General features: G+C 68.9%; 48 protein-coding genes and 10 pseudogenes (1 of these 58 running past the window's edge). 33 read left to right on the top strand and 25 right to left on the bottom strand.

What is annotated here, in order from left to right:
- Positions 1–129: 129 nt before the first annotated feature.
- Positions 130–595, top strand: a pseudogene (locus ABZ851_RS31745) (universal stress protein).
- 618 nt (positions 596–1,213) lie between these two features.
- Here the strand turns inward: ABZ851_RS31745 and ABZ851_RS31750 are convergent.
- The 7 genes from ABZ851_RS31750 to ABZ851_RS31780 form a co-directional block, all read right to left on the bottom strand.
- The gene (locus tag ABZ851_RS31750; protein ID WP_361134917.1) at positions 1,214–3,988 is read right to left on the bottom strand and encodes an aconitate hydratase; all 2,775 of its coding nucleotides are present in this window, start codon (positions 3,986–3,988) and stop codon (positions 1,214–1,216) included.
- A 261-nt stretch (positions 3,989–4,249) separates the two neighbouring features.
- Positions 4,250–4,657 (bottom strand): STAS domain-containing protein, encoded by a 408-nt coding sequence (locus ABZ851_RS31755; protein ID WP_361134921.1) that lies wholly within the window; start codon positions 4,655–4,657, stop codon positions 4,250–4,252.
- A gap of 140 nt (positions 4,658–4,797) precedes the next feature.
- A complete protein-coding gene (locus ABZ851_RS31760; protein WP_361134924.1) occupies positions 4,798–5,160 on the bottom strand; it encodes a DUF488 family protein in 363 nt (120 codons plus the stop codon).
- Between the two features lie 577 nt (positions 5,161–5,737).
- Positions 5,738–6,616: a dihydrofolate reductase family protein gene (locus ABZ851_RS31765; RefSeq protein WP_361134927.1), complete on the bottom strand. Its 879-nt coding sequence runs from the start codon at positions 6,614–6,616 to the stop codon at positions 5,738–5,740.
- Positions 6,609–7,223, bottom strand: a complete 615-nt coding sequence (locus ABZ851_RS31770) for a GTP cyclohydrolase I (protein WP_361134930.1) — start codon at positions 7,221–7,223, stop codon at positions 6,609–6,611. The genes ABZ851_RS31765 and ABZ851_RS31770 overlap by 8 nt, the downstream gene beginning before the upstream one ends.
- Before the next feature lie 464 nt (positions 7,224–7,687).
- Positions 7,688–8,167 carry a universal stress protein gene (locus ABZ851_RS31775; RefSeq protein WP_361134933.1) on the bottom strand — a complete coding sequence of 160 codons (480 nt, stop codon included), beginning with the start codon at positions 8,165–8,167 and terminating at the stop codon, positions 7,688–7,690.
- Between the two features lie 34 nt (positions 8,168–8,201).
- Positions 8,202–8,783 (bottom strand): hypothetical protein, encoded by a 582-nt coding sequence (locus ABZ851_RS31780; RefSeq protein WP_361134936.1) that lies wholly within the window; start codon positions 8,781–8,783, stop codon positions 8,202–8,204.
- Positions 8,784–9,280: 497 nt separating this feature from the next.
- Here ABZ851_RS31780 and ABZ851_RS31785 point away from each other — a divergent pair, with 497 nt between their 5' ends.
- Positions 9,281–9,784: a carbonic anhydrase gene (locus ABZ851_RS31785; RefSeq protein WP_361134939.1), complete on the top strand. Its 504-nt coding sequence runs from the start codon at positions 9,281–9,283 to the stop codon at positions 9,782–9,784.
- A gap of 85 nt (positions 9,785–9,869) precedes the next feature.
- On the opposite strand, the pseudogene ABZ851_RS31790 reads toward ABZ851_RS31785, so the two are convergent.
- Positions 9,870–10,358, bottom strand: a pseudogene (locus ABZ851_RS31790) (oxidoreductase C-terminal domain-containing protein); the annotation flags it as partial.
- A gap of 56 nt (positions 10,359–10,414) precedes the next feature.
- Between ABZ851_RS31790 and ABZ851_RS31795 the strand changes: the two are divergent.
- Together ABZ851_RS31795 and ABZ851_RS31800 are read left to right on the top strand one after the other, a co-directional pair.
- Positions 10,415–10,600, top strand: a complete 186-nt coding sequence (locus ABZ851_RS31795; protein ID WP_361134942.1) for a M9 family metallopeptidase N-terminal domain-containing protein — start codon at positions 10,415–10,417, stop codon at positions 10,598–10,600.
- Positions 10,545–10,978, top strand: a pseudogene (locus ABZ851_RS31800) (collagenase); the annotation flags it as partial. The gene ABZ851_RS31795 and the pseudogene ABZ851_RS31800, both read left to right, overlap by 56 nt.
- Before the next feature lie 90 nt (positions 10,979–11,068).
- On the opposite strand, the pseudogene ABZ851_RS31805 reads toward ABZ851_RS31800, so the two are convergent.
- Positions 11,069–11,195 (bottom strand): annotated as a pseudogene (locus tag ABZ851_RS31805) (IS5/IS1182 family transposase); the annotation flags it as partial.
- A gap of 109 nt (positions 11,196–11,304) precedes the next feature.
- The gene (locus ABZ851_RS31810) at positions 11,305–12,645 is read right to left on the bottom strand and encodes a hydrolase (protein WP_361134945.1); all 1,341 of its coding nucleotides are present in this window, start codon (positions 12,643–12,645) and stop codon (positions 11,305–11,307) included.
- 989 nt (positions 12,646–13,634) lie between these two features.
- On the opposite strand from ABZ851_RS31810, the gene ABZ851_RS31815 reads away from it, so the two are divergent.
- From ABZ851_RS31815 to ABZ851_RS31845, 7 genes are all read left to right on the top strand, one after another.
- Complete coding sequence (locus ABZ851_RS31815; protein ID WP_361134947.1) at positions 13,635–15,950, top strand: cache domain-containing protein; 2,316 nt, start codon at positions 13,635–13,637, stop codon at positions 15,948–15,950.
- A gap of 13 nt (positions 15,951–15,963) precedes the next feature.
- Entirely contained in the window at positions 15,964–17,310 is a 1,347-nt protein-coding gene (gene pgsB / locus ABZ851_RS31820; protein WP_361134950.1) for a poly-gamma-glutamate synthase PgsB, read from the top strand.
- The gene (locus ABZ851_RS31825) at positions 17,307–17,789 is read left to right on the top strand and encodes a poly-gamma-glutamate biosynthesis protein PgsC/CapC (protein WP_033269075.1); all 483 of its coding nucleotides are present in this window, start codon (positions 17,307–17,309) and stop codon (positions 17,787–17,789) included. Before pgsB ends, ABZ851_RS31825 begins: the two co-directional genes overlap by 4 nt.
- Before the next feature lie 49 nt (positions 17,790–17,838).
- Positions 17,839–18,879: an NlpC/P60 family protein gene (locus tag ABZ851_RS31830; RefSeq protein WP_361134954.1), complete on the top strand. Its 1,041-nt coding sequence runs from the start codon at positions 17,839–17,841 to the stop codon at positions 18,877–18,879.
- Between the two features lie 38 nt (positions 18,880–18,917).
- A complete protein-coding gene (locus ABZ851_RS31835; RefSeq protein ID WP_361134957.1) occupies positions 18,918–20,834 on the top strand; it encodes a glycosyltransferase family 39 protein in 1,917 nt (638 codons plus the stop codon).
- Positions 20,835–21,467: 633 nt separating this feature from the next.
- The gene (gene glpK / locus ABZ851_RS31840) at positions 21,468–22,988 is read left to right on the top strand and encodes a glycerol kinase GlpK (protein ID WP_361134960.1); all 1,521 of its coding nucleotides are present in this window, start codon (positions 21,468–21,470) and stop codon (positions 22,986–22,988) included.
- A 566-nt stretch (positions 22,989–23,554) separates the two neighbouring features.
- Positions 23,555–24,397: a MerR family transcriptional regulator gene (locus ABZ851_RS31845; RefSeq protein ID WP_361134963.1), complete on the top strand. Its 843-nt coding sequence runs from the start codon at positions 23,555–23,557 to the stop codon at positions 24,395–24,397.
- 368 nt (positions 24,398–24,765) lie between these two features.
- On the opposite strand, the gene ABZ851_RS31850 is transcribed toward ABZ851_RS31845, so the two are convergent.
- Complete coding sequence (locus ABZ851_RS31850; protein ID WP_361134966.1) at positions 24,766–25,584, bottom strand: barstar family protein; 819 nt, start codon at positions 25,582–25,584, stop codon at positions 24,766–24,768.
- A 145-nt stretch (positions 25,585–25,729) separates the two neighbouring features.
- Between ABZ851_RS31850 and ABZ851_RS31855 the strand changes: the two genes are divergently transcribed.
- The gene (locus ABZ851_RS31855; RefSeq protein ID WP_361134969.1) at positions 25,730–25,888 is read left to right on the top strand and encodes a hypothetical protein; all 159 of its coding nucleotides are present in this window, start codon (positions 25,730–25,732) and stop codon (positions 25,886–25,888) included.
- Between the two features lie 156 nt (positions 25,889–26,044).
- On the opposite strand, the gene ABZ851_RS31860 is transcribed toward ABZ851_RS31855, so the two are convergent.
- Complete coding sequence (locus tag ABZ851_RS31860) at positions 26,045–27,727, bottom strand: IPT/TIG domain-containing protein (protein ID WP_361134972.1); 1,683 nt, start codon at positions 27,725–27,727, stop codon at positions 26,045–26,047.
- Between the two features lie 648 nt (positions 27,728–28,375).
- Between ABZ851_RS31860 and ABZ851_RS31865 the strand changes: the two genes are divergently transcribed.
- On the top strand, positions 28,376–28,894 hold the full coding sequence (locus ABZ851_RS31865; RefSeq protein ID WP_361134975.1) for a hypothetical protein: 519 nt from the start codon (positions 28,376–28,378) through the stop codon (positions 28,892–28,894).
- A gap of 440 nt (positions 28,895–29,334) precedes the next feature.
- Positions 29,335–29,826, top strand: a complete 492-nt coding sequence (locus ABZ851_RS31870) for a YcxB family protein (RefSeq protein ID WP_361134978.1) — start codon at positions 29,335–29,337, stop codon at positions 29,824–29,826.
- A gap of 73 nt (positions 29,827–29,899) precedes the next feature.
- Here ABZ851_RS31870 and ABZ851_RS31875 read toward each other — a convergent pair whose 3' ends face one another.
- Both ABZ851_RS31875 and ABZ851_RS31880 read right to left on the bottom strand, forming a co-directional pair.
- Positions 29,900–31,150, bottom strand: coding sequence for a GNAT family N-acetyltransferase (locus ABZ851_RS31875; RefSeq protein WP_361134981.1), 1,251 nt, complete (start codon positions 31,148–31,150; stop codon positions 29,900–29,902).
- Between the two features lie 40 nt (positions 31,151–31,190).
- The gene (locus ABZ851_RS31880) at positions 31,191–31,469 is read right to left on the bottom strand and encodes a hypothetical protein (protein WP_361134984.1); all 279 of its coding nucleotides are present in this window, start codon (positions 31,467–31,469) and stop codon (positions 31,191–31,193) included.
- Between the two features lie 744 nt (positions 31,470–32,213).
- Here ABZ851_RS31880 and ABZ851_RS31885 point away from each other — a divergent pair.
- Positions 32,214–33,440: a glycosyltransferase gene (locus ABZ851_RS31885; RefSeq protein WP_361134987.1), complete on the top strand. Its 1,227-nt coding sequence runs from the start codon at positions 32,214–32,216 to the stop codon at positions 33,438–33,440.
- Between the two features lie 189 nt (positions 33,441–33,629).
- Positions 33,630–35,765: pseudogene (gene helR, locus ABZ851_RS31890) on the top strand (RNA polymerase recycling motor ATPase HelR); the annotation flags it as partial.
- A 1,590-nt stretch (positions 35,766–37,355) separates the two neighbouring features.
- Here helR and ABZ851_RS31895 read toward each other — a convergent pair.
- Complete coding sequence (locus ABZ851_RS31895) at positions 37,356–38,369, bottom strand: NADP-dependent oxidoreductase (protein ID WP_361134990.1); 1,014 nt, start codon at positions 38,367–38,369, stop codon at positions 37,356–37,358.
- A gap of 114 nt (positions 38,370–38,483) precedes the next feature.
- Here ABZ851_RS31895 and ABZ851_RS31900 point away from each other — a divergent pair, with 114 nt between their 5' ends.
- From ABZ851_RS31900 to ABZ851_RS31910, 3 genes are all read left to right on the top strand, one after another.
- On the top strand, positions 38,484–39,086 hold the full coding sequence (locus tag ABZ851_RS31900; protein WP_361134993.1) for a helix-turn-helix domain-containing protein: 603 nt from the start codon (positions 38,484–38,486) through the stop codon (positions 39,084–39,086).
- Between the two features lie 477 nt (positions 39,087–39,563).
- On the top strand, positions 39,564–39,914 hold the full coding sequence (locus tag ABZ851_RS31905; protein WP_361134996.1) for a hypothetical protein: 351 nt from the start codon (positions 39,564–39,566) through the stop codon (positions 39,912–39,914).
- 430 nt (positions 39,915–40,344) lie between these two features.
- Positions 40,345–41,463: a hypothetical protein gene (locus ABZ851_RS31910; protein WP_361134998.1), complete on the top strand. Its 1,119-nt coding sequence runs from the start codon at positions 40,345–40,347 to the stop codon at positions 41,461–41,463.
- An 85-nt stretch (positions 41,464–41,548) separates the two neighbouring features.
- Here ABZ851_RS31910 and ABZ851_RS31915 read toward each other — a convergent pair.
- The 3 genes and pseudogenes from ABZ851_RS31915 to ABZ851_RS31925 all read right to left on the bottom strand — a co-directional run.
- Positions 41,549–41,662 (bottom strand): annotated as a pseudogene (locus ABZ851_RS31915) (plasmid stabilization protein); the annotation flags it as partial.
- 47 nt (positions 41,663–41,709) lie between these two features.
- The gene (locus ABZ851_RS31920) at positions 41,710–42,267 is read right to left on the bottom strand and encodes a hemerythrin domain-containing protein (RefSeq protein ID WP_361135001.1); all 558 of its coding nucleotides are present in this window, start codon (positions 42,265–42,267) and stop codon (positions 41,710–41,712) included.
- Positions 42,268–42,573: 306 nt separating this feature from the next.
- Positions 42,574–43,134, bottom strand: coding sequence for a hemerythrin domain-containing protein (locus tag ABZ851_RS31925; protein ID WP_361135004.1), 561 nt, complete (start codon positions 43,132–43,134; stop codon positions 42,574–42,576).
- 635 nt (positions 43,135–43,769) lie between these two features.
- Between ABZ851_RS31925 and ABZ851_RS31930 the strand changes: the two genes are divergently transcribed.
- Positions 43,770–44,957: a polyprenyl synthetase family protein gene (locus ABZ851_RS31930; RefSeq protein ID WP_361135007.1), complete on the top strand. Its 1,188-nt coding sequence runs from the start codon at positions 43,770–43,772 to the stop codon at positions 44,955–44,957.
- A gap of 274 nt (positions 44,958–45,231) precedes the next feature.
- Here the strand turns inward: ABZ851_RS31930 and ABZ851_RS31935 are convergent, their stop codons facing one another.
- The 3 genes from ABZ851_RS31935 to ABZ851_RS31945 all read right to left on the bottom strand — a co-directional run bounded on the left by ABZ851_RS31935 (position 45,232) and on the right by ABZ851_RS31945 (position 46,093).
- Entirely contained in the window at positions 45,232–45,468 is a 237-nt protein-coding gene (locus ABZ851_RS31935; RefSeq protein ID WP_336053331.1) for a hypothetical protein, read from the bottom strand.
- Positions 45,469–45,634: 166 nt separating this feature from the next.
- Positions 45,635–45,787, bottom strand: coding sequence for a hypothetical protein (locus ABZ851_RS31940; protein ID WP_361135010.1), 153 nt, complete (start codon positions 45,785–45,787; stop codon positions 45,635–45,637).
- A 144-nt stretch (positions 45,788–45,931) separates the two neighbouring features.
- Positions 45,932–46,093, bottom strand: coding sequence for a hypothetical protein (locus ABZ851_RS31945; protein WP_361135013.1), 162 nt, complete (start codon positions 46,091–46,093; stop codon positions 45,932–45,934).
- Positions 46,094–46,429: 336 nt separating this feature from the next.
- Between ABZ851_RS31945 and ABZ851_RS31950 the strand changes: the two are divergent.
- From ABZ851_RS31950 to ABZ851_RS31965, 4 genes and pseudogenes are all read left to right on the top strand, one after another.
- Positions 46,430–46,746 (top strand): annotated as a pseudogene (locus tag ABZ851_RS31950) (LLM class F420-dependent oxidoreductase); the annotation flags it as partial.
- Between the two features lie 31 nt (positions 46,747–46,777).
- Positions 46,778–47,275: a DUF6328 family protein gene (locus ABZ851_RS31955; RefSeq protein WP_361135016.1), complete on the top strand. Its 498-nt coding sequence runs from the start codon at positions 46,778–46,780 to the stop codon at positions 47,273–47,275.
- Between the two features lie 6 nt (positions 47,276–47,281).
- Positions 47,282–47,377: pseudogene (locus ABZ851_RS31960) on the top strand (cysteine hydrolase); the annotation flags it as partial.
- 503 nt (positions 47,378–47,880) lie between these two features.
- Positions 47,881–48,546: an HAD family hydrolase gene (locus ABZ851_RS31965; protein ID WP_361135019.1), complete on the top strand. Its 666-nt coding sequence runs from the start codon at positions 47,881–47,883 to the stop codon at positions 48,544–48,546.
- 96 nt (positions 48,547–48,642) lie between these two features.
- On the opposite strand, the gene ABZ851_RS31970 is transcribed toward ABZ851_RS31965, so the two are convergent.
- Positions 48,643–49,281, bottom strand: a complete 639-nt coding sequence (locus ABZ851_RS31970; RefSeq protein ID WP_361135022.1) for an endonuclease — start codon at positions 49,279–49,281, stop codon at positions 48,643–48,645.
- 634 nt (positions 49,282–49,915) lie between these two features.
- On the opposite strand from ABZ851_RS31970, the pseudogene ABZ851_RS31975 reads away from it, so the two are divergent.
- The 3 genes and pseudogenes from ABZ851_RS31975 to ABZ851_RS31985 all read left to right on the top strand — a co-directional run.
- A pseudogene (locus tag ABZ851_RS31975) lies at positions 49,916–50,316 on the top strand (short-chain dehydrogenase); the annotation flags it as partial.
- Between the two features lie 328 nt (positions 50,317–50,644).
- On the top strand, positions 50,645–50,941 hold the full coding sequence (locus ABZ851_RS31980) for a hypothetical protein (protein ID WP_361135025.1): 297 nt from the start codon (positions 50,645–50,647) through the stop codon (positions 50,939–50,941).
- A 10-nt stretch (positions 50,942–50,951) separates the two neighbouring features.
- Positions 50,952–52,247, top strand: a complete 1,296-nt coding sequence (locus ABZ851_RS31985; protein ID WP_361135028.1) for a hypothetical protein — start codon at positions 50,952–50,954, stop codon at positions 52,245–52,247.
- A 351-nt stretch (positions 52,248–52,598) separates the two neighbouring features.
- Here ABZ851_RS31985 and ABZ851_RS31990 read toward each other — a convergent pair whose 3' ends face one another.
- Positions 52,599–52,805 (bottom strand): hypothetical protein, encoded by a 207-nt coding sequence (locus ABZ851_RS31990; protein ID WP_361135031.1) that lies wholly within the window; start codon positions 52,803–52,805, stop codon positions 52,599–52,601.
- 312 nt (positions 52,806–53,117) lie between these two features.
- Here ABZ851_RS31990 and ABZ851_RS31995 point away from each other — a divergent pair, with 312 nt between their 5' ends.
- The gene (locus ABZ851_RS31995) at positions 53,118–53,648 is read left to right on the top strand and encodes a hypothetical protein (RefSeq protein WP_361135105.1); all 531 of its coding nucleotides are present in this window, start codon (positions 53,118–53,120) and stop codon (positions 53,646–53,648) included.
- A gap of 55 nt (positions 53,649–53,703) precedes the next feature.
- On the opposite strand, the gene ABZ851_RS32000 is transcribed toward ABZ851_RS31995, so the two are convergent.
- Positions 53,704–54,261: a hemerythrin domain-containing protein gene (locus tag ABZ851_RS32000; RefSeq protein WP_361135034.1), complete on the bottom strand. Its 558-nt coding sequence runs from the start codon at positions 54,259–54,261 to the stop codon at positions 53,704–53,706.
- Positions 54,262–54,869: 608 nt separating this feature from the next.
- Here ABZ851_RS32000 and ABZ851_RS32005 point away from each other — a divergent pair.
- On the top strand, positions 54,870–55,043 hold the full coding sequence (locus tag ABZ851_RS32005; RefSeq protein WP_361135036.1) for a CsbD family protein: 174 nt from the start codon (positions 54,870–54,872) through the stop codon (positions 55,041–55,043).
- A gap of 316 nt (positions 55,044–55,359) precedes the next feature.
- Here the strand turns inward: ABZ851_RS32005 and ABZ851_RS32010 are convergent, their stop codons facing one another.
- Positions 55,360–55,695, bottom strand: a complete 336-nt coding sequence (locus ABZ851_RS32010) for a helix-turn-helix domain-containing protein (RefSeq protein ID WP_361135039.1) — start codon at positions 55,693–55,695, stop codon at positions 55,360–55,362.
- Between the two features lie 218 nt (positions 55,696–55,913).
- Between ABZ851_RS32010 and ABZ851_RS32015 the strand changes: the two genes are divergently transcribed.
- The 4 genes and pseudogenes from ABZ851_RS32015 to ABZ851_RS32030 form a co-directional block, all read left to right on the top strand.
- Positions 55,914–56,252, top strand: a complete 339-nt coding sequence (locus ABZ851_RS32015) for an STAS domain-containing protein (RefSeq protein WP_361135042.1) — start codon at positions 55,914–55,916, stop codon at positions 56,250–56,252.
- Between the two features lie 345 nt (positions 56,253–56,597).
- Positions 56,598–56,825: a DUF5133 domain-containing protein gene (locus tag ABZ851_RS32020; RefSeq protein WP_361135108.1), complete on the top strand. Its 228-nt coding sequence runs from the start codon at positions 56,598–56,600 to the stop codon at positions 56,823–56,825.
- 128 nt (positions 56,826–56,953) lie between these two features.
- Positions 56,954–57,195, top strand: a pseudogene (locus tag ABZ851_RS32025) (alcohol dehydrogenase catalytic domain-containing protein); the annotation flags it as partial.
- A 75-nt stretch (positions 57,196–57,270) separates the two neighbouring features.
- Positions 57,271–57,671, top strand: the 5' end (the start) of a protein-coding gene (locus ABZ851_RS32030; RefSeq protein ID WP_361135045.1) for an SDR family oxidoreductase. It continues 490 nt past the right edge of the window; only the first 401 of its 891 coding nucleotides appear in the window; its start codon is at positions 57,271–57,273; the stop codon falls past the right edge of the window.

Consider the following 57,671-nt stretch of genomic DNA (forward strand, 5'->3'; position numbering starts at 1 on the left):
CGCGCCACCGGTACCGGCTCCCAACCGCTCGCCGGATCGGCGGGGTGTACCTGTCGGCTGCGGTTGTATGGCGGATCGCCCCTGTGTCACCCACTGTGGACGCGTATGAGAGCAGAAGGGGCAAATTTCATGGTGAAACGAGACTCGGCCCCGAACGTCGTGGTGGGTGTCGACGGCTCGCCTTCGTCGCATGCCGCGCTGCGGTGGGCGGTCCAATATGCCGAGCTGAGCGGCGGTGATGTGGTAGCGGTGGCTGCCTAGGAGCTTCCCTGGATGTACGGGTTGGCCGCACCCGCGGTGGACCCTACTTTCGACAGAACCATCGCCGAGCGTGACCTCGTCAACCAGGTGCAAGAGGTTCTTGGCGAGTCCCGTGCTGCCCAGATGCCGTCTGGTGAAGGGCCATCCCGTCGAGGTGCTGCTCAGTGAGGCGGAGGGAGCCGAGGCTCTGGTGGTGGGCAGCCGGGGGCTGGGCGGATTCCCTCGAGCGCTGCTGGGTTCCGTGAGTCAGCAGTGTGCGCTGCACGCCACGTGTCCGGTCGTCATCGTCCGTCCGACCATCGAGGTGACGGACTCCGGTACACAGGCCGGGTGAGGCGGGGCTCGTCGGCGGCACCAGGCCCCAGGCGGCCCAGCCCCGCGGCTCACAGTCCCTGTTTCTTTGGCGTAGCCTCCACCAGCGCTATCTGCCCGGGTCACGGCTGGTGAGCCGTAGGTGTGCCGTACTGCGAGCTCATGATGCGGAGAAGTCGACGAGCTGCACGACGAGTACATGGTCACTTGCTTCCGGTTCGTCGACGACCTCTTTCTCGGAGCCTGCCGCGTCCTCAGCGAACAGATGGAGGCTCTCCGGCACCGCATCGGCGAGCGCTACCTGGGGGACGCCACCTGACGCACAACGCACCGTCCTCAACCGGCTCAGGTGCCGGAGGCGCACGGTGGCGTCAAGCCTCCTACGTCTCGTCAGGCAAACCGAGGATGAAGCAGCACGTCACACCGGTCCAATGGGCGACAAGGCGGCGGGCGACGCGCTCGGCCACGTGCCATTGGTGTCCGACGACTTATTCGCGAGGCGCGACGGGCATGGCTATCGCTTCGCTGCACCGCCACCACCGCCTGCTCCGGCAGCGGAGGCGGGCGACGACATCGCCGCCGGCCCGCCAGGAGTCGGCCTAAGGCTCGGAAAGATCGCGGTGCGGCTCTCGACGCAGTGTCATGTGGGGAGCAGGGCGCGCAGGGCGTAGGGCAGGATGCCGCCGTGCCGGTAGTAGTCGGCTTCCGTAGGGGTGTCCAGGCGCACGCGTGCGGTGAATCGAGTGGTGCCGCCGGGCCCTTCCGTCTCGACGGTGACCTCGTGGGGCAGCTCGGCCAGCCCATGGACGGTGTACTTTTCCTCACCGGTCAGGCCCAGGGAGTGGGCGTTGTCGCCGGGAGCGAATTGCAGCGGCAGGACGCCCATCCCGATCAGGTTGGAGCGGTGGATGCGCTCAAAGGATTCGGCCAGGACGGCTCTGACGCCGAGCAGCGCGGTCCCTTTGGCGGCCCAGTCGCGCGACGATCCGGAGCCGTATTCCTTGCCGGCGATGACCAGGAGGGGGACGTCCTCGGCGGCGTACCGCATCGCCGCCTGGTAGATGGTGGTCTGTTCGCCGTCGGGTAGGTGTCGGGTGTAGCCGCCCTCGGTTTCGGGGGCAAGCAGGTTGCGCAGTCGGACGTTGGCGAAGGTGCCGCGGATCATCACCTCGTGGTTGCCGCGCCGGGAGCCGTAGGAGTTGAAGTTCTCGGGTGCGACGCCGTGGGCTTGCAGGTACTCGCCCGCCGGTGAGTACCGTTCAATCGTGCCGGCCGGGGAGATGTGGTCGGTGGTGACCGAGTCGCCGAGCAGGGCCAGTACCCGGGCGCGGGTGATGTCGCCGGGTGGCTGCGGTCGGCGGGGCATGTTCTCGAAGTAGGGCGGCTTGCGCACGTATGTCGAGGCGGGATCCCAGGCGAACAGGTCGCCCTCGGGGGTGGGCAGGGCCTGCCACCGCTCGTCGCCGGTGAACAGGTCAGCGTAGCCGTCGGTGAACATGCTCGGCCGCAGACTGGTGGAGATCACCTGCTGGATTTCGTCCTGGGTGGGCCAGATGTCGCGCAGGTGGACGGGCCGGCCGTCGTTGCCGGTGCCCAGCGGTTCTTGGGTGAGGTCGATGGCCATTGATCCGGCCAGCGCGTAGGCGACCACCAGCGGCGGTGAGGCCAGATAGTTCAGCTTCGTCTCGGGGTGGATGCGGCCTTCGAAGTTGCGGTTGCCGGAGAGCACGGACGCCAGCGCGAGGTCGGCGTCGGTTGCGGCCCGGGAGACTTCACTGATCAACGGGCCGGAGTTGCCGATGCAGGTGGTGCAGCCGTAGCCGACCAGGTCGAAGCCGAGCGCGTCCAAGTACGGAACAAGTCCTGCGCGTTCGAAGTAGTTCATGACGATCCTCGACCCCGGTGCAAGGCTGGTCTTCACCCAGGGTTTGGACCGCAGGCCGCGCTCGACGGCTTTCTTGGCCAGCAGCGCCGCGGCGACCATGACCTGTGGGTTGGAGGTGTTGGTACAGGAGGTGATCGCGGCGATCACCACCACGCCGTGCCCGATCTCGGCCCGGGTGCCATCGGCCAGGGTGACCGGGGTGGGGCTCAGCGGGCCGGCAGGCTCTGCGGCGGGACCTGTGTCGAAGCAGGCCGGGCTGTCGCCCGGGCGGTTGCCGGTCACCGCCACGGGGTCGGAGGCGGGGAAGGACTCCATACCGCTCGCATCCACGCCGACCGGCGCCGGCTCGCAAGTGACGTAGCCGCCCAGGACGGCACGGAAGGCACGCGGGGCATCGGCCAGATTGATGCGGTCCTGAGGGCGCTTGGGCCCGGCAATCGAGGGCACCACCGCCGAAAGATCCACCTCCAGAGTCTGCGAGTAGACGGGCTCGTGGCCGGGGTCGTGCCACAGTCCCTGCTCCTTCGCGTACGCCTCCACCAGGGAGATGTGTTCGCGGGCGCGGCCGGTGAGCCGCAGGTAGGACAGTGTCTCGTCATCAATGGGGAAGATCGCGCAGGTAGCGCCGTACTCGGGGCTCATGTTGCCGATGGTGGCCCGGTTGGCCAGCGGGACGTTGGCCACGCCGGGGCCGTAGAACTCCACGAAGGTGCCGACCACGCCGTGCGCGCGGAGCTTCTCGGCGATGGTGAGGACCAGGTCAGTGGCGGTGCTGCCCTCGGGCAGCGCACCGGTGAGTTTCACGCCGATGACGCGCGGGATGAGCATGCTGACCGGCAGGCCGAGCATCGCCGCTTCCGCCTCGATGCCGCCCACGCCCCAGCCGAGCACGCCCAGCCCGTTGACCATCGGGGTGTGCGAGTCGGTGCCCACCAGAGTGTCGGGGAAGGCGGTGCCGTCCTTCTCGAACACCACGCGCGCGAGGTGTTCGAGGTTGACCTGGTGGCAGATACCGGTGCCGGGCGGCACGACCCGCAGGCCGGCGAAGGCGCTCTGCCCCCAGCGCAGGAACTGGTAGCGCTCGGCGTTGCGCTGGAACTCCCGCTCGACGTTGCGGTCGAATGCCGACGGGGTGCCGAAGTGGTCGGCGATCACCGAGTGGTCGATGACCAACTCGACCGGTCGTAGTGGGCCGATCCGCGTCGCGTCGCCGCCGAGCTCAGCCGTTGCCTCCCGCATCGCGACCAGGTCGACGATGCACGGCACGCCGGTGAAGTCCTGCATCAGAACCCGCGCAGGGGTGAACTGGATCTCGGTCGCGGGCTCCGCGCGCGGGTCCCAGCCGGCCAGCGCGGTGACCTGCTCGGCGGTGACGGCGCGGCCGTCCTCGTTACGCAGCAGGTTCTCCAGCAGCACCTTCAGGCTGTACGGGAGTCGGGCGGTTCCCGCGAGCGCGTCGAGGCGGAAGACGGACCACGAGCTCCCCACAGCCGACAGCCTCGCCTGAGCGCCGAAGGTGTTCAGTGACATGGCGGTGCATCTCTCTGTGAGTCCGGGGGCCGACTCTCGTCGGCTGTCCGGCCCTTCCGTGCCGCGCGGTCCCCGGGCGGGCCGCGCCGCACGGGGAGCGGAGCAGTTCGTGCGGGTGGACCCCGCACGGGCACCGGGCCCACCCGCAGTGACCCCGGGAATCCGCCAGACTCATGACCGTACCCAGCGGCGCGCCGGGGAACCGGCCGCCACACCGCTTCGACGGGAACGGGAGGGCCAACTCAGCGGCCCGGGCGTTCCTCAGCCGGAGGTGGGGTGCGGCCAGTGCGCGAGGCTGCCGGGCGAGGGAGCGGAGTGCGTCGCTTCCGATGCGGACGGATGGGTTTCATAGCTTTCGCGCATGCCGCTCAGGTCGAAGAGCTTGAGTATTCGGCCGGGGACGGAAGCGAAACGCAGTGAGCCTTCGTGTTCACGGATGCGTTTCGTCATCGCCACGATCACGCCCAGCCCCATCGAATCCAGGAAGGTGACGAAGCCCAGATCCAGGACGAAGTGGCGGTGTCCCTCATCGAGGAGCTTGATCACTGCCTCCCGGATCATGGGGGCGGTGTTGGCGTCCACCTCACCGTCGGCCTCGAGGACGGTCCAGCCGTTGACCACGTCGTAGCTCACCATCATGCTCTCGTGCCGGATGATGTTCGTTCGCATGGCGATTCCTCTTCACGTCTGCGGACAGCGCGAGATGCCCGGCAGGGTGCGGCGGAGAGGCCCAGCCCTTACCGTTCGCGGCCTGCGCAAAGGCGAGTTCGCGTGAACGGTGGCCGCAATCGCCGGCGCCTCGCGTGCGGTCACCGGCTCTCGGTCAGCCACTCGGCGAGAACGGCGGCCTGACTGTGGTCGACATCCTTGGTGGCGGTCAGCAGCATGATCTTGTCGTGTGCCGCCAGGTCACGCAGATGTCCCGCCGCCTCGCGGTGCCCGGCGTCGCGCAGCTCTGCCAGGTAGCGGCGGCGAAACTCGGTGAAGCGGCTGGGCTCGTGGCCGTACCATTTGCGCAGTTCGCTCGACGGGGCGACACCACGCAGCCACTCGTCCAGATGCGCGTCCTCCTTGCGCATGCCCCGGGGCCAGACCCGGTCGACCAGCACGCGCTTGCCGTCCTTGGGCGCGGTCTCCTCATAGACCCTGCGATACGTGATCTGTTTGGCCATAATGGTGTCCTTCCAGATCAGTCGGCCGCCCCTTCCTCAGCAAATGGACAGCGGCGTGCCCTGCTGCAATGGTTCCGGCTCGCCCATTCTATCGGCGACAGCTCGTGCGAACCCGTCGGGAGCCTGCCAGGTCAGCCACCATGACCGCCATAGTGACGGCGTCCAGTACGGCGTATTGACGAGGAGCACGAGTGCCCAGCAGACGTCCCTCGCCCGACTCACACGAGTTGTCATCAGGCAACGATGCGGATGCTCGGGGCGATCGACCGCGGCAGGCACTGGATCCTGCGCGTGGCTTATTACGCGGTGACCAGCAGCGTTACGGTGCGTCGGGCAGTTCGGGCGCTGTTTTGCTCCGATGCTGGGCTCCTGACCGACTTTCGTGGCCATGATCAGCCTGGTAGCACACGTGCGGGCGAGCGCTCGTCTCGACGGCGCCCACCTGCTGTCTGATCTGCTCCGCGGATGCCCGGTGATCGCGACTGTACGCGGCGTGAGGTGTCCGGAGCGGTATGAACGGGAGGATCCGCATTGCCCACCGGGAGTCAGGGGTTCGGCGGATCAACCTTGGCCTACGTCACTTGGACGGTACTGGGTTGCCGCGTGGGGTGCGAAGGCGGTAGCGGAGGAACAGATATGAGTCCCGGCGCCGGGCGCTGATCAGGTCCGCCCCCGTCGGCCGGTTCGGCAGCAGTTCGAGCCCGGCGACCACCCCGGGTCGGGATGTGCCGTCCCGGCCGGCGAGCACTGGGGACGTCGTGAGGAACAGTTCATCCAGCAAGCCCTCGCCGAGGAGGTGACCGATGAGGTGCGGCCCGCCCTCGGTGAGCACCGTGGTGTGTCCCTGGGCGTGGAGAGCCGCGAGGACGTCGGACATACGGAGGGCGGAGACCGCGGTGAGTATTGCGCATGTTGGCGGCAGACGTCCCTCCAGTCGGCGGGCTCCCTCCGCGGTGGTGGCCACGAGCGCGCCCGACTGCAGTGCTGGGTGCTCGGTGGGCACGTCGCCGCTTGCTGTGACCACGACCAGTTCTGGCTGAGTGGTGCGTCGCAGGCTGCGCCGTAGCTCGACGAAGTCGGGGGCGGCTTGCGGACAGACGTGGTCAGGTGTCCATTGGTGGCCGGGCGTGGCCCGGAGCGTGCCGGCTCCGATGAGTACGGCGTCGGCGCATGCGCGCAGCAGTCCCATGACGAAGCGGTCAGCCGATGCACGCCCGCTGATCGCCGAGCCGGAGGAGGGGTATTCGGGGCCGAGGGCGACCACTCCGTCAAGTGAAGTGACGAAGTTTGCGTACACGCACGGTGGTGTGAAGCCCATATCCCCGCCGTACGCTGTGCCGAGCTTCGCAGGGAGGCCGAAGCGGGGCTGCCCTGCCTCCTCGTACAGCAGCTCCAGGGGCTCCAGTGAGCCTGTCTGTGTTCCGCCGGCGGGGTGGACGGTGCTCTCCTCAGCCATGTCCGGCCAGGCCGTGTTGGCCGCACAACGTGAAGAATTCGCCGCGTAGTTGCGGATCGTCGTCGTAGGTACCCCGCCAGTGGGTGGTACGGGTGCTGGACTCGATCTCCCGTACTCCGCGCATCTGGGTGCACAGATGCACCGCTTCCAGGTGGACCGCGACACCGTGGGGCTGCAGGATCTGCTGCAGCGATTCGGCGAGCTGGCGGCCGATGCGCTCCTGCATCGAGAATCGACGGGCGAACAGCCGCACCAGCCTGGTCAGCTTGGACAGTCCGAGGATGTGCTCATGGGCGATGTAGCCGACGTACGCCTTGCCGAAGAACGGCAGAGCGTGGTGCTCGCAGAGGGAAAAGAACGGGATGGGCCCTTCGACAATCTGGCTGATCCGGCAGTCCGAACCGCCGTGGCATTCGGTCTCGAAAGCGGTGACCAGCTTCTCGTCGCCTTCGTACCCGCTGGTGGCGTCGAACAGGGCGCGCAGGAAGCGGCGGGGAGTGTCCGCCGTGGCCGCAGAGCCGGCGGCCAGACCCAGCGCCCCGAAGATCTCCCTGAGGTAGTCCTCGAACCGCTGCCACTCTTCGGGGGTGATCTGCCGTGGAGACACAGCTGCCCACGCCACCTCATCCGTGACGGGTACGAAGCTCTCGCCTACCAGCCCTGCGACGGGTGGCGGACCGTTCATCTGCGGCAGTTGATCATTCATAAGCGGCCTCAAGATGCAACGATCATCTCGCTGGACTCGGTCACACCCATTGTCGACCGATTTCTGCGTGAGTGCTGCCCGAGAACACGATGCCCTGCCCGAGCACAGTGAGGGTGCGAGCGGACCCCGGTACCGTTTGCCCCCGCTGTCAGCTCCGGAGCATCTCGGCAAGGACCTCGGCTTCGCTGATCTCGGGCTGCTTGGTTGCGGTGAGCAGCGGCAAGGGGCAGCCTTTGGCGAGGTCAGCCAGTCCACCGCTCCGTCGCGGGCGAGGAGCGCGACACAGCGGCCGTCCCCGATCACCGCGTAGTCCCGCAGCTCCGCGTAGCCGCCCACCCGTGCCGGTGTGGCGGCAAGTGAGTCATTCACGACGGCCGGCCCGGCTGCCCGCCGGGCACGACGACGACCGGGAGGTGGGCGTGATGCACGACCTCGGTGCTGGTGGAGCCCAGGGTGAGGCGCCCCCATGCGCCCGAGCCCCGGCTGCCGACCACCAGGAGGCAGGCGTCTTCGCTCGCGTCCAACAGGACCTGCGACGGACGGCCCGCCTCGACTCTGATCTCGAGCTCCACCGGCGCACCGCCGACCTGTTCCCGGGCCTCCTCCAGCGCCTTGGTAACCGCCTCCAACGTGGTATCGCGCAGCTGGGTGTCCAGGTCGTGGAAACCGGAGGCAGTAGGCCACTGGAAACCGCCGTACCTGATGGTGAAGTCGTACGCGCATATGGCGCGGAGCCCGGTCCCGCGCAGTTGTGACTCCTGAAGGGCGAAGCGCAGGGCCGGCTCGGAGGCGGGAGAGCCGTCGGTGCCGACCACAATCGGTGCGGGAGTGGCGGCGTTCGTCATTGCGGAGGCCTCCAAGCCGTGTCGTGTGCTGCCCTTACCGAGGAGCGCCAGTTCCGTCAGTCCTGCGGACGACGAGTGCAGTGATGTCGTCCCGCTGTATGCCTGCGGTGTGGCGGCCAAGGTCTTCGGTCAGATGGTCGGCGACTTCCCAGGGGGAAATATCCGCCCATTCCTGTAGGCGCTCTTCGAGGGGATAGAAGGCGCCGGTGGTGCCGTCGTAGACGTCTCCGCCCACCAGTCTGTCCGCCTCGACCGGCCGGTACACACCGTCGACGATCACCCGGTCGGTGAGGATCGGCAGGGACCGCAGCATCTGCCGTTGGAGCGCGACAGCCGTGGACCGTACTCGCAGCAACTCCCGCTCCCGCCGGATCCGCCAGTGGCAGGTCACCACGCACAGCCCGCCGAGCACGAAGGCCAGCACCATGACAATCCCGTAGTCGTACGACGAGGGGAGCGGCCGGTAGAGCAGAACTGCGGTGATCACTATCAGCACCCAGCCCACCGCATAGCCGGTCTCCCGCACCGTTCCGACCGCAGCCGGGAACGCGGGAAGCAGCATCAGCAAGGGGATGAGTCGCACCGTGCGGTCATCAATCATCAACTCGAGCAGCACAACGGGCACGGTCGCTGCGACCACATAGACCATCGGCGCTCTGACCGCACCTCTTGGGGAAGACTCGGCAGCGCTCTCGGCGCGCGACGTCAGTGGCGCGCCGGACGCACGGGCCGCCTCACGCCGACGAATCACCTGTCCAGACTCCCCCAGCCCGCCCGCCGCCGCAAACCCGACGGTCTTCGTTTCGCCCCGACGCAAGAATGAATGCTGCTCAACACCAGTGCGAGCGTGCGGCACGCTTGGAATACACGGTCACGAATCCGGCGGCTATGGATGGCATCGAGCGGTGCGGCTGCCTATGTGGCACCAGTCGCATTCGGGGTGATCATCGAAGTGAGGGACGTAGTTGTCGCCCAGGCTATGGCGCGGCCGGGCGCTGGCTGCAGGCCAGTATCGGCACAGCCCTCCACGCGGGGCGGGTGGGTGTGCGAAGCCGGAGAACACTGCGTCCACAGCCCATCCGCGCCAAGACCACTGTGGAAAGGCAGCAAAAGATGTCGGTCACTGAGCAGTATCTCGTGAACAATCGGGCCTACGCGTCTCGTTTCACCGGCCCGCTTCCGATGGAACCCTCCCAGCAAGTCGCCGTTGTGGCCTGCATGGATGCGCGGCTGAACATCTACGCCGTCCTCGGCCTGAAGGAGGGGGAGGCCAGCGTGATTCGCAATGCAGGGGGAGTGATCACCGACGACGTTATCCGATCGCTGGCGGTGAGCCAGCAGTTGCTGGGAACGAACGAGATCATCCTCATCCACCACACTGACTGCCGGATGCTGACCTACCCCGGCTACAGGCTCAAGGAGCCGATCCGCAGTGAGGATGGTCTCCGGCCCCTCTGGCCGGAGGAATCCTTCCACGACGTGGTGGTCGACGTACAACGGTCCATCAGCCGCGTCAGGTCGAGTCCCTACCTCCCCCACCGCGAATCCGTACGTGGGTTCGTCCTCGACGTCGCCACAGGGCAGCTTGAAGAGGTCGAAGTAATACGCCGCCGGTGAGCCGCGAGCCGACGGCTCTCTGATCGTCGCGCATCGGGCCGGGGTACGGGCCGACGGGAAGGCTGTCCCGGCACGTCCTTGGCGATCAGCCGGTTCCGTCGGGGCGCCTGAGAAGGTGTGTCAGGGGGACACGGGTATCGGCGAGTTCCTTTGTGTCGACCGCCCGACCGGAGGTGACGAGGGCTCGGATCGGGTCGGCGACGTCCCAGACGTTGACGTTCATCCCGGCCAGGGCGCGGCCCTCGGCGAGCCAGAACGCGATGAACTCGCGGGTGTCCCTCCGGCCGCGGAAGACCACTTGGTCGTAGCCGCCGGGCTCGACATAGCCGGTGTACTCCATGCCCAGGTCGTACTGGTCGGTGAAGAAGTACGGAAGGCGGTCGTACGTTACGTTCTGGCCGAGCATCGCCTTTGCCGCGACTTGCGGCTGGTTGACGGCGTTGGCCCAGTGCTCGACGCGGATGTGCTTGCCGAGCAGCGGGTGGAAGGCGTTGGCGACGTCCCCAGCGGCATAGATGTCCGTATGCGAGCTGCGCGCGTGGGCGTCGACGCGGATGCCATTGTCGACCTCCAGGACCCGCGGCCCAGAACGCCGCAGAACGCAAGAAGGCCCGCTCCGCGGCGAAGGCTGTGGCGGACTGTCACGTCAGCGACTTCACCTCGAAGACGGGCACTGAACTGGTCGAGCAGATCCAGCAGTCGGAAACCACCTGCATCAACACGCTGTTCAACGTGTCCGGTGAGGACTCCAAGGCTCTCTTCCGTGAGGAACAGCACGGCCCCGCTCTGGGTCGGCCTCGCCGAGATGACGGATGAGTTCGACAAGGAGAACTGCGCCGAGTACGACACCTGTGACCTCCAGAACCGCGTGCGCGACGCGGTGCTGACGGTCAAGCCGGTGTCGTCTTCGGTATCGACACCAACAACGGCGGCATGTACCTGGAGGGCGACCCGGCCGCTGAGGGCAACCAGCCTCGCTTCATCGCCTACGAGCAGCCGGCCCAGGACGGCGCCTTCCAGATCTGGAATCTCAACCACGAGTACACCCACTACCTCGACGGTCGCTTCGACATGCACGGCGACTTCGCAGCAGGACAGACCACTCCGACTGTGATGTGGGTCGAGGGCTTCGCCGAGTATGTCTCTTACTCGTACCGCGGCCTCACCTACGACCGGGCGCTCGAGGAGGCAGGAGCGGCCAACTGCCCGTCCGGAGCGGGGCCTCGGTGACCGGCAAGAACTGAGCCAAGAGAACACCGAGCCACGGGAAGCCGGTCCCGCGCACCGTGCGCGGGACCGGCTTCCCGACCGTCCAGCTCTCCTCCTTCCACACCGGCACTTCGGCCTGGCCGTATTCACGGCGGTGCGGGTTGAGCAGGCCGGTACCCCGGTAGCCGCCCGTGATGACAGTGGCCCGGCCAGCATCGGCCCAGTGGAGCCGCGTGGGCACCAGCACGGCGTCACCATTCGCCTCGATCTGAGTCACGCCGGGCAGCGGCCGACGGTGACGTCCGGTCGGTTCAGCGAATGAAGTCGACCTCTGGGTAGTGGCGCGAGGGGCCGTCGAGCAGGTTGCTGTTCCGATGGCGCAGGTGCTTGTCGAAGAAGGCGGCGACGTAGGTGCGTTGGACCTCGATGGAGCGGTTGGGGTCGATCGTGCCGAGTGCCTGCTGCATTACTTCCGGGGTTATCCCGAATGCGCCCGGCGCCTGGGGGAACAGGACCTGGTTGTCGACGAAGGAGTTGTGCCCGGAGCCGCGCAGCTTCAGGTCGAGCCGCTCTCCGTGCAGGTGGTCCCAGAGCCGCGCCCAGCTCCCGTCGGTGTTGCGGTTGTGGTGCTCGGAACTGAACAGCATGTAGGGGCGGTCGAGCCGCTTGTATTCCGACGAGCCGAAGAGCTGGCCGTCCAGGTTCACGCCGGCGTCGATCCTGGAGTCCGCGTCCATGGCAGCGGCCACCGATCCGCCGCCGAGGGAAGCGCCGAACATCCCGATGTGTTTCGTGCTCACGGCCTGGGTCAGCCCCTGGGGGAGCGGCTTGTTTTCCACATCCGGGTTGTGGCCGCGGGCGATCTCGGCCAGCTGGTCGATGACGAAGTGGGCGTCCGCCGCCCGGACGTCGATCAAGTCGCGCGATTTGGTGCCTGGCGGCAGCATGCTCGGCTCATGTCGTCCGCCGGGGAACACCACATCGCCGGTGTCGTGGGTGTGGTCGATGGTGATGACCAGGTAGCCGCGGCTGGCCAGGTCCTGAACCAGGGCCGTGCCCGTGGCACGGTTCCCACGGCCGCCGGGCGAGTACAGCAGCACCGGCAGCTTGCCGTCCTTGCGGGCGACCGGGGCGCCGGTGTGCCCGGCCGTGGTGGGCAGGGTCACCCCGCCCGGCAGCACCTGCTGGCTGTTGGGGAGGAGTGCGGCGGGGTACTGGCTGGTGTGCGTGGCCGGGTACCACAGCGAGACCATCAGCTCGCGCTGCTGTCCGGGCACCCACGGATCCATGCGTTTCGAGTCGCGCAGGTGAAGATCGACCGTTCCGACGCGATGACGCCCGGTCGGGGCGGGGAGAGTCAGCTGGCCCGGGGCCGGCGCCACCTTCAAGGACGCCGCCCGGCGAGGGTGTTGCGCCGCGTCGTCCAAGCCCACCGCCTGGCCCGGGGCTTGCGCCGCGTCGTCCAAGGCCACCAACTGGCCCGGGGCCTGCCCCGCGTCGTCCAAGGACGCTGCAGTGGTCATGGGCGTACTGGTGGCCTTCTCCGCGGCGGTGGCCGGCGCGATCCCGGCGCCCAGGGCGAGGGTCAGTAGTCCTGTGGTGCCGGCGACCCGGGTGCGCAACCGGCTGTGGCGCCTTCGTGCGTGCTTCATGGGCAGCCCCCCTCCATGGTGGTGATCGCCACGTGATCAGCGATCGGCTGGCGGTCATCGTATATGCAGTTTTGCCATGGCTAAGCCAACCCAGTTGATAGTGCGCGGAGTTATCTACGGCAGTGGGTTGAGGTGAGCGCTCATGACGCGTCCGGAATTGCGCGGCGTCGACTTCGTACACCGTCCGTCGCCGGGCCCCGGGGAGTGGCCTTTTCGCTGGACCCGTATGCGTGGGGAGCTGCCCGTCGGCGCTCGTGGAGGGTGCCTCCGAGTTGAGCAACGTCGAGTGCCCATACGGGATGCGCGACGGGGAAACCCCCTGGTTGGGCCGGTGACAGTTGCCGGCGGCGGGCCATTCGGCATCCTCAAACAACCAGTTGCAGCAGCAAGGACCAAGTCGGCAGAGGGGCGGAGTGAGCGACCGTTTCGTCGCCTCAGCACGGTGGCTGAAGGAGCGTCAGCCCCGGCCAGAAGGTATCTGTGGAAGATGGCTGGTTCACGCCACCTCCGGATGGCGGCCATCGGATCCAGGTTTGCTTCGACTTTGCTCACCGTTTTCACTGAGCGCTTTTATTACGCGGCAGTTCGTAACTACTGACTTCGCCGATCAGCACCTGTGGATTTTGCGGATTCGCTCGGGAAGGGGGCGTTTCGGGGGCCACTTCAGTGCAACCGCGACTGTGCGTGAGGCGCCGAACGCAGAGCGGAAACGAGCGGGTGACCGACCCTGCCGACCGGTGCGCGAGAAATTCCCAGATGTCGGGATGAGGCCGAAAGCGCATAAGCAGCCGCTGCGGAGGGCGAGTTGAGCCCCGTGTTGTACGGGCCGGCAATCCGGGCACAGGACGAACAACCTTGTGATTATCCTGTGTTCCCAGTATTCATACTGATTGAGTTGCCGCACGGCCACCCCCATATGCCGAGAGGACGCTGCCCTGCTCGCTGTTGCCCGCGCGCCCCGTCCGCACCGCACCCGACGTCGCGCCGACATGCCCATGCTCGGAGGCGTCCGCCCACCGATCGCCGCACTGCTCTGCGCCCTGCTGGCAGTTTCCGCGCTGACCGCTCTCGGTCTCAGTACCGTTCACGAACAGGATGTGCCCCAGGCCCTGAGCGACGCGGAACGACAGATAGCCCAGGATGCCGCCGATTCGGTCGGGACCTCCATCAACGCAAGTGCCAGGGCCGTGCGCCGCTCCGCGGCGTCGGCCACACCCGCCGGCAGCAGTAAACCGGCGGCAGTTCTGCGGTCCCTTCTCCCGACCGGGCACCCTGCGGCGGGCGGTGTGCTGCTCGACCCGCGCACCGGCAAACCGCTGGCGGCCAGTGGGGAAGAGGTGCCGCTGACCGGGGTGGATGCGGCGGCGCTGGCGCGGCCCGACACCGGCGACATCGCGCCCCGGGTGGTCGCTTCCGGCAGTGGCGCGCCGCGGCTGTTGCTCTTCGCCCGGGTGAGTGTCCCCGCGGCGGGCCGCAAGCAGGACGGGAACCAGGATCAGGCCGGCGACCTGAGAGGGGATCAGGACGCGGAGTCACGCGGACTCCTGTTGGTCGTCTCGGAAAAGGTCGCTGCTCCAGCGGTGTACGGCGCGGGGCGCACCGGGCAACTGGTGGACCGGAACGGCAAGGTGTGTGCTTCCGCCCCCACCACCGGCGCGGCCCTGGCGGCCGCTGCCGACCACCGCGCGCTGCCTGCCGCTGCGGCGGACGCCGCGCAGACCGGCGTCCACACCGGCGACGTCTCGGGCAGCGTGCTCGGTGACGGTCACCACGGGCTGCGCAGGGTCACGGGGTGGGCGTCGGTCGCCGCGGCGGACGGCAAGGACGACGCCTCCGGCCTGGGACTGACCGTCCTGACGGCCCGGGAGGTGCCTCCGGCGAAGGCGGGAGGCGACCATATGTGGTTCGCCCTCGTGGCCGCGGGTGTGCTGGTGGTGATCGCCGTGCTGGTCACCCTGGTGCTGTGGGGCACGATGCAGCGTCCGCTGCTGCGGCTGCACCTGTCCGCTGCCCGGCTGGCCAAGGGTGTCGGCGACCTCCCGGGGGAACGTGCGGAGTTGGCACGGCCGGTGCCGGTTGACGGGTTCGACGAGCCCGGCAGGATCGGCCGGGCGCTGGAGTCGATACGCCGCCAACTGCTCGGTGAGACGGGACCGGAGCCGGTACAGCCGGTGCGGCGCCGACCCGGTGTCCGGGCTCTGGTGCTCGTCTGCGCCCTCGTGATCGCCGCGTGGGGGGTGCCGCTGCTGTTCCTGTTCAACCGGGTACCGGCAGCCAAGGCCGTACCGGCAGCCGCCGTCGCCGACCAGCGGGCCCGCACCGAGGCCGCCGCAGACCGGGTGCAGCGGTCCCTCGGCCGGAGCCGCACCGACCTCACGGCGGCGGCGTCAGCGCTCTCCGGTGCGCGACCCGAGCGGGCGGCGGAGGTGCTGCGGCGCGAACACGACGACCACCCCACTTTCCGGTCGCTGTATGTGCTGGACCGTGCCGGTGCCGTCGTGCGGCAAGTGGGCCAGCAGCCGCTGCGCACCCTCGTCCCTCCCACCGGCGACGGAATCACCCAGGTCAATACGTCAGGCAAGATCCCCGCGATCGCCGCCTACGCCCGGATACCGGCGGCCAGGAACGCCAAGGGTGCCAAGAAGGCCGAGGACACCGCCCCGGCTGTGGTCGTCGCAGAGATCGGCGTCGACGAGCTGAACGACCTGGTGACCCGGCCCGGGCTCGGCAAGGTCTGGCTGACCGACGAGCACCACAGAGTGCTCGCGGCGAGCGTCGGCTTTGAAGCCTTCGAGCCCCTTCCCAGCCGTCGCCTCACCCGTCTGGTGGCCAAGACCGACGCGGCACCCGGCAGCGCAGGCAACCCGGCATCGGCCGTCCTGCACGCGGGGACGGCCCCGGGCGAAGGCCTGTCGGTCGCGGCCGCCGTGCCCCTGGCACTGAAGGGGCCTGCGGCCGGGCTCGGCTGGCGGGTGGTCTCCGCCGAGCCTGCCGCAGCGCTCAAACTGGCGGCCTATCAGGTCCAGGCACGCACCATGCTGGCCGGGCTGCTCGCCCTGTCCGCGGGGGGCGCCTGCCTGGGCTGGCTGTACATCGTGGTGGTCGGACCGCTGCGCACCCTCACCGGATGCGCTGAGCGGCTGGCCGGCGGTGACCGCCGCACCGTGCTGTTCCCGGTCCACCACGACGAGTGCGGTTCGGTCACCCGCAGTCTGGAACTCCTCCGGCAGGCGCTGGTGGAGCGGGACCGGGGCGCCGGAGCCGACCTCGCCGCTGTCCCCACCCCCTCGCGCGCACCTCAGTGAAGGATCAACCGACGTGCTTTTCCTCTATGTTGTGCTGCTGCTGAGCTGTGCCGCGCTGCTGGTCGCCGGCGTGCTGGAGCAGCGGCGCCACTACGCCGCGCTGGCGCAGATCCCCACCCGGGTGCTGGTCAACGGCATTCGCGGCAAGAGTTCGATCACCCGGCTGTGCGCGGGGGCGCTGCGCGGCGGTGGTCTGGTCACCGTGGCCAAGACCACCGGCACCGCTGCCCGGTTCATCCACCCGGACGCCACCGAGGAGCCGGTGTACCGGAAGTTCGGCATCGCGAACGTCGTCGAGCAGATCGGCATCGTCCGGCGCGCGGCGGCATACCGGCCGTGCGCCCTGGTGATCGAGTGCATGGCGGTGATGCCCGCGCTCCAGGAGGTCAACCAGGACAAGCTGATCCGCTCCACCATCGGCGTGCTGTGCAACGTACGCGAGGACCACCTCGCCGAAATGGGGCCGACGTTGGACGATGTGGCCCGTTCGCTGTCCCGGTCGATGCCGTTCGACGGGATCTGCGTCACCGCCGAGCAGGAGCGGCTGCACATCCTCCAAGAGGAGGCGGACAAGCGGCGGTGCCGCCTGATCGCCGTCGATCCGGAGTCGGTCACCGACGAGGAGCTGCGCGAGTTCAGTTGGTTCACCTTCAAGGAGAACGTCGCCATCGCGCTGGCCGTGGCCGAACTGCTCGGTGTGGACCGGGCCACCGCACTGCGCGGTATGTGGGACTCGCCTCCGGACCCCGGCGTGCTCTCCGTCGAGCGCTACCGCACGCCGGACGGCAAGCGGCTGCGCTTCGCCAATGTCTTCGCCGCCAACGACCCCGAGTCGACGTTGATGAACGTCCGTCAGCTGGAGGAGCTCGGTGCGATCCGCCGCCCGCTGAACGTGGTGATCAACTGTCGTCCGGACCGGGTGGAACGCAATGGGCAGATGGGAGCGATCGTCCCCGACCTGGCCCCGGAGACGGTGTTCCTCATCGGGCATCCGACCAAGAGCGCCCTCGACGGCATCCCGCCGGGCTCGCCGGGCCGGGTGGTGGACCTGGGCGGCGACCGGCGCGACGCGCAGGAGCTGACCCATGCCCTCCTCGCCGAACTCGCCCCCGATTCCTCGCTGGTGGCCGTCGGCAATATCCACGGCCAGGGCGAACTCCTCCTGGACCACCTCGGCAGGCTGGCCTCGGACCACGACGACGAGCCGCTTCCGGTCGCGCACCCGCCCGAGACGGAGCCGTACAGCTGGGTGGGGTCGCTGACCGGCCCGACGTCCGGCGCACCTGTCCCGGGCCCCTCCTCCGCCCATGCCGATGCCCCTGCCGATTCTTGGTACGAAACCGCAAGGAAGCCGCTGTGATCCCCGTCATCGTCACTCCGCAGACCGCCGCACTGGGGATCGCCCTCGGACTGCTCTTCTCGCTGATCTGCTATCTGACCACCAACCTCTCCCCCGGCGGCATGATCACCCCCGGCTGGCTGGCGCTGACCCTGGTCACCGATGTGGTCCGGGCCGCGATGATGATCGGCGTCACGGCCCTCACCCTCGCCGCGACCAAGCTCCTCCAGCGTCATGTGATCCTTTACGGGAAGCGGCTGTTCGCCGCCGTGGTGCTGTCCGCGGTCCTGCTCCAGACCACGGTGATGCTCGCCCTCCAGCACGAGTTCCCGCTCCTGTACACCGCCCAGACTCTGGGCTTCATCGTGCCCGGCCTGATCGCCTATCAGCTGGTCCGTCAGCCATTGGCGGCCACCGTGGTCTCCACCACCGCGGTGACCCTCGGCACGTATGTGGTGCTGGTCGCCGGACTGCTGCTGGGGGCACTGCCCGTCGGCTGAACCGGACGCACGCGTCCGCCGTACTCATCCGCACGCAGAGGAGGTCACCATGGGCACCCACCCCACCCCGTCCGGCAGGCCCAGTCGCCGTCAGGTCCTGGCCTGCGCCGCCGGTCTGGCCTCCGCCGGAGCGATCACCGGATATGCCTGGCACCGCTTTCGGAACGGCGTACCGGACGGTGACTTCTCGGTCCCGGCCGGCGGCTACCGCTTCGAGCGCCGCGCCGAGCCTGCCCGTACGGTGGTTCGCGCCGCCGACGGCCGCGTGCTGGCCACCTTCACCGACGGTGCCCGCACCGCGCTGCTGACCGGCCCGGCCCGTACCTGGAGCGAGCCGCGCACCACCGCCGCGGTGGTGCGCAGCGACGCCTGGGTACGGCTGATGGGCGGTGCATGGAGTCAGGGCAAGGAGCGAACCCGATGGTTCCGGGAGTGGTTCTCCAAGGCCCTGGCCGACCGCAGTCCGGACGTCCTCGCCGTGGCCTTCCAGTACGGCGACGGGGCGCACGATCTGCGCAACGCATCGGGTCTGCGCTACGCCGGCAAGGCTCACTTCGGGCCGCTCGTTCCCGGACAGTCGCCGACATCATTCGACTACCGCGATGAGAAGTCCGACTTCTACGACTACCTCGGCACTCCCTGGACCTTCCCTGACGGCATCCGCAAGCACCCGGAGAAGGAGCGCTACGGGGACGTGGACTGCTCCGGCTTCATGCGCCTGGTCTGGGGCTACCGCATGGGCTACCCCATGCACGCCACCAACGGCCCGGGGCCCGGCCTGCCCCGCCGCGCCTACGCCATCGCCTCCCGGGCCCCCGGCGTGCTGCTGATCCCGAACACCGGCCGGCCACCTGCCGACATCAGCCTGCTGCTCCCCGGCGACCTCGTCTTCTTCGCCATCGACATCGGCAGACCGCGCGACATCGACCACGTCGGCATGTACCTGGGTCCGGACACGGACGGGCGCCCACGCTTCTACTCCAGCCGCTCGCGGGCCAACGGACCCACCATGGGCGACCTGGCCGGCCGCGCGACGCTCGACGGCCATGGCTTCTACGCCCAAGGGTTCCGCACGGCCCGCCGCCTGTGAAGCCGACGCACCCAGCCCGCCCCAGGAGAGACCACGCCATGGCCACCACCCCCCTCACCCGGGACACCACCGACCGGCACCACCCCTCGCAGGGCATCAGACGCGCCCACGCCAAGCGCCGTCAGCGGACCGCCGTCAGCCGGGAGTCCTGCGCCCTGCTGCTGATCCTGGCAGCTGCCGCGGTGCTCTACACCTGGGCCATCGACCGTGCGGCGGTGCACCCGTACTACTCCGCGGCCGTGCGGTCGATGGCGGCGAACTGGCGCGCTTTCGTCTTCGGCGGGCTCGACCCGAGCGGCTCAGTCACTCTGGACAAGATCCCCGGTGCGCTGTGGCCGCAGGCCCTTTCCGTCAGGCTCCTCGGACCGTACAACTGGGCGGCCGTACTGCCGCAGGTGCTGGAGGGCGTACTCGCCGTCTGGGCGTTGCACCGGATCGTCCGTGCCTGGGCCGGCCCCTTGGCAGGGCTGCTCGCCGCGCTGGTGCTCACCCTCACTCCGGTCACCGTCGCGCTCAACCGGCACAACATCCCCGACACCCTGCTCGTCCTGCTGCTGGTCCTCGCGGCAGGATCGCTGCAGAAGGCCGTCCGCACCGGGAGGCTGCTGCCGCTGCTCATCTGCGGGAGCTGGGTGGGTCTGGCCTTCCAGGCCAAGATGCTCCAGGCGTGGCTCGTCCTGCCGGTCTTCGCCGCGGTGTACCAACTGGCAGCACCTGGTTCCCGATGGGACCGGGCCCGGCGGCTGCTGCTCGCCGGGGTCACCGCACTCGTCGTCTCCTGCTCCTGGCTGCTGCTGGTATGGGTCACCCCCGCCGCGAACCGTCCCTACATCGACGGGACCAGCAACAACAACCCCTTCACCCTGGTCTTCGGCTACAACGGGCTGAGCCGCTTCGGCGACGACCCGCATGCGCTGGGCGCCGTCGCCGGCACCGCCGCCAGCCGCACCACCGGTAACACGGGTTGGACCATGGTGGTCAACCAGAGCGTGGGCCCGCAGATCGCCTGGCTCCTGCCGCTCGCCGTACTGGTCTTGGCGCTGGGCGTGTGGTGGCGCGCCGGACAGCCGCGCACCGACGGGCCACGGACCGGCTTCCTGCTCTGGGGCGGCTGGCTGGCGGTGCACATCGTGGTCTTCAGCAACTCCAACGGCAACCACGGCTACTACATGACCGTACTGGCTCCGGCCCTCGCCGCGCTGACCGGTGGCGGAAGCGCCCTCCTCCGGGCCGAGTACCTCGCCGGTGGCCGGCGTCGCGCGGCGCTGCCCGTCGCCGTCGGGCTCACGGCTCTGTGGGCCGCGGCAATTGACGGCCCGCACAGCGAATTCGCGCCCTGGCTGCTGCCGGTGGTGCTGATGCTCGGCCTGTGCGGGACCGTCGGCCTGTGGACCAGCGGTCCACACACCACACGACGGGCGATGCACAGCGTCCTGGCAGCTTCCCTGACGGCCGTACTGCTCGCCCCGGCCGTCTGGGCCGCCTCCTGCCTGAACCCGCGCTACCCCGGCTCACCGATAGAACCACTGGCCGGACCGGTCGGCCCCGGCTACCAAGATGCGCACCACCACCGGGCCAAGGTCCGGCGAAACCCCTTGAACGAACCGTCCGGGCGGGACCGCGCACTGCTGAACTACCTCTCCGCGCACCGTTCCGGGGAGAAGTACCTGCTCGCCACCCAAGCCGCCTACGGCGCCTCGCCCCTGCTGCGCGCCACCCCCCAACCTCTTCTGGTCATGGGCGGCTTCACCGGACTGACCCCCTATCCGAGCGCACCACGGCTCAGGGACCTGGTCTCCGCCCACCAACTGCGCTACGCCCTCCTCACCACGCGCCGCCCGTCGACACCGGCGTCGGTCTGGGTGAAGAAGAGCTGCACCCCCGTCTCCCCGAGCGCCTACGGTCAGATCTCGGACGGAAGCTTCACCCTCTACGACTGCGCTGGAGGCAAATGACCTCCTGACACGGCGAGTTCCGCGGCCCACACCCTCACGGATCGCGACGGCTCCCGTATGCAGGCGGCTGCACCGCCACTCCGCATTCGGGACGGGCGACGGCTTCGCACCCGCGCTGATGGGGTGTCACCTCCGTCGGCCGGTGCGAGGTTACGTGGCCCGCCCTCCGGACAATCTGCAGGCGGCGACCCAGCTCGCCCTGCGCACCCGAGCAGCGCCATCCTCTCTCGCCGGCCCCTGCTGACCTACACCGACCGTGCGCTCGGCTACGTGGAAGAGCTCGGCTCGATCGCCCCGGCGGATCCCGTGAGGGCGCGGCTGCCATACGGGGCTGCCCCTCGCCGCGCCGCGCGATCTCGGCCACGACAGGCTCTGGATCGCTGCTCAAGGACCTTGGAAACTTTAAGTTACCGGGCTGCAACCCCTTGACGTCAACCTCAGGGCGGGCAAAACTGCCGTCCTGCGGTCGACATTGTCGAACAGTGGATGACATCGGGGCAGAGTCGCTCCGATTGGTCTCCGCTGGATGCGTCGACGAGCTGAATCGGCTCCGCCCCGAACCAGCTGGCTTCCACGTCGATCGAGCACAGCCGCCCCGCCCCGCACCGTATTGAGCCGCTCCAGGAGCACACCGTGACCCACGCGCGAACCGCCGGCCCGTTCATCGCCGCGATCGACCAGGGCACCACGTCAAGCCGATGCATCATCTTCGACCGGGACAGCCGGATCGTCTCCATCGACCAGAAGGAGCACGAGCAGATCTTCCCCAGGCCGGGCTGGGTGGAGCACGACGCCAGCGAGATCTGGACCAACGTCGAGGAGGTCGTCGCCGGCGCCCTCGACAAAGCCGGGATCACCCGCGGCCTCAGAGCGATCGGCGTCACCAACCAGCGCGAGACCACCGTCCTCTGGGACAAGAAGACCGGCGAGCCGGTGCACAACGCCATCGTCTGGCAGGACACCCGCACCGACACGCTGTGCAAGGAGCTCGGCGGCAACGTCGGCCAGGACCGGTTCCGCCACGCGACCGGCCTGCCGCTGACCTCCTACTTCTCCGGCCCCAAGATCCGCTGGCTGCTGGACAACGTCGCCGGCCTGCGCGAGCGCGCCGAGCGCGGCGAGATCCTCTTCGGGACCATGGACTCCTGGGTCATCTGGAACCTCACCGGCGGCCCTTCCTGCGGCGTCCACGTCACCGACGTCACCAACGCCTCGCGCACCATGCTCATGAACCTGCACACCCTGGAGTGGGACGAGCGCCTCCTCGCCGCCATGGATATCCCGGCCGCCATCCTGCCGCGGATCCGCTCCTCCGCCGAGGTGTACGGCATGGCCGGCGGAGACCTCTACGGCGTGCCGGTCGCCTCCGCGCTCGGCGACCAGCAGGCGGCGCTGTTCGGCCAGACCTGCTTTTCCGAAAGCGAGGCCAAGGCCACGTACGGCACCGGCACCTTCCTGCTGATGAACACCGGCCGCCGGCCCGTCCACTCCCACAGCGGGCTACTGACCACGGTCGGCCACCGGATCGGCCGGCGGGCGCCGGTCTACGCGCTGGAGGGCTCCATCGCGGTCACCGGCTCGCTGGTCCAGTGGATGCGCGACCAGCTGGGCCTGATCGGCACCGCCGCGGAGATCGAGACCCTGGCGAGCTCGGTGCAGGACAACGGCGGCTGCTACATCGTCCCTGCCTTCTCCGGCCTGTTCGCCCCGTACTGGCGCTCCGACGCCCGCGGCGTGATCACGGGCCTGACCCGCTACGTCACCAAGCAGCACCTCGCCCGCGCCGTGCTCGAGGCCACCGCATGGCAGACCCGCGAGATCGTCAACGCGATGCACAAGGACTCCGGCGTTGCCCTGACCTCACTGAACGTCGACGGCGGCATGACCTCCAACAACCTGCTGATGCAGACCATCTCGGACTTCCTGGACGCCCCTGTGGTGCGCCCGACAGTCGCCGAGACCACCTGCCTCGGCGCTGCCTACGCGGCCGGACTGGCCGTCGGCTTCTGGCCGGACACCGACGCACTCCGCGCCAACTGGCGCCGCGCCGCCGAGTGGACGCCCCGGATGGAGACGGCCGAACGCGACCGCGCATACAGACTCTGGCACAAGGCGGTCGAGCGGGCCACGGGCTGGACCGAAGAGGAGCACTGAGAAAGGTATGAGCACCCTGCGAGAAGGCTGTTGACCAGGCTCGTCGGCGGGCAGGGCACACGCTGGTCCGGGTCGGCTGTTTCGCCCTGGCGGGGTTTGTGGCTCCCCCAGACGCTCGCCGGTACCGCGGCGAGGCGCGGATCGCCGCGATGAGGCTGAAGTTCAAGGACGCGGAGAGCTCGGGACTCGTGGTGATCTCGGAAGGTCCCGAGACCGTCGCGGAAGCAGCGCACACCCTCGTCGTTCAGTTTGCTTCTCTGGTCCAGGACGTTCGGGAGTACGCAGAGGAAGCCGCGGCCGAGGGCCTTACAGACCGGGGCAACACCGTGCACGAGGCTTGCATGGAATGCATAGCGCGGCGCAAGGCAAATCCCCAACCCCTGCTCGGGGTGCCCTCAGACCAGCTCGACGGATCTCCCCACCCTTCCGGGCCTGCCCTGGTACGGGACGCCAAGAGCGAGGGACCGCCCGATAGCCCGTCAGGATCTGGGTGGTGTGTAGTTGCATATGCCGTAGCGGCATGTGGTGTCGTCGAGGGCACCACAGCACGAAAGGCCCTGTCTGCGATGTACCCCTCCGTCACGCCTCCCCGCCAGGTCAAGATCGGTGATGCCGCCGCCTTCGCCGGGACCACCCCGCGCGCCATTCGCCACTACCACCAGATCGGTCTGCTGCCGGAGCCCGAGCGAGGCGGAGACGGACGCCGCCGCTACGGCTACGACGACATGATCCGCCTGCTGTGGATCCGCAAGATGTCCGAGGCCGGCATCAGCCTGGACGACATGCGGGCCGCCTTCGACGAAGCCCGGGACATGGAGGACGTCCTGGGCCGGCTGGAGGAGACCCTGGCCGCCCAGGAGGCCGACATCAAGCGCCAGCGCGCGGCAGTCCAGCGCCTGCGGGTCGTGGGCAGCCCACTGGGCTTGCTCTCCCCCCAGGTCACGGACCGGCTCAGCCACCTGCCTTCGGGCGCACTGCGCCCCTCCGACCTGGAGGCCCTGCTGGTCACGGAACGGATCTTCGGGCCGCTGGGAGCCGCAATTCAGGCCAGCGTGTTCATCACCCTGGCCACCCACCCCGATCTACGGGCCGAGGCAGACCGCCTCGACGCGGCCGACGCCGCCCTCGATGACACCGTCGATCCCCGCGACCCGCAGGTCGAGGAACTCGCCGCGCAGCACTGCGCCCACCACAAGGCCCTGCTCCAGGCCATTGAAGCGGCCGGACTGGAGGCGGCCGAGGAGAAGCTCTTCGAGATCTACGACGCCGAGGCGAGCGGCGAGGAGGACGCCCAGATGAGCGCCTTCGAAGCGGTCACCAAGATGCCCTACGGCTTCTCCGCGGCCCGGACGCGATGCATGGAACTCACGGCACAGCTCCTTGACGGGGACCTCTCCGCAGGCAGCTGATCGCTGGTGTGGCCGTGCCTGAGGAGCGCCCGGATTGGCCACCGACACGAAGCCAGCGTCTCGACGTCTCGACACCGCCCGCACACTCCACCAGCGGGAGACCCGCCGCCCCCCCCCAACGCAAGCCGGCCGCTCCTCCCCGACACGTCCACGGCCGACCTCCTGCAACGCAGGACGCAGGCCGAGGCCGAAGGCTGGATCGATGAGATCGAGGGCATCGACCTCGCCCTCACCTTCCTCCGCGCGAAGCGCGACGAGACCCAACGCCGAGCCCAGCGACCAGCTGTCCACCTCGGCATCCCCGCACGCCGCCGTCCGCAGGAGTCGGAAGGGCGTTCCCCGGACCGATGCCTCGAAGCAACGAGCTGTCACCGAAGGATGACGCTCACACCCCGTTCCTCGAAGATCTCCAGGAGCAGGTCGAACAGCGCAACCTCGCGGTCGCCGACGGGGAGGCGCTCTACCAGCCCTGCCCGGGCCTTGGCCGAGGAACCCCAGTGCAAGGTGAATGGAGCCGTGGCGCCCCAGCCGCCGACAAGGCAGTCGTCCAGAGCGTCAAGGTTCCAGCCGAAGTATCCGCCGGGTCCGTTGACGGCCTCACCGATCGCGCAGTAGAAGCTGTCTTCGTCGACGATGTGCCGGCCGTTCAAGGTGAACACCTGGCCTGCGGGCGCATCGGGCTTCCCCTGGCGTTGGTACTCCCGGGACCACAGCGCCACCGATAGCCACGCGCGTCGGTCCTCAGGCGCGAGTTCGTGCCACATTCCGGTGTGGTTCAGGCGACCGGTGCGGAGCAGGTCCCACGGTCGTTCCGCTCCGGGCAGGGCGTTCTCGCACCACAGCGTCACCGTGAGGTCAACGAGGCCGACTCCACGGGCGGAGGGCTTGACGTCGATGACGGTGACGCCGTTGACGAAGTAGGACCCCATGGTGGCACCGTCGCCGTCGAGAAGGGCGAGCCAGGCGTTCCCCGCCATGGCGCGACGACTACCGACATGATCGACGCTCTTCAGCAGGGCCCCCTGCGGGAGGCACCCTTCGAGGTGCACTCGGCGTGCGCCCTCCTCATCCGGCAGAGGCTTGAAGAACCCCTCGGCCTCGTGAGCGAAGCCCCAGAAGTCGCTGTCGTCCTCGTCCGAGGTCAGCGCGTACTTATGCCCCTCGCCGCCCTGCCCTGATGTTCGCATCGCACCCCCAATGAGAGTGCTGATCTTACCGACGCCCGACAACTCGGCCGGGCGGTCTTCGGCGCTGCCCCACCCCTGACCCCATCCCATCCATCTCGGAGGCCCATTGACGAGCCATATAGCCCCGTCCATCCATGAGGGTGAAGTGCAGAGAAGCACCGGGCAGGAGATGAGCCTGCGCGATATCACCAAGCGGCTCGTCATCACGACAGGCGCGAAGAAGGGCCGGCCCCCCTCGCCCGCCACCGTTATGCGGATGCTGCGTGAAGACGAGGGGCAGGCCGCCACGGCGGCGAGCGCGTGATCACCCCGCTGCTTTGCGGCTGGTGCCCGAGCCAGGACTTCGGGGCCACCATCCGGCGGTCGTCCGGCGCCCGCAGCCGGGGCCCCGCGCTCCGGCCGGTCCTCTAATAATTCCCCGCTCGGCGGAAGCCGGCCGTGGTCGGGCCGGCGGCGGAGATCAGACGGCGGGTCCGTCGAGATAGGTGTAGGTGCTCTGGGAGCTGCCGCCGAGGGTGCTGACCGTGATGGCGATTCCTCCGGCGGGGTGGGGCGGGGCGGCTGCGGTGATCGTCTGGTCGGAGATGACGGCGAAGGCCGCGGGGGTGTTGTCGAAGGTGACTCCCTGGGCAGTGGCGAGGTGGGCGCCGGTGATGGTGACGTCGGTGCCGCCGCCGGTTGGTCCGGTGTCGGGGCTGACGCCGGTCAGGGTGGGGGTGTCGAGGTAGGTGAAGGTCAGGCCGTTGGCGTTCCCGACGGGGGTGATGACGGTGACGGACACCGGGCCGGAGGAGGGAGCGTCGGGAACGCCGACGGTGACGGCGGTGTCGGTGACGGACTGGATGGTGGCCACTCTGGAGCCGAAGCGCACCGAGGTGGTTCCGGCCAGGTTGGTTCCGGTGATGACCGCGGTGCCTCCGCCGGTGACGGGGCCCATCGTGGTGGTGATCCCGGTCAGCAGCGGGGCGGGGCGGTAGTAGAAGGTGCCGAAGGTGCCGGTGCCGCCGGGGGTGGTGACGGTCACGGGCACCGGGCCCTGCCCGGCGGGGGCGCGGACGGTGACCGAGGTCGCGGTGTTGGCCAGGATGGTGGCGAGTCTGTCGCCGAAGCGCACGGCGGTGGCACCGGCCAGGTCGTGCCCCCGGATGGTCACGATAGTGCCACCGGCGGTGGTGCCCTGGCTCGGCACCAGCGTCAGGGCGACCACGCTGACGGCATTGTCAGCGTTGTCCGTCACGTACAGCCGGGTCCCCTGGGGGGTGACCGCGATGCAGGTCGGGCCGTTGCCCACGGGAAGGGTGCCGATGACGGTGTTGGTGGCGGTGTCGATCACGCTGACGCTGTTGTCGGCATAGTCGGCGGTGTAGGCGGCGGTCCCGTCCGGGCTCACGGTCACGAAGCGGGGCGTGGTGCCCACCCCGATGGTGGCGATGACGGTCGTGGTGGCGGTGTCGATCACGCTGACGCTGTCGCCGCCCGCATTGCAGACGTAGGCGCGGGTGCCGTCCGGGCTGAAGGCGATGATCACCGGCACGTCACCGGCGGTGAAGCTGCTGGTGACGGTGTTGGTGGCGGTGTCGATCACGCTGACGGAGCTGTCGCCGACGTTGCCGACGTAGGCGCGGGTGCCGTCGGGGGAGACGGCGACGCCGATCGGCACGGGGCCGGTGGTCACCGTGGCGGTGACGGTGTTGGTGGCCGTGTCGATCACGCTGAGGGTGTTGGCGTTCTGGCTGGTCACGTAGGCACGGGCGCCGTCCGGTGAAACGGCTAGCCCGAGGGCTCCGGCACCGACCGCGATGGTGGCGGTGAGGGTGTTGGTGGCGGTGTCGATCACGCCGAGGGCACCGTCGTCGAACAGGGTCACGTAGGCGCGCGTCCCGTCCGGCGAGACCGCCGGGAAGGTGGGACCGCCGGCAGCGGCGACGGTCGCGGTGACGGTGTTGGTGGCGGTATCGATCACGCTGATGGTGTTCGACGCCCGGTTTGCGACGTAGGCACGTGCCCCGTCCGGGGTCAGTGCCACCCCCAGTGGGGAGCTGCCGACGGGGATGGTGGCGTCAGCCGACGGCAGCACCGTGGAGCGTTGGCGTGGCAGCGCGACGGCGGCGAGCAGCGGATCAGGTCGGGTCAAGACGGTCACGGCGCAGCCTTTCTGAGCACGTATCGGGGAATTGCGGCCCCTGCCCCGGGGCAGGGGATGCGGTTGATGCCGCTGGGTTCGCCTGCGGCAGTGCGGCCCACGCTGCAGGCTGCCGACGGTCCTCACCGGTCCCCCATGGCCCGTACAACCAGGCCGAAGAACCGCTCCAACCGCCTCCAGCATGTGACCCGGCAAAGGATGGGCGACCCACCACTGGGTTCATCACTCAAAGTGACGCACAATGTCAAACGTGTGACAATACTCAGCTATGCGACACCACCCAAACAGCCCAGCGCGCGACGCTTCGGGCTGCTTGAGCTCCCGCCTCACCAACGCCATGGCATATCCAGACCAGGACCAGGCGTATGCGTCAGCTTGATCCGCTCCGGCCAGGTGACGCCGCTGGTGGACCGGCATGCGGGCCGAGCGCGGTCAGCGCCGCGCGGAGGTAGGCGGAACCGTGCCCAGCCGCCTTGGACTGCACGCCCTGACGCCGAACCATCAGAGCCGCCTGCCGCCGTTGCCGCCGGGCCGTCGTCTCGTCAGGCCGCCGGCGGCCGCCGACTCAACTCCGCGTACACCGCAAACAGGATCCTCCACGGCGATCCCTTCTTCGTGAAAATCACGGGCTAACTCAAGGAAGACACTGTGGCACTGCTCGCCGAACACACCGTCAAAGCCCGACCCGCACACGGCCTGGTGGAGGTCTACGATGCCGACGCCTACCTCGACGACAGCGCCGCAGCCGAGGCATCACGAGAGCAGGTGGTAGCCGGCAACGGCTACCACCTGTACCTGCACAGCCTGCAACCCGACATCGAGGTCGACGTGACCATCCGCATCTGGGATCGGGCACAAGCACCGCCCAAACACTCCGAAGGCTCCCTCCCCGTGCTCATCGAGTCCGCCACCGCCTGCCTGGTCATCAACCAACTCACCCTCGGTCCCGCAGGCACCATGGATCTCCCCCGCCCCGGGATCTACGAAGGCCACGCCTGGTGGACTGGCCGAAAGTCCACACGTGACTACTACGACCGCATCCTCACTGAACACACAGAGCCCGAAAGCCTCAAGCGCGCCTGGCAGAACAATCCCACCCCAGAGCGCTACTACCTCGACCTCCACCTCACAGGCGACGTCCGCCCAGACGACGAAGACAGTGTCTGAGCTTGAAATTTAACTTTTGCGAGCTCTGAGTCGATTGCGTTGGTGATGCTTTCGGGGCGTTGCGCGTGAGGAAGTGTCAGGGTGCCACTCCTGTCTTCACGACGGGATACGCGCCCGCTTCCGACACCTCGGCGGACTGGTTGAAGGGATCGGCGCTCAAGGTGATCTGCTGATTTACCAGCTCCGCTGCTACACGACGACGGCCCCGCCTCCGGATTCTGGGCCGGCGCCCTCGTCTCGCCCGCGAGCACGGCGGCCGTGGCGACGGTGACGGCCTGCCGAGACGATGATCCTGCACTAGGCACCGCGCGACCGATTGACCGCCGACGGCCGACGGCTGACGGCTGACGGCTGACGGCTCATCGAGCCAGTGGCGACTGGCGGTTCCTCCAGTACTCTGGCGCGGATTCCGACTGGCCCCGAAGGAGGCACCTCACCCCATGGACATCTCCGCCACGTTTCATCTGACCACCCGTGAGTACCGCGGAGCGATACGGAACTCACCGACCATTCGCGGGATGTTGATCATCTGCGCGCTGATGGTTGTGGTGGGTCTGATCAGCCTGCTGTCGGACCGTCCGGCGATGACGCCCTTATGTGTCGGTCTGGGTTTGCCGGTGTTCCTGGAGGTGATCGTCCGCCTCGCGCCTCGCAGATCCGCAGCGCTGTTCGCTGAGCCGTGGACGGTGCGTGTCACCGAGGAGACGTTCGCTCTGCGAACCGCAGTCAGTAAGGCAGAGATCGGCTGGGATGCGTACCGCGAGGCCTGGGAGCGCTCCGGATTCTGGTTCGTGCGGCAGATCAGCGGGGCGTCCAGCTTCATCCCGAAACGGGCTCTCGACGATGCTCAGCAGGCCGAGCTCGCCGATTTCTTCGCCCGGCGGCTGCCTCCGCACAAGATCCGCTGGTACAGGCCTCGCTCCTGGCGATAAGGCATACGGTCCGGTCTGTGATCCATCACCCGCATCAGTTTGACGGGACACGGAGGCTGCCTGACGACTGCTTTCAGTAGGCGGGGAACGCCCAGCCGCCGGGGTAGAAGGGCTCGCGGTCGGCGCGGAAAGCGCGTGTGGTGCGGGCCAGCGCGCCAGATCGCAGTTCCCGGACCAGGCCCGCGGCTGCGAGGGAGGCCAGCGTTGTGCCGCCGAGGAAGGCCGCTCCGAGCTCGGCTGCGGTGAGTTGGAGGTCGGCGGGTGCCTTTGTGCGCTCGCAGATGACTGCATCCCCCTCGGCCTGCAACCGGTAGCGTCCGGTGTTCCAGGGGCAGAAGTCGTCTTCGACGTTCAAAACCACATCCAGCGGCGTGGAGTAGCGGCGTCCGGCCAGAGCCCGGTCGACATCGACCAGTCGCACCCACAGCCGGTCGACCACGGTCGACCGGACCGCCCGCGGTTCGGCCAGCAGGTGCGGCAGCGGCTCGTCCGCGGCGGCCTCGTACTCGATCCACGGCACCAGGTCGATCCCGGCAAGGAAGCGCCACAGAGCGGCGTATGCCTGCCGGGTGGCGGCTGCCAGCTCCACGATCTGCACCGCGCTCGTATCGTTGCCCAGGGCGTCCCGCGCGTCGTTGATCCGGTAGAGCGCATACCCGGTGGTGTCGCCGTGTGGCTCGCGGTGCACGGCATATCGCAGCGATGTCGCGCCGTCGCGCGAGTGCGGCGCGTCGTCCAGTCGGTTGTTCCAGAACCGTTCGGCACGGTCGGGCCAGGCGATCGAGGCGGTCCGGACCGCCTCGTAGACCTTCTCGATCGAGGGTCGGGCTGTGTCGCGATCCAGGAGCTGGATGGTCCCGTCGCCGAAATCGGTGCCGGGGCGGAAGAGCATGGACCGCTTGTCGCACCGGAGCTGGTTCCCGCGGGTGGCGGGGCCGTAGCCGAAGCGGCCGTAGATCGCGGCCTCGGACGGGCGGAGAACGGCGATCGGCTCGCCGCCGGACTCGTGCAGGTCGGTCAGCTGCTTGTGCATCATCGAGGCGAGGACGCCGCGGCGCCGGTGGGTGGGGGCCACGCCGACCCAGGTGACGCCCGCGACCGGGAGCACGGCGCCGGGGACGGTGAGGGACCGGGTGTAGATCGCGGCGCCTCCCACGGGCGTGTCCCCGTCGAACGCGGCGATCGTGCGGTCCAGCTCGATGGTGGCGCGTTCATGGGCGAGTTCCTCATCGGACCGGTCACTGCCGTAGGTGTTGGCGATCACGCGGGCCCATATGGCGAACTCGCCGTCGGTGATGGGCCGAAGGAGATAGGGATCAGTCACCGCGCCTGTGTAACGGATATCGAGCCGCGACGCGATCGAATTATCCAGAGGGATGGCGGCCTTGCCGCTCTGCGCGATCGTTGCCGGGGGCCTCAGCGATCCGGGCTGCGAGATCGGCGAGGCGGCCCACCTCTGCGCCACCTGCGGAAGAAGGCGTAGACACGGTCCCATGCGGGGAAATCCGAAGAACGGAGCGCCACTTGCCGCCGTTGTCGGTGATGCAGAAGACCGCATCCAGCATCTGCCGGTGACAGCAGCCTTCCGGCTGGCCGCCCCGGCCCTCCAGCCAGGCCGGCACGGGCAGCGTGTCACGCACCACCGCCCACTCCGCGTCCGGTCATCTCCGACGGGCACCTCCGTACTCTCTCCGGCCGGCCGGCTGCGTTCCCGAACCGGTAGACGAGGCAATCGCCCAACTACACGCGGGAGTTGGACGGCGCCAGGGCCGTCACGCAAGACTGGAACAACAGGACCTCCTTGGTGTTCGTGACGTCGCAACCCGAGCTACCAGGAGGCCCCCTGCTCTCATGCCTCCATCCGGACAAGACCACCCGGCCCAGGCACCCCATTCGAACGGAACCCTCCACGCGATCGGTACGCATACCGTTTCTCAGCTTGTTCTTCAACCGCGTGCTGTGACGGTCGGTCGCGCGATGAGGCAAATCGCGATACGCGTGGCGGCTGGCCGGCCAGACTCACGGACAGGCCAGCGAAGATCACGCGTATCAACCTGCGAGCACGGCAAATGGCGGCGCTCTCGACGACGTTCGAGCCGGCCTTGCTGAAGAGGGTGGAGAACTTCTCGTTCCGCGGCTGCATTTGTAGGCGCAAGAGAGAGCCCCTGGGCCGACGGGGCCGCCGTATGCGGCGCGCCGCCGCTTCGGGAGGAGGTTGTCCGTCCACAGCGGACGATTTCCCCCACGGCCCAAAAAGCAAAGGCAAGGAGGGAACTCGCTCCTTGCCACTCTCAACTTATAGCGCACCGGGGGGCTTGCGGCAAGACCCAGGTCGTGCCGCAGAATCGCCCGCCGAGGCCAGAAGTTGAGGAAATGAGAGTCGCGGAATGCGTGTGTTGTTGTCGACGTATGGGTCACGCGGGGACGTCGAACCGATGGTGGGGCTCGCGGTGCGGTTGCGGGCACTCGGCGCGGAGGTGCGGGTGTGCGCGCCGCCCGACTTCGCGGAGCTGCTGGCCGGTGTCGGCGTGCCGCTGGTGCCTGTCGGCCGGCCCGTGCGCCCGATGGTGACCGGGGCGACGCCGCCGGCGGCGGCAGACCTGCCCCGGCACGCGGCCGAATGGGGCGCCGCTCAGTTCGGCACGATCGTCGAAGCGGCCGAGGGATGTGATGCCCTGGTGGCGGGCGGCATGATGCCCGTCGCCGAGCGGTCGGTGACCGAGAAACTGGGCATCCACTACGTGTACGCGAGCTACCAGCCGATCACCCTGCCGTCGCCACACCGCCCGCCGCTGCCGCGACCGGGCCGGCCGTTCCCGCCCGAGGTGACCGACAACCGGGCGCTGTGGGACCTGGACGCCCAGGACATCAAGGAACTGTTCGGCCCGGCGCTCAACACCCACCGGGCGTCGATGGACCTGCCGCCGGTGGACAACGTCCGCGATCACATCTACACCGACCGCCCGTGGCTGGCGACCGACCCGGCCCTGAGCCCGTGGCAGCCGACAGACCTCGACGTCGTGCAGACCGGCGCGTGGATGGTGCCGGACGAACGCCCGCTCCCGGCCGAGTTGGAGGCGTTCCTGGACGCCGGCGCACCGCCGGTGTTCGTGGGGTTCGGCAGCATGCCCATGCGCGCCTCGGAGGACGCCGCCGGGGTGGCCATCGAGGCGATCCGCGCGCAGGGCCGCCGCGCACTCGTCGGGCGCGGCTGGGCCGGCCTTGCCCTGGTCGACGACCGGAACGACTGCTTCGTCGTCGGCGAGGTCAACCATCAGGCGCTGTTCCGCCGGGCAGCCGCCGTCGTGCACCACGGTGGCGCGGGCACCACGACGACGGCCGCACGGGCTGGTGCGCCCCAGGTGGTGGTACCCCAGGCGGTGGACCAGCCGTACTGGGCCGGCCGGGTGGCCGACCTGGGCATCGGCACGGCCCATGACGGTCCGGCTCCGACCACCGAGTCGCTGTCCGCCGCGCTCAAGACGGCCCTGACCCCCGAGACCCGCGCACGAGCGACCGCCGTGGCCACCACGATCCGCACCGACGGGGCAACGGTGGCCGCGAAGCTGCTGCTCGACGCGGTCAGCCGGGAAAGGCCGCCCATGTCCGCGTGAACCACGCGGGCTCGTCGAGCCAGGACCCAGAACACGAGAACCTGCAAACCCTGGCGGACTGAACCGACAACGGCCACGGTGTCCACGTCAGGCGAGCGTTGCTCGTCATGGCCACCAGGTTCGTCACGCCGGTCGGGACGCCATGCCGCGCGCAATGGCCGCGAGCGACCTCAGATCGGAGCCGATACCGTGCACCCGCTGACTACCAGCGTGTTTCACCTTCCCGACCACCTTTTCCCCAAGGCCGACCCGACGCTGATCGCCGGCGACGAGCAGCACTTCGCGGCCATCGCCAAGAGCCTTGAGCAGGCGATCTCCGAACTGTCCGACCGCCTCGAAGCCGAGCGCAGGGCGCCCGGCGGCGTGGGCCGCCAGGCGATGGACCGGGACGCGGAGATCCACCGGCTGACCGCTCGCCTGCGCGCACTGCGTCGCTTCGGCTTGGACCTGTGCCTGGGACACATGGTCAGCGCGGACTACCCCGAGCCGGTGTACGTGGGACGGCTTGGCCTTACGGACAGCACGGGCCGTCGACTGCTGCTCGACTGGCGCTCCCCCGCGGCCGAGCCGTTCTTCGGCGCCACCCACGCCAACCCGATGGGTCTGGTGAGCCGCCGAAGGTATCGCTGGACCCGCGGCCGGATCAGCGACTACTGGGACGAGGTGTTCGCCTCGGACGGGTTTGCCGGGCACGCCGCGCTCGACGACCAGTCCGCCTTCATAGCCAGCCTGGGCAGCAACAGGTCGGCACGAATGCGAGACGTGCTCGGCACCATCCAAGCCGACCAGGACGCCATCATCCGCGCGGGATCCCGCGGCGCTCTCGTCGTCGATGGCGGTCCGGGTACGGGGAAGACCGTGGTCGCCCTGCACCGCTCCGCCTACCTCCTCTACTCCGATCCTCGCCTCGGTCACCGTCGGGGCGGTGTGCTGTTCGTCGGTCCGCACCGGCCCTACCTGGCCTACGTCGCCGATGTCCTCCCGAGTCTCGGAGAGGAGGGCGTGCGGACCTGCACTGTGCGAGACCTCGTCGCCGAGGGAGCCGCAGCAGCGGTCGAGGCCGACCCGGACGTGGCCCGCCTGAAGTCGTCCGCGGACATGGTGGGGGCGATCGAAAAGGCCGTCAGGCTCTACGAGGAGCCGCCCGCCGAGGGAATGACGGTCACGACCGACTGGTCCGACATCTGGCTGAGCGCCGACGACTGGGCCGAGGCATTCGAAGCACCAGAGCCAGGTACTCCGCACAACGAGGCGCGCGAGCAGATCTGGGAGGAACTGCTCACCATCCTGATGGCCAAGCATGACGATGATGTCTCGCCCGACCTCTTCCGGAGGTCACTGCTGCACGACGAAGAGCTGGTCACCACTCTCAACCGCGCGTGGCCACTGCTCGAAGCGGCCGACCTCGTCGGAGACCTGTGGTCGGTACCCGCCTACCTGCGGATGTGCGCTCCCTGGCTCAGCCGCGACGAGGTGCGCAAGCTTCAGCGCAAGGAAGCCCCCCAGGCCTGGACGGTGTCCGACCTGCCGCTTCTGGACGCGGCACGGCAGCGGCTCGGCGACCCGGAGGCGGCACGACGACAACGCCGGCACAAGGCCGCTGTCGCTGCCGAACGCGAGCGCATGGCCGACGTCATCGACAACGTGCTCGCGGCCGATGACGACGGTGAAGGGGCGGTGACGATGCTGCGCGGACAGGACCTGCGGGACAGTCTGGTCGACGAGGCCTCGCTGCCCGGCGTCGAACCGGACCTGCTCGCCGGCCCGTTCGCGCATATCGTCGTGGACGAGGCTCAGGAACTGACCGACGCAGAGTGGCAGATGCTGCTGCTCCGGTGCCCGTCCCGGAGCTTCACCATTGTCGGGGACCGCGCCCAGGCCCGGCACGGGTTCACCGAGTCGTGGCGGGAACGGCTGGAGCGAATCGGACTCGACCGGATCAACCTGGCCTCCCTGAGCATCAACTACCGGACACCGGAAGAAGTCATGGCGGAGGCCGAGCCGGTCATCCGGGCCGTGCTCCCGGACGCCAACGTGCCGACCTCCATCCGCAGGAGCGACGTCCCCGTCGTACACGGATCTGCTGCGGATTTGAGCTCGATCCTCGACACCTGGCTCACCGCACATGCCGACGGGATCGCCTGCGTCATTGGCGATCCCACGTTCCAGCCGACGTCCCGCGTCCGGTCGCTGACCCCGGAGCTGTCGAAGGGGCTCGAGTTCGACCTGGTCGTCGTTATCGACCCGGATGAGTTCGGCAAGGGCATCGAAGGAGCGGTCAGCCGCTATGTCGCAATGACCCGAGCGACCCAGCAACTCGTCATGCCTTACGAGCCCCTGATGCCGGCCGGACACCTGCCCGCTCCAGGCCCGCCTCAAGGCCCTGCCCGCCTCCGCGGTCAGGCTCACCACGGAGGGTATGCGGGCGATGGCCGCACGATGGCACGAAGCCAGTCGACCGCCTCCACCGCACACGGCCATAGAGCCAGCACGCCCTACCCGTTGGTGGTCACCGGCCGGTACGCCGTACAGGCCCAGGCGCTCATCGCCCCCGACCTGGAGAACGTCGGCCGCCGCGGTGCCCGCTTCAAGTTCAGCTTCCACGAGCTGCGCGCTCACCGCCTCGCCGACGCCGAGTGGTGGGGTGCCACCGCTGCCCTCGCGCAGCCTGGGCAGCGGCAGACGCGACCCGGGTACGGGCGGGTACACGGGCGCCGCTGCTTTTCATCGCCGCCCACCGCCACAGTCACGGCTCCGGCAATCTTGTCGTCCTTGCCCTGGCCTGGGGCTTGCCGGCCTTTGCAGGCACCGTCGCCATGGACTTCCTCGGTCAGCAGTTGCGGCCGGGGACGCCGTCGGCGGTCGGCAATCCGGCCGATGCCCCGGCGGCCTCCTATGGCCTGTCCGATGGGGCATGGCCCACTGCCGTCTGCACATGCCGGCGGAACTGCTCCGGCGTCACGATCCCTGGCGATGGGTGCCCGGACGGGTAAAACACCCCCTGGCAGGTACAGCAGAAGCGCGCCTCGGCGGTGAGTGCGGTCGCACGGGCAACTCCGTCCCGGGCCCGCCGTGCATCCCTGGCCTCGCTACGGACGATGGCAATCGTGGCCACCACGATGAGCACCGCGACGACGACGCCAACGGCCGTGAGCCACGGCAGGTCCCGTTCGTCGGCAAAATACTTCCCGGCGAGTCCAGCCACCAAGGCGAGCACGAGGCCCTCGACGACGTGCATGCAGCCATTATCGCTGCCCTTCGATGCCGGCGTGATGTTGGTCGTCAGGTCCTCGCGCCGCTCCCCTCTGTCGGTACGTGCCTCGGCCACTGGCACGTTCCCCCGCGTCTGGCATCCGGGACACGCCACCGGGCCGTTCGCCTTTTCGTTCCTCATGCCCCCATGATCACGCTTCACGAAGTGACCACGTCAACTGGGGTCTTCGTTGGACTGCGGCTTGCTGACCGTTTCACCATGAGCAGCCGGCGCCGGCTGATGCCTCCGAGCAACCCACCGCTTGGCTGGGGGCGCGTCGGCATAGCGGCCCAGGCAGGAGATCCACGGGCCGTCATGGACCGAGCAGTCTCCCGTGCCGGCTGCCGGGAAGTCGCTCAACCGCAGCACGGCCGCCACTTCGAGGGACGGAAGCCGGTGCCAGCGCACATCCTGGCCGCCCTCGTCGACGCTCACCTCCCCGGTGCCCGACGGGCTCGTGGACAGGACGACACGATTGGGGCGGACACGGCGGCCGGCAGCGGCCGTCGTTCGCTTTCCGAGGGCGATATGGCCACAGATCAGGGAGGCCTGACAGGGCGTCGGTGCCGCTCCGCCGCCGCCAAGCCCCCACCAGCCACTGCACACAACACGGACACAGCCCGTAGAACTGCCCAACCATCAGCACACACACCGTTGCAGGACTAAGCGACCGTGAGCACGATCTTGCCCTGGATGTGCCCTTGGGCGGCGCGCCTGTGCGCTGTTCGGGCGTCCGCGAGCGCGAACGTGCTGTCAATCGCGACGCGGACCATGCCCGCGTCGAGCAGGTGCCCAAGTTCGGCGAGTTGAGCGCCGTTTGCGCGAACCTGCGTGCCGGTGACGGTGACACCCAGTTTCGCGTTCTCCTCGTCATCGAACTCCCCGAAGTACACCGGGTAAAGGGCACCGCCGCGCTTGAGGGTGGGCAGGAAGCGCCGGCTGGCGGGGCCTCCGACGGCGTCCAGGACGAGGTCGATGTCGCGAACGATGTCCTCGGGGCGCTCCTTGGTGTAGTCGATGAACTCGTCGGCGCCGAGGTCGCGCAGGAACGTCTCGTGGGCGCCGGAGGCCACGGCGATGACGCGGGCCCCCTTCCACTTGGCCAGTTGTAGGGCAAGGTGGCCCACACCGCCGCCCGCGCCGTTGATGAGCACTGTGGTGTCGCTGCTCAACGCCGTGGGGCGGTGCTTGGCCTCCTGGAAAGGGGAGGGTTGATCATGCCCGACCTCGATCAAGTATTGCCATGCCGTCAGCCCCGACATGGGCAGTCCGGCGGCGTGCGCGTGGTCGACAGTGGCCGGCTTGAGGGCGAGGTCGGATGCGGGTGCGGTGACGTACTCGGCGTACGCACCGCTCTGCATCAGAACGGGGAAGCGCAGCAGGCCGACCACCTCATCCCCGGCCGTGAAGCCATGGACATCGGCGGCGACGGCTTCCACGACACCCGAGATGTCGGTCCCCGGAATCAGGGGCAGGTCGAAGGGGGGCCTGAACTCGGGAGGAATGCCAGGCATGCCCTCGCGTACGTACCAGTCAGGCGGGTTGAGACCGACCGCGTGCACGCGGACGAGCACCTCACCCGGCGCCGGCTCGGGAACCGCCACCTCCTCGTAGCGCAGCACGTCGGGGCCGCCGAACTCGTGCAGCCGGACGGCCTTCATCGTGTGGTTCGGCATCGTTTCTCCCCTGCCCGCAGCGCGGGTTACGCTTATCCGGATCAGCGACCCACTTAAGTGGACCAGTGATCCGAATATATGGATCACTGAACCGTTCAGTCAAGCGAGGAACCGATGCGGGCCGACGCCAAGAGGAACCGCGACCACCTGCTCGCCGTGGCGGGTACGACCATCACCGAGCAAGGCATTGACGTGTCGATGCGCGACATTGCACGCAGGGCCGATGTCGGGCTCGCGACGCTACTGCGGCACTTCCCCACGCGCGAGGCACTGCTGGAGGCTCTGCTCCACACGAGCTTCGACGAGCTGACAGCCAAAGCGACTGAGCTTGAGGCGTCGGATGCAGTCGAAGGCGCTCTCGTCTCATGGGTCCGCGACTGTGTTGCGTGGACAACCGAGTACCGAGGGGTGACCGTGCTGATGGCTGCCGCTATCGAGGACCCCGAATCCGCACTACACGCTTCGTGCACCACGCTGCGCGCAGCCGGTGCCCGGCTCCTCGCCCGGGCTCAGGCCGCGGGTGTGGCGCGGAGCGATATCGATGGCGACGACTTGTTCGCGCTCATTTCGATGCTCGCGTGGACCGGCGACCAACCCGCGCTTGCACCCCGCGCCAATCACCTCTTCGACATCGTGGCAAGCGCCATTCTGACGAGCGCAGGCGGCAGCCAGGGCAGGGCGTGTACGACGAACGGTGACAATGCCGATCACCGGTAGACCGGCCCGGAGCGCCACGCGCGCAGGTCCGCCGATCCGCGAGGCAGCCTCCCCGAGCCGGCCGCAGGCGCCCACCGGCCAGCACTGCAACGGTCTTTGACCTGATGGCTCGGCAGTTTCCGGCGGTGCTCGACCACGTTGCTCGTGGTGGCTGACGCGGGCTTGGTGCCTGCCGGCCCACCACTTCCTGGGACCTGTTGATCGGCGCCGCCGTAGGCGGCAGCAGCAGGCTCCTCGACCCTGCTTTCGGCTGGCTGAAGAACCGCCCCTTCGCACCACCCATCACCGTCTCGCCCCACAGCGACCGCCTGAGTGGCTATGCGTACCGCGGCCCGCGAGAGGATGAAGATGCCGGCCAAGGGCTAAGGGCGCCAGGCAACAATCCCGACGTTCCCGCTTGGCAGCACGTCGTCCAGGACAACGACTCTCCGTGGATCTCGCTGAGCCGTGCCCCGACGATCGCCTGGAAGTACAGCGGTGAGCGCCAGAACGGATTCAAACAGGAAACATCACAAGAAAGGTGCAGACGTGGCGTCGCGGTCATGGGAGCTGAAGAGTGGGGACACCACCCTCGGCACCCTCTCCCTTATCGACATCGACCAGCCCTGGTTCAGGTGCCACTTCACCCCAGGCGAGGGGTGGGAACAAGTGAGGGAGCTCTTCGAAGCGCAAGCCGAGGCCGTCGACGGCGGAGACCAGGGACGGATGATCGAGGCTATCGGCGCCATCCGCGACCTTCCCCTTCAGCTCCATTCGCAAGATGGCGACGAAACCATCGCCCTCGTCATGATTCAGATCCGCGGAGACAAGGCCGGCTTCCGTTACTGAACACCGCGGGTGCCTTGCGTTGAGCGGGCGAGCCGTCCGCATCATCGCTGAGTGGTGGACGCATACACGCCGAGAAGGCACAGAGCCCGCTCGCCACGTCCACCCCCGGCGGTCGCCTCCACAGCGGACTACGTCGACGTGAGGTATCCCTCGGGAGGGCCACCGATCTTCCAGCAAGCGCAGAAAGCTCAGGCCGGAAGCCCTTCGGTCTGGGCTTGTCTGGGCTTTCTTGAGCCCTGCCGATTTCCGGTCGGCGGGCCGGTCAGCGGCTGCATCCCTTCGCGCTCGCCGAGCTCATCGTTTTACCGGGAAAGCGCCGTCTTCGGCGCGATTGAGCCATTCCGCGTGGAACATCCCCGTCCACCGGTGCCGGCAGTCGATGATGAGCGGCCGGCGGGGCCGAACCCGTCGCGACGAAGGGGGCTCCTCCATGAGACCAGGCAGTAGCAGAGCCATGGCCGCCACGGCACTCACCCTGGGAGCGCTGCTGACCACAGCACTTCCCGCGGCCGCTGCGGAAGACCCTGGCCCGGCCTCCCGCTGCACGCCTGCCATTCATGTCCTCGACCGGCTGCCGGGCGCCGGCGCCGGGTCCTGGGGCAGCGAGAGTGTCAACGACTTCGGCGCCGGCGGCTTGTCCGTCGGCCGGTCCGCGGGGCTGCCCGCCTACTGGACGGGAAGCACCGTGCACCGCGTCCCGCTCCCGTCCGGATACGACAGCGGCTCCGTCGCCGCCGTCAACCACCGCGGCCTCATGGTGGGCAGCCTCCAGGGCCCGGTGGGTGCCGCCGCCTTCAGCTACCGGGCCGGTGCCCCGGCGGTACGGATCCTCCCCGGCGGCACCTATGCCGCCGACGTCAACGACCTCGGGACCGTCGCGGGTGGCAACGACAGTTCGGACACCGCCTACCTCTGGCACGGCGCCACCCTCACCCGGACCCTCACCATCACACCCGGGCACACCCGCGTCCGCGTAAGCGGTATCAACTCCCGGGGAACGGTGATCGGTTCCTCCTGGTACTGGGACGGCGTGAGCGACGTGAGCGGCAGCGTCGGGCTGGTCTGGCCCGGTGGCACCACAGGCCCGGGACGCGATCTCAAGCCCGTCGAGATCAACACCGACACGGACTGGCATCCGTCCGCCATCGACAACCACGGACGCGTCGTCGGCGAACGCACATCCAGCCACCAGGACCTGGCCGCCGAGACCTACTGGGACGCCCCGTACACCAAGGACGGTGTCCAGATACCGGGGCTCCCTGCTCACGAGGGCAAGGGCTGGCTCAACGACATCAGCCCCAGCAGCGGCGTGGCCGTTGGCACCGCGATGTTCCCGTACGGCATCCCGCCGATCACCCCCATCGACCAGGCCCAGATCTGGCCGGGCTCCGGCCCGCTTCGAGCTCTCCCCAGCCTCGCCCCCGGCGGTCCGGCGGGCGCCGAGGCCGTCAACGACGATGCCAGGGCGGGAGGTTGGGCCTACGACGGCGACCCATACGACGGCGCAGGCACCCCGCACCCCGTGATCTGGACATGCGCCCTGGGTTAAGTGCGCTCTCGCCACTCCTGGTGGACCAGTACCGGCGTCAAATGCCTCACGGCCCGCGCCGCCGCCGCAGATCGGGTTCTGGGGTTCAGCGGCCGACGGCGCGTCGTAGCTGCTCCTTGTTCATGTGGGAGCAGCCCTCGATGTTCTTCTTGGCCTCTTCGTAGAGCTGGTCGCGGGTCGGGCCGCCCGGTCCCTCGTGGCGGCCGGCATGGACGGGGAACTCTACGTCGCGCTGCCGGTGGTGGATCACCGGCCGCGGCCGCTGACGTAGTCACGCACCCGGTCCACCAGGCCCAGCCCGGGCGCCAGCAGCTTGTTGGCCGGCGGTGTGCTCGGCGCACCGGGATGGGGGCGGGTGGGAGCACTCTTCTTCGCCTGGCGGACCTTGTTGCCCAGCTCCTCCAGGACGTAGGGGTGCACGCCGTCGCGCAGACGGGTGAAGAGGTTGTTCTCTTCGTCGTCGACGTGGGCGGTGACCTCGGTGCGCAGCTTCACCACCAGCCGGTCGAAGTCGAGATCGTCGGCGTCGCGCTGCTGGAGTTCGTTGAGGAGCTGTTCGACGCGGGCGTGATCGGCCAGTTCCTTGTCCGCCAGCGCTTCGCCGCCTTCCAAGTGCTCGCGCACCGCGGGGTAGAGGTACTGCTCCTCGGCGACGGAGTGCCGCACCAGCTCGATCGTCAGCGCATCCACCAGCCGCTTGCGGTCCTCGCCTCCGGGGGGAGCGTCTTGGAACTGCTCGAAGAGTTCCTCGACCTCACGGTGGTCGGTGGTCAGCTCCGCAATCACATCGCCGCCATGCCCCACGGCACACCGCCTCTCGCGTCGGCAGCCGGCCGCTCCGGCTGACGTCGGAACACCGGTTCCCGGTCCGGCGAACCACCACACCGATGCGTGCGGAATTGCCCCGCTTGCCGAGCGCTGGGCGTGGCACCCGTACCTTCGGCCCCGGAGACGGGAGGATCACGGCGGGTGCGGTGCGTGCTGTGCCCATCGTCCCGGCCGTTCTCTCACCGGCCGGCGGCCCTGTGTCCGCCTCCCGGTTCAGGGCGGCTGGCGGCACAGGGCCGACGACAACGGCCGACGCGGCACACGGCCAGTGGCCCCCTGCGCTCAGGTATGGCGGCGGCTGGTGAGGTGGTCACGCACCCGGTCCACCAGCCCCAGGCCCGGCGCGAGCGCCTTGCCGGCCGGCGGTTCATCCGGGGCAGCGGGGTGGGGGCGGATGGGGGCGGTCTTCTTCGAGCGGCGGATCTTGTCGCCCAGCTCCTGCAGAACGTCGGCGTCGACGTTGCTGCGCATCTGGAGGTACAGGTCGTTCTCCTCGTCATCGACGTGCGCCGTCACCTCGGTGCGCAGCCTGCGCACCAGGTGTTCGAAGTCCTCGTCCAGGGCCTGGCGCTGCTGGAGTGCGTTGAGCAGGTGCTCGATGCGGGCGTGGTCGGCGAGTTCCTTGTCCGCCAGGGCGTGGCCGCCGTCGAGGTACTTGCGCACCGCGGGGTAGAGGTAGTGCTCCTGGGCGACGGAGTGCCGCACCAGCTCGATCGTCAGAGCGTCCACGAGCCGCTTGCGTTCCTCGCTGCCCGGGGGCGCCTGGTCGAACCGCGCGAAGTACTCCTCGACCTCACGGTGATCAGCGGTCAGCTCTGCGATCACATCGCCGTCATGCTCCACAGCGCGCCGCCTCTCCTCCGTCAGCCGGATCCTCCGGCTGACGCACCACCAGTTCCCGGACTTCACGCGCGCGACACGGGCGTGCCCGGATTTGCCCCAACCGCCTGACAGGCGGGCGTGGCGCCCCCATCCTGCGGGCCGGAAGCCGGATCATCAGGGTGGGTGCGATCCGTTCCGTATCCGTTGTCCCGGCCCCCCTCACTGGCTGGCGGCCCTGTGTCCCACTCCCCTCTCCCCCGGGGCACCCCGCGGCACAGGGCCGACAACGCCCCACCCAACGCCTCCTCGAACCCGAGTAACAAGCCCCGTCCACAGAGCTGGCGCAGCGCGGTGCGGTGTGCTGTCCGGCGCCCCGCGTGCCGGAGAGTGCTCACCGTGATCGACTGAGTGAACTGTGGTGCGTTGCTGGTCGATCGTTGGCGAGAGTGCTCTCGCGGAGAGGAGGGGGAATGCACGAGACGGAGACGGGGGCGGGGAGTCCCGCCCGCTTTGAGCATCTGCCGGCTTCTCCCCGGGGCCATCAGCAGCCGGGCCCTTCGGACTCCGCTCGCGCCCGGGGGCCGAGAAGCCACCGTCCGGCGGCGTGGCGGGGAGCAGCATCCGTTGACCGGGACGTGCCGGCTGCCGTCGGCTCCGTGCTCGCTGACGTCCTGCGCGAGAGAACGCGTTCGGCCCGTGGTCTGGACGGGGTCTTCGGGTGTGACGTCGCCGAGCGCGTCGCGCGGTTCACGCTCGACGGCGGCAAACGGATGCGGTCGCAGTTCCTGTGGTGGGCCATGCGTGCCTGCGGGGGAGGCCAAGACCCTGAGCAGGCCCACGGCGCGCTGCGTATCGCTGCCGCACTCGAACTCCTCCAGACCTGCGCGCTCGTGCACGACGACTTGTTGGATGCCTCGCGGCTGCGCCGCGGCAGACCTACCCTGCAGGCTGACATCGCCACCCAGTACGCCGCGGCCCGTCGGCCGGGAGCGGGCGAGGCGCTGGGCGTCGCTGCTGCCCTGCTCGGCGGCGACCTCGCGCTGGCCTGGGCGGACGACACCCTCGCCGAGCTCGAACTGCCGGCGCGGACCGGCCGCCGCATCCGGGAGACGTGGGCCGCCATGCGGACCGAGATGGCCGCAGGCCAATACCTCGACCTCCACGCTCAGGCCACCGGGTCGGCATCCTTGTCCGACGCGATCCGTATTGCCCGCCTCAAGAGCGCCTTGTATTCGGTGGAGCGGCCCCTTGCGCTCGGCGCCGCCCTGGCCGGCGCCGACGAAACCTCCACCCGGGCGCTGCGGGCGGCCGGCCGGAGTGCCGGAATCGCCTTCCAACTCCGCGACGACCTCCACGGCGCCTTCGGTGACCCCGGCCGTACGGGAAAGCCCTCGGGCGACGACATCCGGCAGGGCAAGCTCACCTCTCTCGTCGCCGTGGCCCGGGCGCGCGCCGCGGCCAACGGCGACGCGGCCTCCCTGGCTGTCCTGGACGATTGTGTCGGCAGCCCCAGCCTGAGCCCCGAAGACCTCACCGCGGTACGGCACGCGCTCGTCGTCACCGGTGCCCGAGCGGCAGTCGAGACGAAGATCGTCCGGCTCGTCCAGCACAGCACGCACCACCTGGACTCGGCCGATCTGGAACCCCTCGCCCGCCGCAGGCTCCACGCCCTGGTGTGCGCGGTGGCCGGCGCACCCGCGACCGCCGCAGGCTCCTCTGCCCCGCGGGCGACGGCCACTGCGGGTCGAACATCACCACCGCCGGGGTCCCACCGGCACCAAGGGGCGCTCGCGCCGGCCGACCGGCACCCGGGACGCCGAGGCACACCGAAGCCACGGTCCTGACCTGCAGCGCACTCCGGGTGACGCACCGCTCCACGAACTGCGCTCGCTGGCCGCAGCTCAGTGCGACGAGGAGCACCAGCGCGCCGACAGCCAGTGTCCGCCGCAATCGCAGCGGACTCCGTGCGGTCACTGACTCCGTACCGGTGCGCCGTGGCTTCACGGCTGCGTCCTCGGAGCAGCACACCCCCCGGGCTTGCGTCGCGCCCGCGGGGATAAACTACTGCTCGTGGGCGGCACGCGCGAACATCGACCGCGGGGACGAGACCGTGGTCATTTATGCGTTGTCGGTGAGCGCGGTGTGGCCCTTGGCGCGGGCGCAATGGGCGCAGCAGTAGAACTTTCCGTCGGTCTGGTGGCCGTGACCCAGGATGCGGCAGCCACAGTGGTCGCAAAGGGGAGCGAGCTTGTGCGCCGCGCATTCGAGGCTGTCGAAGGTGTAGGCGGCGCCGCCGACCACGCGGACCTCAAAGGCCATCGCGTAGTCGTTGCCGCAGACATCGCAGGCTGCCATCTGCTCTCCTCGTGGGCGTGCGTGATCAGCTCCGGCCGGAGCGGTCTCCCCATGACCTCACGGGTTCCGCGACCCCGCGTCTTGCGGAGGGGCAAATGGCGTAGTCCCCGCTGTCAGCGCGGCGGGAGGAGATCCGCAAGACCGCCGCGGCTCGGGCCGCCTGATTTCAGTCCCACACGTCCGGCCCGCCGCCCTGGAAGTCGATCAGCGTTTCGTCATCGAGGCCGATGAGTTCGTCGTCGATGCCGGCCTGCCGCAGAAGCCGCTGGAGATCAGCGCGGCTGTAGGCCACACCCAGCGCCGCGCCGCCGAGGAGCACCGGGCGTCCTCCGCCTGCTGGCAGGCGGACAGATACAGAGCGGACAGATACAGAGAGGAGGATGCTTCCCATGGCCCCAGCCCGACCCCGGAGGCCGACTGCCACAGCCGCGACGGCGAGACGCCACCGTCCGACGGCACGCGGTCAGATGGCTTCGGTGCCCCAGACGTGGGGGCCGCCTCCGCGCCATTTGATAGCCGGGTCGTTCAGCCGTACTTCCTCAGGGTCCAGGCCGGCCCGGCGCAGGAACTCCAGCAGATCCACCACTCCGTAAGCGACACCGAGGTCCACTTCAGCGACGCGCACGCAACGGCCCCCAGAGGGATTTGGCGGATGCACGACGATGAGGGGCAGGGGCTCGGGCATGTTCTCAGCCTGCCCAAACGCAGCTGCGGGCGCTCTCCGTGGAAGCCAGTCAGGCGATGCGGTCCACACTCGGCCGGCCCCCGCGGCGGTGTGGACGTGATCGCGCTAGCCGGCGCATCCGGGCCGGTCCTTGGCGGCGCAGCGCGCAGCCGAGAGTACCCCGGGAGCCGGTCGAGGGCCACGGCCTCCTCCGGCAGTGCCGGCCCCGGTCCCCGGGTCCGGGGCCGGGGCGTGGGCGGGCATGGCCCGCATGTGGTGCGTCGACCGCGGAGTAGGCCCATCGATGTCTCGGGGTCCGGCCCCGCCGCCACAGAACTGGCCGGCCGGGTCGGCGACGGCTTTGTCAGCAGCTCCCCGGTGAACCGCCACAGGTTCTCCCCACTCCCCTGCACTTCGAGCAGGGGATGCAACTCGTCGCTCTGGACCGTGTCGCGGACAACGTTCCGTGCGTGAACGAGGTGGAAACGCACCTCAGCGCGATCAACGCCTACGCGGATGCGGGATTCGATGCCGTGCACATCAGCCAGATCGGCCCTGACCAGCGCGGCTTCTTCGACTTCTACCGTACGCAGGTGCTCCGGCAGTTGCCCCAACAGCTGGCTCGCGTAAATCCCGGGAGGGCATATGGAATCGGCAGGCGGACAGCAGATACCCGAGGGGCGCCACGAGTCGGTGGAGGAGCGGGACGACCGACGGTGGAACGAATTGCTGCAGGAAGTCCGCGTCATTCAGACCGGCGTGCCAATCCTCTTCGGGTTCCTGCTCACCGTCGTCTTTACGCCTCGCTTCACCACGCTCAGCCAGACGGACAAGACCATTTACGTGGTCACGGTCGTCCTGGGAGCAGCCACCACCGGCGCGCTCATCGGCCCCGTCACCCTGCACCGACTGGTCACCGGACGCAGGATCAAACCTGAGACGGTCCTCTGGGCCTCATGGATGGCCATCGCAGGAGCCTTGCTGCTGCTGGCCACCGTCGCCTCGGTGCTGCTCCTCATTCTGCGCGTCGCGATGCACAACAGCGCCGCCCCCTGGGTCGTCGTGGCGCTCGTTGCCTGGTTCCTGCTTTGTTGGTTCGGCCCGCCCACCTGGGCCCGCTGTCGAAACGCACGCCAGATGTGACCCCACGCACATATTCGCCACATCGGCCTCACCGTCGTCGAGGACGCTTGCGCGCATATCCACCGCGATCCCGCGGGAGCCGCCCTGCGCATGATGGAACGCAAATGTGCAGGCCCGCATCGTCGGCTCAACCGCCAAGGAAATCTTCTGAACCGGAACGATGATTCGGCTTCGCCATCGGCACAGGATTCGTCTGTGCTCCCGTCCCACCGTCTGCGCTACTCGCGTACTTCGCTCAGCCACAGTTGTTGGTATGCGATCACCGCCGATCAGTTGTGCCATGGAGACAGGGGCCCTGAAGCGTCGGGAATGGAGGAAGCCCGGTCCATGGCACGTCCGGCGTGGAATGGGAAAGCTGGCCTTCGGGCTGGTCACGCTGCCGACGCGGGACCCACACCCATGGCCAGCAACGCTCTCCGCGTGATGCCGACGGTTGCTTCCCCCTATGCCGGGCATCCGCCCCTGGACGGATTAGCGGACGTCCTCAGGGCACGTATGGACAGGCGACGACATCGTGTCCCGGCGACGCGACCGGCGGTACCACCACGATCGATCTCGCGCTCGGCCGGGAGCAGCCTCTCGGCGCCCCGAAGGAGGCGGGCTTCATGCACGCGGACCGGAGAGCTGCCCTGTTCGATATGGACGGGACCCTCGTCGACAGTACCTATCTGCACGCCGTCACCTGGTGGGAGGCTTTCCGCCAGGCTGGTCACCGGGTGCCGATGGCTGCCATCCACCGCACCGTCGGGATGGGAGCCGACCACCTCATCGGCCATCTGCTCGGGCCCGGCCGGGACCACGACCGCGATGCTGCGGTCAGCGCGGCGCACAAGGCGCTCTTCGCCGAGTACTGGACCAGGCTGGCACCCCTGGAAGGCGCCGCCGACCTCCTGAGGGCCTGCGCCGGACGCGGCTGGGAGGTGGTGCTCGCCAGCTCTGCGGGCGGAGCGGAGCTGAGCGCCATGCGGACCGCGCTGGACGCCGAGGACGCGCTCACCGCGGTCACCGGCGCGGACGACGTGGAGTCCAGCAAACCCGCCCCTGACCTCGTGGAACAGGCACTCGCGGAGGTCGGCACCGAGCCCGGTCGAGCGGTGTTCGTGGGAGACACGGTCTGGGACATGAAGGCCGGAGCCCGCGCCGGGGTGCCGTGCATCGGAGTTCTCAGCGGCGGCTACTGCCGCCACGAGCTACTGGAGGCGGGAGCGCAGCAGGTCTACGAAGGGCCGGGAGAACTACTGAGCCAACTGGACTCGTCGCTGCTCAGGTGACATAGGACCGGCGTCGGTGACATAAGACGGGCGTCGGTGGCATGGGACCGGCGTCGGGTCACGGCGTTCCTTTGAAGGCCCGGCCTGGCCCGGCCGTCAGGATGTTGCCGCGGAGCGCACCTGCTCGGCCTTCCGTTTGTCGAGGGCGACTCGGACCAGCGCCGCGGCGAGTTGTGGCAGGTCGGCGTCGTCCACGAGGGACGCCAGTTTCTTGGCGGAGGTGGGGAGTCCGAGGCGCTGCGCCCCGTCCAGCACCTTGCGGTCGAGGCGAGGGGCGAGCTCCGGCCACACGGCCTGTGCCTCCCGGAGGAAGATGTCCGCCCCGGTGGGGCCGATGCCGGGGATGTCCCGCAGCAGCTTCTTCGGGTCCGTACTCTCGCGCAGCCGGCGCAGGTCGCCCTTGTACCGGTCCAGCAGAAGTGCGGCTCCGTCGCCGAGTTGGGTGGCGGTCCGCTCGTCGTAGCGGCGGTAGCCGCCCTCGCCGAGCGCGTCGACGCGCTGCTGCCAGGTGGCCTCCGACATCCGTCGGGCATCGCGCATCCCGGCGGAGAACAGTGCGCGGGCGGCTTCGACCGCGATGTCCGCCCGGATACGGGCAGACAGCAGCAAGGAGAGCACGAGGAGCTGGTACAGCGGTGCCGGGGTGTTCCGCAGCCTGATCCCCGCCTGGGCGGCGTAGGTCCGGCCGTGCTGGTCGAGCAGCGCCCGCACCATGGCTTCATCCTGCTTGCTCATGACGCACTCACCACTTCCCGGGCAGCTCCCAGCGCGGAACACGTATCAGTCCATGCCGTTTCGAGCGACCGCGGCAGCTCCGCGATCACCCTTCTTCCAGCGTCCCCCCGCCGCCCACAGCTTGCAAACCGATCCTCAACGGCCCGGGACGGGTCTGCCCGCCCACCACGCGCGCCAGCCCCGCCCTGCAGCGGCCCGGGCGTGAGCCCCAGCCGCACAACGCGCAACACGGCGGTGAGGCCCTCCAGGACCACTACTGCCTCCGGCCCCCGACACCTAGCAACTATCGGGGACGTGCCGGCCGGCAAGTCGAGGCGGGCCCTGGCTCGGCCTCCGCGCTCCTCCGCGCCAGCGGGCAGTCGACAGTCGGCAGTCGACAGTCGGCAGTCGGCAGTCGGCAGTCGGCAGTCGGCAGTCGGGCGATGGACGCGGTGCACCCGGGTGAAGAGCACCGGCGCCGCCCCCGCAGCTGTGCCGTGATCTCCCTCAACACTGGGCCACCCGGCCGCCGCCCCACGCATCCCACCCCCGCCAACCCGTGCCGCCCGCTAGCCGAAGGAAGCTGCCAGCTCACGCCCCGGACAGTCGTCATCACGGGAGCCAGCGTCGGCATCGGCGTGCGACCGCCCGCCTCTCAGCCCTGCGCACAGAACTCCTCCACGAGGGCAGCGGCGTCAACGTCACCCTGGTGAAGTTGCCGGCCGTCAACACCCCTCAGTTTTCCTGGCTGTGGTACCGCCTGCCCCGCCACCCGCAGCCGGTGCCGCCCATCTACCAGCCGGAAGTCGCCGCCCGCGCCATCGTCCACGCAGCCGACCACCCCCGGCGCGAGCAATATTCCGTCGGCGCGTCCACCTTCGCGACCGTCCTGGCAAACAAGCCGGGCCCCGCACTCCTGGACCAATTCCTCGCCGCACCGGCTTCGACGCCCACCAGACCAAAGACCCGGCTCCCCCGGACCGAACCGCCAACCTCTGGGAGCCCACCGACGGCAGGAGCGGGCACGACTACGGTGCGCACGGCGACGTCGATGACCACGCAGCAACTCACTCGCAACGTAACCGCACTGACCCGCCACCTGCTCCGACGGCCGCCGTGCGAATACGGTGCGCTGGTGCTGTGCCGGGTGATGCTTCGCAGGTCGTTCGGGAACGACGAGGGGCGCGCCCATCAGGCCATGGACGAGGACGTCGTTGGAGGTCGGCCGATGCCGTCTGCGAGGTCACCGATTGCTTGCGATGAACAATCGCTTTGGCCAACTCGCCCTGCAGCAGAGGGAGTTCTACGACATGATGGCGCCACGGGGAAGCAGTGACGCTGCCGAGCACCGTTTCTCATCGAACAGTTTGAGTGTGGAGGGACCGTGGATCGTTTCGTTGAGGCGGTGCGCAGGCATCGCAGACCCGCCATCCTGATCGCGGCCGGCCTCGTGATTCTGCTGCTACACGGGGTGATGTTCACAACGGTGGACACGGGCCTCGGCAACATTGACTTGTCTGCGCCGCCAGGAGAGTGGGAGCAGCACCAGGTCGACGAGGGCGGCTTCACCCGGCTGATGGCCGCGAGCAGCGTGTTTCCGCCCATCGGGCAGGCACTGCTGATCGCGGGGCTCCTCGGCTGGATCCTCGAGGCGCAACGCGACAGGCGAGACCGGGACTGAGGCCGCCCCGGTGGAGATGTTCCTCGGCGTCCTTGGCGCTGTCGTCGGTATCCTGGGGCTGGTCCTCGCCTTCCTCAGCCACCGGCGTCACCAGCGGACCCGGATCGGCTACAGACTCGTCGCGGACAGCCATCTGGGCCAGAACATCAACGGCATCGAAAACCTGGGTATCCACTACGACGGTCGCGTCCTCAACCAGCCGCGGTTGATGGTCCTGGAGATCATCAACGCGGGCAACGTGCCCGTCAGGCACGAGGACTACCAAGACGATCTGAAGGCCAAGTTCCCGGGTGGCGTCGAGATCGTCTGGAGTAGCGTGCACGGGACGCCGTCGTCGGTGACCGCGGACGTGCGGGTGGCCGCGGACACGGTGGAGCTCGGACGCCCGTTGCTCAATGCTCAGGACGTGTTGACGCTACAGGTCCTGGTCAACGGTGACGTAACAGGCGTGGAGATCACAGGCCGTGCCGCGGGTTTCAGTGAGGTGGAGAGGCTCGCGGGGCCGAGCACCGGAGTACGGCGCGGGCTGCTGGGATCGCCCTCTTCCATCGCGCTCGTTACGCTCATGTCGATCGCGCTGATTGCCACAGCCTGGCTGGTGTACAAGCTCTGGCCGGCGACAGGTGAGAAGAACGAGGTCCAGAAGTTCACGGTCGACGTGGGCGACATGATCGCGAAGGGCAGGCCCGGCAAGGGCGCCGGCGAACTCGTCACGGGGAGCACTGCCGACGAGTACACCTTCTCCGCGCAGAAGGGGCTGCGCCTGTACGTGCAGCAGTTGGAGTGCGACGACACGTTCGGGCCCGCTCTATCGCTGCGCCATGCCAACGGGGAGAGGGTTCCGAACTTCTCCAGCGAGTCGACAGCCGGCTGCGCTTCGGCCAAGCCGGTGGAGCTGGAGAAGCCCGGGCACTACACCCTGCGCGTCGCCCAGGGAGCCCTGTCGTCACTGCCGCAGACGTATTCCTTCAAACTCTGGGACGCGCCCGTCGGCAAGCGGAACATCGGCCTCAACAATGAGATCAAGGGGAGTATCGAGCAGCCGGGCGGCCGGGACGAGTTCACGATCGATGCTGAGGCCGGGGACCGTATCGCCTTCGACCTCAAGCCCGACAAGGGACTGCAGCCGAAATGGAGTCTGCGGAGCCCGGACGGCAGGGAGATCGGCAAGGGCGACCGCTTCCTCTACGCCGACCCAATCGACCTGAATGCCGAGGAAAGCGGCAAGTACAAGCTTGTCATCGAGTCGGAGCAGGACACCACGGGCGACTACTTCCTGCTCCCGCGCCGCAAGAAGAACTCCTAGGCGCTGGTGGGCCGCCGGGTGTCCCCCACACGGCCCGCCGCTAGTCCAGCTTCTGCGGTGCCTGGGGGGTGCCATACAGGCCCGCTCGACGTTCAAGGCGCCGCGCCGGCGTGCGTCGGCGGAACCTCGGAGCCGATCCGATGGTGAAGCGCGCGGCTGGGTCCACGGACGCAGTGCCAAACCAATCACCCATGCAGCCGCAACCGCATTGTGGCCTGGCCCGCGTCCGGGAGCGGCTGGAGACCAAGGGCAGCCACGAGCCATCCGTCGAGGAGCTCACCTACCGCTCCGGGCATATCCGAGACAGGAACGCCTCCCCCAGTCGACTCCGGTGTGTCCTTGTCCGTGGGGTCACGGCGGACGGACGGCAGCCGCGCCCGCTTTCTTGTCGAGCCGGGCGGCCGCCCGGTGCCGGCTCAGCTCCACGTTCTCATCACTCATCGGGCGTCCCGCGCCCCGTACGGTCAGCAGCGCGGCCGCATCTGCGCGGCAGCGCTCGGAGGCACCGGCCTTCCGCCCCACCACCTTGGCCCGGGCCGCCCGGCGCCCACCGACCACGAGATCAGCATCTCCCGCACGCGCATCTCCCGCCCGATCGCCGCAGACCGCGAGAGGCTCCCGGCCGAGGACCGCGGGCGGACGGGGACCGTCGGCCTCCGCCGGCGACCGCGTGCTGCTGAAGGGCTCCGTCGACCCCAGACCCTAAAAGAGCGAAAGGGCATATCGAAGCATTCTGCGTGAGCTGCGTCATTTCGTCCGATGGTCCGCGCGTCTAGGCTTCCGGGCGCCCGGGGTAAGGCCCCCACTGCACAGCGCGACGGTCCGCGACCCGCGGTGACCCTGTGGCGCAAGAGAAAGGACGCCATGTCGTTGTCCGCCGATATCTCACCGGTCATAGCATCCACCGCGCAGTGGCTGCTGCGCTCCTACCCCACCACGGGCGGTGCCCTCGACGTGGCCCTCGCAGAGGCCCAGGCCCACCAGGCAACCACGGCCGCTGCATGGCTGCGCTACCCCACGGCGGCGGACGCCGCAGCAGTCGCTTTCGTCGGCCCCGGCGGCTCGGGCCGGCTGGACTGGATCACCGGCGTCGACGCGTCCGGCCCGGAGGCGTTCGAGGAGCCTTGGCGCACCTGGGTCGACGAGGTCGTGGCGAGCTGGGCTGCGTGCCTGCTCACCACGCCGGAACTCGCCGACGAGGCGGTGGCCGCCCTCACCTGCGGTGAGCATGCCGCCGGGGTGAGTCTCGACTTCCGCCGGCTGACCCGGCCCGACGACCGTGATCGCCGGGCGGCGACGCTGCTGCGCCACCCCGACCTCCTCGGCCCTGTCGCCGACCTCCACCGCCCCGCGCTCGTGCGCCACCTGCAAGGCGACGAACTCGACGCCGAGCGCGTCTAGAGCTGCGACTGGCCGATGCGATCCCTGCGGCGGCGACCGAAGAGCTCGGGGTGGGTTACCGGCCGCGGCCGCTGACGTAGTCGCGCACCCGGTCCACCAGGCCCAGCCCCGGAGCGAGCAGCTTGTTGGCCGGCGGCGTGCTCGGGGCAGCGGGATGCGGTCGGGTGGGCGCGCTCTTCTTCGCCTGGCGGACCTTGTCGCCCAGCTCCTCCAGCACGTAGGGGTGGACACCGTTGCGGAGCCGGGTGAAGAGGTTGTTCTCCTCGTCATCCACGTGCGCGGTCACCTCGGAGCGCAGCTCCCGCACCAGATGGTCGAAGTCCTCATCCGTCGCCTCGCGCTGCTCGAGGTCGTTGAGCAGCTGCTCGACGCGGGCGTGATCGGCCAGTTCCTTGTCCGCCAGCGCATCGCCCCCCTCCAAGTGCTCGCGCACCGCCGGGTAGAGGTACGCCTCCTCCGCCACGGAGTGCCGCACCAGCTCGATCGTCAACGCATCCATCAGCCGCTTGCGGTCCTCCCCACCAGGAGGAGCGTCATCGAACTGCGCGAAGAGCTCCTTGACCTCACGGTGATCGGTCGTCAGCTCCGCAATCACATCGCCGCCATGCCCCACGGCACACCGCCTCTCGCTCCGGCAGCCGGTTTCTCCGGCTGATGGCTCACGGGTTCCCGGACGGAGGCCGCATTAACACCCCTGTGGCTACAAATGCCCCACCTGCGCCATGGGTGGGCGTGGCACCCGCACGCCCAGCCCAGAAGACAGCACGATCGCGGTGGGTGCGACGCGTGCTGCGCCCGTCGTCCCGGCCTGCCCTCACCGGCCGGCGGCCCTGGGCCCGCCTCCTGCCCAGGTACACCCGGCGGGCACAAGGCCGGCAACAGCCCCTGGGCCGGCTGGATGGGGGGGGGAACCTTGTCGCCGTCGACGAGGGCGGTGGCCTCCATCTGGGTTAACGTTGCGGCGGCCACGCGGGTATCCACACGTCCGGGTTCCCCGAGGGCGACGTTCGCCTCGCCTCGCCGGTGCGGGTTGCGCGCTACCCGTGCCTCACACGCAGCCGGGGGCGACTGGCTCTGCCCCTGCCCCTCAATTGAACGGGAACGAACCTCCATCACAGCGTCCACTCCTGGCCACTTCCCCAACCTCCAGATCTTCGCTTTGTTTTGTGAACGCATTCATGGGCACCCGGTCGCTGCTAACAGAGAGGAGAGGACCGCGTCATGAGCGCCAGCGAAAAGGCCAAGGCCAAGACTGAGCAGACCGTTGGCAAGGTCGAGAAGGAAGTGGGGCATGCGGCCGGTAACGAACGTATCGCCGCCGAGGGTGAGTCGAAGGAAGCCAAGGGCGATCTTCGAGATGCGAAGGAGAAGGGCAAGGACGCCCTGAAGCACTGACCAGCACGGAACATGCGCGGGGCCTAACCTTGCTGCTGGGCCCCGCGTACAACCGATCCACTGCCTGGGCCAGCCGCAGGCCTCAGTTCTCACCATGGGGCGCGGCCCGCAACAGCGACGAGGATCAGCGCGGGCAGGCCAGGGCTGCCGGTCGGCGTACGGAATACATGGGATCCCAGGCGAGATGAGGCGGTGCAGCCCTGAGGGGCTGCCCACCACATCGGTGAACGTCAGCCGACGGCGCGATACTTCGCCTGGCGTAGTCACGGTGTCATTGGCAACTGTGCCGTTGGCCGCCGCGACGCGCTGTTCGGCGCTACGCGTCGGCGCGCGGGGTCGGCTGCTCGCTGCGGAGGGCTTCGTCCTGGACGAGCAGGGAGAGGAGAGAGGCGACGGGGAGGCCGGCTTCAGCCGGGTGCCGCAACACCTTTCCGGGCTCGATGCGGTAAGTGTTCGCGCGCCCTTCGCGTGTGTGCGACAAGTAACCACCCTGCTCAAGATCGGCGATGATCCGCTGGACGGCGCGCTCGGTGAGCCGGCAGTGGGCGGCGATGTCGCGGATGCGGGCGTTGGGGTCGTCGGCGATGGCTGCCAGCACGCGGGCGTGATTGGTGATGAACGTCCATCCGTTGTGAGGGGCAGGCACTCCCATGCGGCAATCCTATGAGGGCCCCTTGGCTGACGCCAAATACATGACATATATTTCGTGCAACACGTTACGTGTGTTCCGGCATCGGCAGGTCTCCGAGGAGGGCAAGCGGGGTGGACGCTCGCGTAGTGACGGTTGTGACAGAGCGCGCCCCGGGGGCGCAGCAGCTATCCACGCCACACGAGAACCCAGTCGGTGGGGCGGTGGGTCCGCCATGCCTGATGAGTGTTTCCAGCGTCTCCGACGCAGAGGAGACCGTGGTGGTGCTGCGGGGTGAGATCGACTATGGCTGCGAGGAGGCACTCGAAAGGGCTCTCACCCACATTTTGGGGGCCTCTGATCACGGAATCGGGATCGACCTCAGCAAGGTCTCCTTCTGGGCGTGCTCCAGCGTGAAGGTCCTCCTCGCCGTACGTCAGCTGGCACTGCGGCACGGCAAGACCGTATCCCTGCGGGCGGCCAGCCCCGCGGTGCGCCGTGTGCTTGAACTGAGCGGCACACTGTGGCTCTTCACCACCAGCACCGCCCCTCCCCCTCCACACCTCGCAGCAGACGGCTAGCCATCACCCTCGGGGCAGCGGTGCCTCCAGCGCGGCACACGAGAGGGGAGGCCCAGGCCCCCTCCGCAGCGACACGACGCGGGCGCCGGTTCTACGCGTGGCGGGCGGCCGGGGCCCAGGATCCCTTACGGCAGCCGCTGAGTGCCGCGGCAACCGTTCTCGTGCCGCTGCGTCACTGCGGGCACCCACCGGGACGGCCCAAGCGGCACATGATCGACCCCCAGCAGGGCTCAGGGAGCGGCCGCCACCTCACTTCCGCGTGACCACGGCACATGAGTGTCCGTGCACCGGGTACCGGCGGGAGTGCCACTGAGAACGGTGGAGTCCAAAGCTGAGGAGCCCGGCATGCTGATGGCCCACCCCGCAGTGCTGCGCAAGCTCGTAGACGAATACGAGGCCCTGCAGGCTGTACTCGCAGAATGCGGCAACGCAGAGCCGCGCGGACGCATGACCGAGGTCGCCTGCGCCCTGTGCCTCTCCACTGGCACCTCCGACGTGGACGCAGCTCTGATCGCCGCACACCAACAGCTCCCGGGAGCTCAGGTGCATGACGACCCCCTCCTTGCTCCCTGAGCACACAAAGACACGGCCGGCGGCGCCCCAGCGCGAGAGGGCGACCGACCCCTCCATTGCCGTCGGTGTACTCCCGCGCCCACCGCCGTCGATTAGGGGCAAACTAGGCAAAAACGGTCTGGCGAGTCATCACGACTCGAAGGAGGCGTCATGAGGCTTTGACATGGCACGGCAAGCGCGACGTTCGCACCGACACGGTCCCCGACCCCAAGATCGTGGACCCGACCGACATCATCGTCCGCATCACCTCGACCGGAATCTGCGGGTCCGACCTGCATCTCCATGAGGTGTCGGCCCCTACCTCGATCCCGGTGACATTCTCGGCCATGGGCCGATGGGTGTCGTGGAGGAGGCCACAGGGGCCGAAGTGCTCCGACAGAGCCCCGCCCACCCGCCTCCGGGCCGGGGCCATCTCACATTCCTCACGCAATGAAGGAGACCTGAAGTGGCAGGCGACAACAAAGCCGAGCAGAACCCGGTCACCAAGCACCCTCAGCCGGAGTTCGAGCAGCAAGACCAGGCGCACCCCGGCTGGACGGGGCCCATGGACCCACCGCCTGACCACGGGGAGGACTCCTATCGGGGCAGCGGCCTCCTGGAAGGGCGCAAGGCCGTGGTGACCGGCGGGGACTCCGGCATCGGGCGAGCTGTCTGCCTGGCCTTCGCACGCGAGGGCGCGGACGTCTTGTTCACCTACCTCCCGGAAGAAGGCAAGGAAGCCGCTGAGACCGCCCGCCACATCGAGGAAGCCGGACGTGCCCCCGTGGCGGTTCCCTGCGACATCCGCGAGGAAGAGCAGTGCGAACGCCTCATCGAACGCGCGGTGACGGAGTTCGGCAGGATCGA

The sequence above is a fragment of the Streptomyces sp. NPDC047049 genome (genome assembly GCF_040643995.1).
Lineage (GTDB): Bacteria > Actinomycetota > Actinomycetes > Streptomycetales > Streptomycetaceae > Streptomyces > Streptomyces mooreae.

Excerpts from the sequence above, each read along its gene's own strand:
- ABZ851_RS31765 (WP_361134927.1), bottom strand. The coding sequence starts at position 6,616 with ATGGCTGAGGAGAGCACCGTCCACCCCGCCGGCGGAACACAGACAGGC.
- ABZ851_RS31760 (WP_361134924.1), bottom strand. The coding sequence starts at position 5,160 with ATGGCCAAACAGATCACGTATCGCAGGGTCTATGAGGAGACCGCGCCC.
- ABZ851_RS31815 (WP_361134947.1), top strand. The coding sequence starts at position 13,635 with ATGCCCATGCTCGGAGGCGTCCGCCCACCGATCGCCGCACTGCTCTGC.
- ABZ851_RS31830 (WP_361134954.1), top strand. The coding sequence starts at position 17,839 with ATGGGCACCCACCCCACCCCGTCCGGCAGGCCCAGTCGCCGTCAGGTC.
- ABZ851_RS31755 (WP_361134921.1), bottom strand. The coding sequence starts at position 4,657 with ATGCGAACGAACATCATCCGGCACGAGAGCATGATGGTGAGCTACGAC.
- ABZ851_RS31810 (WP_361134945.1), bottom strand. The coding sequence starts at position 12,645 with ATGAAGCACGCACGAAGGCGCCACAGCCGGTTGCGCACCCGGGTCGCC.
- ABZ851_RS31935 (WP_336053331.1), bottom strand. The coding sequence starts at position 45,468 with ATGGCAGCCTGCGATGTCTGCGGCAACGACTACGCGATGGCCTTTGAG.
- ABZ851_RS31835 (WP_361134957.1), top strand. The coding sequence starts at position 18,918 with ATGGCCACCACCCCCCTCACCCGGGACACCACCGACCGGCACCACCCC.
- ABZ851_RS31750 (WP_361134917.1), bottom strand. The coding sequence starts at position 3,988 with ATGTCACTGAACACCTTCGGCGCTCAGGCGAGGCTGTCGGCTGTGGGG.
- ABZ851_RS31895 (WP_361134990.1), bottom strand. The coding sequence starts at position 38,369 with ATGCCGAACCACACGATGAAGGCCGTCCGGCTGCACGAGTTCGGCGGC.
- ABZ851_RS31955 (WP_361135016.1), top strand. The coding sequence starts at position 46,778 with ATGGAATCGGCAGGCGGACAGCAGATACCCGAGGGGCGCCACGAGTCG.
- ABZ851_RS32010 (WP_361135039.1), bottom strand. The coding sequence starts at position 55,695 with ATGGGAGTGCCTGCCCCTCACAACGGATGGACGTTCATCACCAATCAC.
- ABZ851_RS31870 (WP_361134978.1), top strand. The coding sequence starts at position 29,335 with ATGGACATCTCCGCCACGTTTCATCTGACCACCCGTGAGTACCGCGGA.
- ABZ851_RS31885 (WP_361134987.1), top strand. The coding sequence starts at position 32,214 with ATGCGTGTGTTGTTGTCGACGTATGGGTCACGCGGGGACGTCGAACCG.
- ABZ851_RS32015 (WP_361135042.1), top strand. The coding sequence starts at position 55,914 with ATGAGTGTTTCCAGCGTCTCCGACGCAGAGGAGACCGTGGTGGTGCTG.
- ABZ851_RS31910 (WP_361134998.1), top strand. The coding sequence starts at position 40,345 with ATGAGACCAGGCAGTAGCAGAGCCATGGCCGCCACGGCACTCACCCTG.
- ABZ851_RS31845 (WP_361134963.1), top strand. The coding sequence starts at position 23,555 with ATGTACCCCTCCGTCACGCCTCCCCGCCAGGTCAAGATCGGTGATGCC.
- ABZ851_RS32005 (WP_361135036.1), top strand. The coding sequence starts at position 54,870 with ATGAGCGCCAGCGAAAAGGCCAAGGCCAAGACTGAGCAGACCGTTGGC.
- ABZ851_RS31775 (WP_361134933.1), bottom strand. The coding sequence starts at position 8,167 with ATGACGAACGCCGCCACTCCCGCACCGATTGTGGTCGGCACCGACGGC.
- ABZ851_RS31900 (WP_361134993.1), top strand. The coding sequence starts at position 38,484 with ATGCGGGCCGACGCCAAGAGGAACCGCGACCACCTGCTCGCCGTGGCG.
- ABZ851_RS31970 (WP_361135022.1), bottom strand. The coding sequence starts at position 49,281 with ATGAGCAAGCAGGATGAAGCCATGGTGCGGGCGCTGCTCGACCAGCAC.
- ABZ851_RS31785 (WP_361134939.1), top strand. The coding sequence starts at position 9,281 with ATGTCGGTCACTGAGCAGTATCTCGTGAACAATCGGGCCTACGCGTCT.
- ABZ851_RS31850 (WP_361134966.1), bottom strand. The coding sequence starts at position 25,584 with ATGCGAACATCAGGGCAGGGCGGCGAGGGGCATAAGTACGCGCTGACC.
- ABZ851_RS31965 (WP_361135019.1), top strand. The coding sequence starts at position 47,881 with ATGCACGCGGACCGGAGAGCTGCCCTGTTCGATATGGACGGGACCCTC.
- ABZ851_RS32020 (WP_361135108.1), top strand. The coding sequence starts at position 56,598 with ATGCTGATGGCCCACCCCGCAGTGCTGCGCAAGCTCGTAGACGAATAC.